Origin of the sequence: Rhodococcus artemisiae, assembly GCF_036327795.1 — a bacterium.
GTDB lineage: Bacteria > Actinomycetota > Actinomycetes > Mycobacteriales > Mycobacteriaceae > Rhodococcus > Rhodococcus artemisiae.
Genome location: NZ_JAUTXY010000017.1, coordinates 113,534 through 171,204, shown reverse-complemented (window position 1 = coordinate 171,204; position 57,671 = coordinate 113,534). Strand labels below are relative to the sequence as shown.

The following is a 57,671-nucleotide window of genomic DNA, read 5'->3' as shown; positions in this document are numbered from 1 at the left end:
CACCAACGACGTGCAGCAGGTGCAAATGCTGGTCCTGATGACCTGCACCATCGTGGTGATGTCGCCGATCATGGGTGTCGGCGGCATCATCATGGCGTTGCGCGAGGACGTCGGCGCTTCCCTGGTACTTGCGGTCGCAGTACCGGCACTGATCCTGACGATGGTCGTGCTCATCGCACTGATGTTGCCGGGCTTCCGGGTCATGCAGATACGACTCGACGGAGTCAATCGGGTGCTGCGCGAACAGGTCAGCGGGATCCGTGTCGTGCGGGCCTTCGTCCGCGACGACACCGAGAAGGCCCGTTTCGACCGCGCCAACGACGATCTCACCGCGACGGCGCTGCGCGTCGGCCGCGTCAACTCGGTGCTGTATCCGGCGGTGCTGCTCATCGCGAACGTCAGCACCGTGGCCGTGGTGTGGGTCGGCGGTGCGCGGATCGATTCCGGCGCCATGCAGGTCGGCTCCATCACCGCGATGATCACCTATGTCGCACAGATCCTCATGGCGGTCCTCATGTCGTCGTTCATCGCGATGATGATGCCGCGCGCAAGCGTGTGCGCCGGGCGCATACTCGAGGTCCTCGACACCGAACCGACCGTCGCGGCGCCGGCCGAACCGGTGCGCGAACTCCGCACCCATGTCGACGTCGAACTGCGGGGTGCCGGATTCTCCTACCCGGGCGCCGACGCGCCCGTGCTGCGCGACATCAGCTTCCGGGCGGAGCCCGGCACCACCACCGCGATCATCGGCGGTACCGGTTCGGGCAAGAGCACGTTGATGCGTTTGATCCCGCGACTCATCGACGTCACCGACGGGCAGGTGCTGGTGGCAGGTGTCGACGTCAGGCGCCTCGACCCGGAGGTGCTGCGGTCGCGGATCTCCGTCGTCCCACAGAAGGCGTATCTGTTCTCGGGCACGATCGCCGACAATCTCCGCTACGGCCGCGCCGACGCGAGCGACGACGAACTGTGGCACGCGCTCGAGGTGTCCCAGGCTGCCGACTTCGTCCATGCCATGCCGGACAAGCTCGAATCGGTGCTGTCGCAGGGCGGCACCACCGTCTCGGGCGGACAGCGACAGCGACTCGCGATCGCCCGAGCGCTGGTCCGCAAGCCGTCCATCTACCTGTTCGACGACGCGTTCTCGGCGCTCGACCCTGCGACCGACGCCCGCCTGCGCGCGGCGCTGGAACCGGAAACCCGCAACGCATGCGTCTTCATCGTCGCTCAGCGCGTCTCGACCGTGCAGGACGCGGATCGCATCGTCGTCCTCGACGGAGGCGCGATGGTCGCGTCCGGAACCCATCTCGGGCTTCTCGGCCGTTCCCCGACGTACGCCGAGATCGTCGAATCGCAGAGAATGGCCGCTGTATGACGACGCCGGCCGCGGCCGAACCACAGGCCGCTCCGCAGTCTCGGCTGCGCGTGATCATCCGCATCCTCGGCCTGTTACACCCGCACCGGTACGTCGTGTACTCGGTGATGATTGCGGCGTTGCTCGGTGTCGTGAGCTCCTCGATCGCACCGCTCGTGCTCGGCCGGGGCACCGACATCATCTTCAACGGTGTGGTCGGGATGCAGCTCCCGGCCGGGCTGTCGAAGGACGCCGCGATCGCGCAGCTACGCGCGGAGGGTCGCGATCAGTTCGCCGACATGGTCGCCGGAATGAACGTGATCCCCGGAGCGGGCATCGATTTCACGAGCCTGGGGCGGACCCTCGTCATCGTCCTCGCTCTCTATCTGTTGTCGTCCGCGCTGATCTGGGTTGCCGCGTACGGGCTCAACGAGATCGTGCAGCGCACCGTGCGGGACATGCGCGCGAGCGTCGAACGGAAGATCCACCGCCTGCCGTTGCGCTATTTCGATACGCATTCGCGCGGTGACCTGCTCAGCCGTGTCACCAACGACATCGACAACGTGTCGACGGGTATGCAGGAGTCCATAAGCCAGCTGGTGCTGGCGGTGTTCACGCTTCTCGGGCTCGTGGTGATGATGTTCTGGATCTCCCCACTGCTCGCCGTGATTGCGCTGCTGCTCGTCCCCGCCGCGGCCGTGGTGACGATCTACGTGGCGAAGCGTGCGCGGAAGCATTTCGCGGCGCAATGGGATGCGACGGGCACGCTCAACGGGCAGATCGAGGAGTCGTTCACCGGGCACGAACTCATCACCGCGTACGGCCGCACCGCGGAGATCGAGCGTCGGTTCACCGAGACCAACGATTCACTGTTCCAGGCCGCGTACCGAGCGCAGTTCGTGTCGGGTCTGGTGATGCCGCTCGTGACGTTCCTCAGCAATATCGGATATGTGGTCGTGGCGGTGATCGGTGGTCTGCGTGTGGCGTCGGGGACCTCGACGCTCGGCGAGATCCAGGCGATGATCCAGTATTCGCGGCAGCTGTCGCAGCCGCTCGCTCAGATCGGCGCGATGATCAATCTGCTGCAGTCGGCCGCGGCATCCGCCACCCGCGTGTTCGCGGTCCTCGACGAGGAGGAACAGGATCCTGAACCTGCGGCCCCGACGATGCCGTGGAGCAGGCACGGACTCGTCGAGTTCGAGGACGTGTCGTTCTCGTACACGCCGGAACGTCCGCTCATCGAGAACTTGACGTTGCGCGCCGAACCCGGCCAGATGATCGCGATCGTCGGTCCCACCGGGGCCGGCAAGACCACTCTCGTGAATCTGATCCTGCGTTTCTACGAGGTGGATTCGGGCCGGATCCTCGTCGACGGTGTCGACGTCACCGGGATGTTGCGGGAGGAGCTGCGATCCCGTATCGGCATCGTGCTGCAGGACACCTGGCTGTTCGGTGGCACGATCCGCGAGAACATTGCATACGGTAACCCCTACGCGACCGAGAACCAGATCATGTCGGCCGCACGGATGAGCTACGTCGACCGGTTCGTGCGGGCCCTGCCCGACGGTTACGACACCATCGTCGACGAGGAGGCCGGAAGCCTCAGCGCCGGTGAGCGGCAGCTCATCACGATCGCTCGCGCGTTCGTCTCGAAGCCGTCGATCCTGATCCTCGACGAGGCCACGAGCTCGGTCGACACCCGCACCGAACTCCTCGTGCAGCAGGCCACCGCGAGGCTGCGCGACGACCGCACCAGTTTCGTGATCGCGCACCGCTTGTCGACGATCCGCGACGCCGATCGGATCGTGGTGATGGAGGATGGACGGATCGTCGAGCAGGGTGCCCACGAGGAACTGCTCCAGAGGGGCGGCGCGTACTCACGGCTCTACGAGGCGCAGTTCAAGGCTCTCGTCGACTGACCATCAGTTGTCGCGGTCGTTGCTCTCGAGCTGCTTGATCCGGTCCGCAGCCTGCTTCAACCGTTTCTTGCGCTCTTCGTTCTCGGATTCTTTCAACTCTTCGTAGAGCTCCTCATCGGAGTCGCTGTAGTTGAAGATCAATCGAGGCAGTCCCAGGGTCACGATGAGGCTGGGCCAGACCAGCCAGGCGTGGTCCCAATCGAACACATTGTTCAGTACGAGGAACGTCACGAGGGTGATGCCGATGATCACCCAGTCGAGGGATTCGACCAGATTTCCTCGCCGGAGGAGAGACGACAGTTCTGTCTCGGCGCTGCGTGACGGAGTACCGACGGGCGTGGTCTCGGCGATCTCGGTCGACACCTTCCGGATCCGGTTGTCGACCACTTCCAGCGGTGCGCCTCCAGGAAGTCCGCGGAATGCATTGCGGAGGGGGTCGAGCGCGCGGGCAGCCGCGATCTCGCCGGAACGCTCGTAGAATTCGTCGGCATCCAGCCGCCCCGCCGCGAAGTGCTCACTGATGACGTTCAAGGCATGCAGCCGTTCGTCGTCGCTCAATCGCAGATCATGTTCGTCGGGCCGGTCTGTCATGTCGTTCGCCTCCCCGGAATCGTGTGTAGTCGAATCCTACGGCTGACGTAGCACTTCCCGCGCCGTGCGACGGACCGCCGCGGTGAGGGCGTCGAGCACGGGGGAGTCCAGTCTCCAGCGCTGCCAGTGCAGCGGGACGTCGAGTGGGTGGTCGGGGGCGAGGTTCACGAGATCGGTGCTGTCGGTGAGCATCGGATCAGGAAGCATGCCCCAGCCGAGTCCGAGGCGCGCGGCATCGACGAATTCGAGTGCCCCGGGCACGTAGTTGCGGGGTGCCGTGATCCGGCGACGGGTTCGCTTGCGCAGGAATCGATCCTGCATATCGTCCTTGCGGTCGAAGGTCAGCATCGGTGCATTCTGCAGCTCCTCCGCGGACATGCCGTCGGGAAACCATCGCTCGGCGAAGTCGACACTGGCCATCGCGTGATACCGCATCGATCCGAGTTCCTCGGAGGTGCAGCCCTGCACGGGTTCGGGCACGGAGGTCACCGCAGCCATCGCGGTGCCGTCGCGGAGCAGCGCAGTGGAGTGGTATTCGTCCTCGCGGTGCAGTTCGAACAGCGCGCGGTGGCGGACCGGCATGCGTGCAAGCGCGCGCAGCATCCACGTGGACATCGAGTCGGCATTGACCACAAGAGGAATTGTCACGTAGCTGTGTTCATCGGCAGTGAATCCGAGTTCTTCGGAGGTGTCCTGTTCGAGTCGCGCGACCTGCCGAGCCAGACGCATCACCACTACGCCGGACGGAGTGGCGGACACGGGACGGGTGCGGCGCAGCAGGACCTGGCCCACGTGCTGTTCGAGGGTCTTGATGCGCTGGCTCACCGCCGACGGCGTGATCCGCAGGACCGCAGCAGCTCCGTCGAAGGTGCCTTCGTCGAGGACTGCCGCGAAGGTCCGCAGTTGGGAGAAGTCGACGTCCATATGAAGCAACTCTAATGCAGCGTTAGCTGAATCAATTGTTCTAATGATCGCCGGATTCCTAGCGTGGAACGCATGTCCCTTCTCGCCGCCGGCTTCGTCACAGGTCTGTCACTCATCGTCGCGATCGGTGCGCAGAACGCGTTCGTTCTGCGCATGGCCATTGCGCGACGACACGTGCTGCCCGTGATCGCAGTGTGCGCGATCTCCGATGCGCTCCTCATCACGGCGGGTATCGCAGGAATTGCGACGATCCTCGATCACGCACCCGGCGTCATCGATGTGATCCGTTGGGCAGGAGCCGCTTTCCTCATCGGATATGGGCTGCTCGCCGCGCGGCGGGCACTGCGGCCGTCGGCGCTGTCCGCGGCGCCGGGCGGCGCCGTCACCATCGGTGCGGCGTTACTGACCTGTCTGGCATTGACGTGGCTCAATCCCCACACCTATCTCGACACCGTGCTCATGCTCGGATCCGTCGCCAACCACTACGGAAATCCGGGTCGCTGGTGGTTCGGTGCGGGTGCCATCGCTGCGAGCGGCGTGTGGTTCGTCGCTCTCGGATACGGCGCGCGCTATCTGCGCAACTGGTTCGCCAAGCCAGGATCCTGGCGGATTCTCGACGGTGGCGTCGCGGTCCTGATGCTCGGCCTCGGCGCCGGACTCGTGGTGTCCTCCTGACGGTCGTGCTATGCGCTCGGAGCAGTGCCACGCTTCCGGTAGCCCAGGGGCTCGAGGTGGGTGAACACCGTCACCCCGGGCAACGCGTCCTGAAGATCGGCTTCGAGCCGGTCGAGCAGATCGTGCCCGGCACGCACCGACCAGTCGCCCGGCGCCCGCACCGTCAGATACACGAAACGCTGGCGTCCGGACTCACGCGTGCGAGGCGGTAGGAACTCCACCGGCTCCGACGCGCGGTACCGGTCGAGCACCGCGTTCACCACGGCGACATCCTCGGTGGGGAGCGCGGCATCGAGCATGCCCACGACGGACTGTTTCACCAATCCGTACCCGATGCGCAGGATGTTCAGCGCCACCACGATCGCCACGATCGGGTCGAGCACGTCCCACCCGGATATCGCGACCAGCGCGACACCCGCCAGCACCCCGGCCGACGTCCACACGTCGGTGAGCAGGTGTTTGCCGTCGGCCACCAGAGTGATCGACCGGTGTTTCCTGCCCTCGCGGATCAGCACCATCCCGACCGCCAGATTGATCACGGACGACCCGGCCGACAGCGCGAGACCGAGACCGGCCTCCTCGACCGGCTGCGGTGACAGCAGTCGGTCGATCGACGTCCACAGGATTGCGGTCGCGGCCGCGAAGATCATCGTGCCCTCGACGGCGGCCGACAGATACTCGGCCTTGCCGTGGCCGAAATCGTGGTTGAAGTCGGCCGGTTTCGCGGCCAGGCGCAACGCGAGCAGACCCACGATCGCCGCCACCAGATTGACGCCGGACTCCAGGGCATCGGAAAGCAGACCGACCGATCCCGTCAACCACGCAGCGAGCGATTTCAGGGCCATCGTGGCCAGTGCCGCCGCGACCGACAACCACATGAACCGCATGAGCAGCCGATGCGACTGCGCCGAGACCACCGTCGTGTCAGTTCTTGACGAGGTTGTACTGCAGCCCGGTGACTTCCGCTGCCCGGATCTCGACGTAGTCGTACTTCGGCGTCGGAACCCACGGGGTCAGGCCCAGCGCATCGATCTTCGCGGCATCGTCGAAGCTCCGCAGCACATGGGCGCTGCCGTGCACGACGATGCTCCACGCGGTGTCCTCGTGGATGTGATCGACCTGGAACGCCACGTTCGGGTGGACGGCCAGTTCGGACAGTTTGCTCCCCTCTCCGGTGCGGAAGTACACCTTGCCGTCCGTCACCACATAGTTGACGGGATAGATCTCGGGGCGATCACCCACGACGGTGACGAGGCGTCCCACCTTCGCGGACGCGAGTCGCTCCCAGGCCTGTTCCTCGGACAGGCGAACGACGGGCCGATCGGATTCCGGGAACTCGCTCATCGGTGCTCCTCCTCGAAACTTCGATGCTTCCCCTCCAGCACATCATGAACGTACGCCCGGCGCAGGAGTACCACCTGCCGTTACGGTGAGAACGACCCACCCGCGCACGTGGATCGGAGTATCGATGACAGTCGAGACCGTGTCGAGGTGGCACACCCGCGCCGCCGACGACGTCGCCGAGGCCTTCGACGTCGCCCCGGATCGGGGCCTGACCGCAGGCGAAGTGGAGCGCCGCCGTGCGGAGTACGGGCCGAACCTCCTCGACGAGGCCAAGAGCATCCCCGCGTGGCGGAAAATGCTGTCGTTGCTCGCCGACAAGATGACGCTCGTTCTCGTCGTCGCGGCCGTCGTCAGCGCGACCGTGTCGCGGGAGTGGGAAACCCCCGTCGTCATCTTCGCGGTCATCGTCCTCAACACCGTCCTCAACTACGTGCAGGAAGCCCGAGCCGAGAACAGCCTGCAGGCACTGAAACAGATGTCGGTGTCGACCACGCGGGTCTTGCGCGACGGTCGCGGTGTCGAACTGCCCCGCGCTGATCTCGTCCCCGGCGACATCGTCCAGCTCGAGGCCGGCGACTCGGTGCCTGCCGACGGCCGCCTCGTCGCCGCGGTGCGACTCCAGGTGGCCGAGGCTGCACTCACCGGCGAATCGCAGCCCGTCGACAAGACCGTCGATCCTGTCGACGATCCGCACGCTCCACTCGGCGACCGCCACGACATGTTGTTCATGAACACCGAGGTGACCCGCGGACGCGCCTCGATGATCGTCACCGACACCGGAATGCGCACCGAGATGGGCGCGATCGCCGCGCTCCTCGGTGCAGCCGGTGTGGAACAGACCCCGCTGCAGCGCCGCATCGGCCAGCTCGCACAGACCCTCACCATCATCGCGATCATCACGGTCGCGCTGGTATTCGTGCTCGGTCTGCTGCGCGGACAGACGTGGTCCGAACTCCTCGTCACCGCCGTGTCGCTCGCGGTCGCGACCATCCCGGAAGGGCTCACCGCGGTCGTCGCATTCACCCTTGCGATGGGTGCGTCGCGGCTCGCGGCGCGCGGCGCGATCGTCAAACAACTCGCGGCCGTCGAAACGCTCGGAAGCACCACCCACATCGCGACCGACAAGACCGGGACGCTGACCCTCAACGAGATGACGGTGCGGCGGCTGCTGGTGCACGGGCGCAACTTCCGCGTCACCGGCACCGGTTACGGAACCGACGGCAAGATCCTCGTCGGCGACGGAATGCCCGCACCCGACCTCACCGACGCGCTGCTGGGCATGGCCATGTGCAACGACGCGACCGTGCGCGATGGCACCCTCGTCGGCGACCCCACCGAGGGCGCGCTCGTGGTGCTGGCAGAGAAGGGCGGCATCGACGTCGAGGGCAGCCGTGCTGCTCTGGCCCGGATCGAGGAAGTGCCGTTCGACTCGGACTACAAGTACATGGCGACCTTCCACGCCCTCCCGAGCGGCGGCTACCGGTGCTTCGCGAAGGGCGCCCCGGGCGTCCTGCTGGAACGTGCGTCGACCACTCTCGGCGATGACGGCCCGATCCGGATCGACGACGCCGCGCGCACTCGGATCCGTCAGGCGGTCGACGACCTCGCGTCCGAGGGTCTTCGTACCCTCATGATCGCCGGTCGCGCACTCGACGCGGTGCCACGGGGAGATGCGGATGCGCTTCAGGACAGTGTGTCCGACCTGACCGTGTACGCGATCGTCGGCATCGTGGACCCTCCACGCCCCGAAGCGAAGGACGCCATCGAGGTGGCACACGGTGCGGGTATCGCCGTGCACATGATCACGGGCGACCACCTGGTCACCGCGTCGGCGATCGCGGGCGAGCTGGGCATCCACGGCAAGGCTGCGGCCGGAGCCGACCTCGATTCCCTCGACGACGACGAATTCCGGGAGCAAGCAGCACAATTCGGCGTCCTCGCCCGCGTGGCACCCGAACACAAGATACGGTTCGTCAAGGCGCTGCAGTCCGACGGTCAGATCGTCGCGATGACCGGCGACGGTGTCAACGACGCACCCGCGCTCGAACAGTCCGACATCGGCGTCGCCATGGGCATCACCGGCACCGACGTCTCCAAGGGCGCTGCGAACATGATCCTCACCGACGACAACTTCGCGACCATCGTCGCGGCGGTGTCGGAGGGCCGCGGGATCTACGACAACATCGTCAAGTTCGTGAAATTCCAGCTCACCACGGCATGGGGTTTCGTGCTGATCTTCCTCACCGCCGGTGTGCTCGGGCTGGCCGGCGGGGCACCGTTCACCGCCCTGCAGATCCTGTGGGTGAACATCATCATGGACGGACCACCCGCGCTCGCACTCGGAGTCGACCCCACCGACCCGGATGCCATGAAGCGGCCACCGCGACCGGTGAAGGAGGCACTGCTCACCCGGGATCGTGTGCAGCGGATCCTCGGGCTCGGTGTGCTGATGACGGTAGGCACGATCGTGGTCCTCTACTACGGCCCGGAATTGTTCCCCGACAGTGCTTCCGACCCGCTGTTCGCGACCACACTCGCGTTCACGACGTTCGTCTTCTACCAGGTATTCAATCTGTTCAACGTGCGGTCCGACCTCGGCTCGGTGTTCTCGATGCGGACGCTGACCAATCACACGATCTGGATCGCGATCGTCGCGGTCATCGTGTTGCAGATCTGCGTGGTGCAGATGAGCGTGCTGCAGGGATTCTTCGACACCACCTCACTGACGTCACAACAATGGGCGCTCGCAGTCGCGGTCGGATCCACGGTGTTGTGGGTCGACGAGATCGGCAAGATCGTGGCCCGGAGAGTCGAAGCCCGGAGGTCGGCGCGAGTCGAGACGCCCGTCCTGACCTGAACGGTTGCTGCGAGGGAGCGTTGCCTCGGGACGGTGTCGACTCGGGACGGTGTTGACCGGAGACGGTGGGGAGACAACGCTGGAGCACATGAAGCGACGACCGCGCGTCGACGTACACCAGCACCTGTGGCCCTCGTCGTTCGTCGATGCCCTCCGCGACCGCAGCAACCCGCCTCGTCTCGACGGCTGGACACTGCATCTGTCCGGTGAACTGCCGTATCAGGTCGACCCCGCGGACCATTCGGTCCCGGCGAGGGCTGCCCTGACCGTTCGGGACGGAATCGACCTCGCTCTGGTGTCCATGTCGAGCGCGCTCGGAATCGAGAGGCTGCCCGCGGAAGAATCCGGGCCGCTCCTCGACGCCTACCACGAGGGTGCGCTGGCGCTACCGGGCCCGTTCGGGGTGTGGGCCGCCGCGAATATCGAAGAGCCCGACCCCCGGATGCTGCGCGACGTGCTCGCAGCCGGTTGTGTCGGCCTGCAGATACCGGCCACAGCCGTGGCCGATCCGGCGGGGCTCGACCGATGCGCGCCGTTGCTGGAGGAACTCGAGCGCGCGGGCGCACCGCTGTTCGTTCACCCCGGTCCGGCGGCGGCACCCGGTGCGCCGGCGTGGTGGCCGGCGATGGTGTCCTACGTCGGCCAGATGCACACCGCGTGGTTCGGATGGCACGAATTCGGTGCGCGCCGATTCCCGAGGCTGCGGGTACTGTTCGCCATGCTCGCGGGCCTGGCCCCACTGCACGCCGATCGGATGGCCGCCCGCGGCGGGCCCGCGGGTGTGCCCGCGCCGGGTGTGTATGTGGAGACGTCGTCGTACGGGCGCGAGATCGTCGCGACGGTGATGGACCGTCTGGGCGAAGACCGTGTGTTGCTCGGGTCCGATCGCCCCTACGCGGCACCGCTCGCTCTCGGTGGTTCCGCCGGCGTGCGATTGCGCACGGGCAACCCGGCACGATTCTTTTCGAATGGCTGTGAGCGAAACTCTTGACCTGCGGTTCCGTAACCGGTGACATGGTCTGCGTGAACTTTCCGGCGAACGCGCACCGCGGTCTCTGCACGGTCTCGACCCGTGCCGACGACGCGCGACTGCACTGTTGTCGCTGAAATCGCCCTCTCCTCTGCCCGGGTACATCTGTGCCCCGATTTCAGGAAGTTCGCAATGCTCACTCAGCCAGACCTGCCCATCCGTGCCGACCTCGATCTCACCTCCCTCGCGCTGCAGATCGCACGCGATCCCGACCGATGGCTATCGGTTGTTCGATTCGACGAGCAGGAGCGCTGGTACACCCGGCTGACCGTCGCCGACAACCGCGAGGTGTGGTTACTCACATGGCTCCCCGGTCAGCGGACGGAGATCCACGATCATGGCGGCAGCGCAGGTGCCTTCGCAGTGGCACAGGGGGTGCTCACCGAGACCACTGTGCACGTGCCTGCCGACTCGAATCTGCTCGGATCTCATATATCGTTGGTGGAGAACAAAATTCGATCCGGTGAGGTTCGGGGATTCGGTGCCCACCACATTCACGAGGTGACGAACGAGTCGGACACTCCCGCCGTCAGCGTCCACGTGTACGCGCCGTCCCTGTCGACGATGAGCCGATACCGGATCGACGACGGCACCCTCCGGCTGCTCGTGTCGGAGCGTGCAGGCGCGGATTGGTAGTGCCCGGATCGATGGTGCATCGCATGGCGTAACTCACGCCGTCCGGAGTCGTCGACGGGGCGCAGGCACAGGACAATGGAGGCTTGCCCGGTCCGCGGACGGACCGGCTCCTGCGACTCGCACAATCGAAGGTTCCTCCTGCATGACCACCACGGCTTCCGACCGTCCACCAAGCGCTGCATCCACGACCCCGGACACGGCCCGCACGACAACCACCACCCACCCGCGACGGGCCTGGGTGATGTGGGCGCTTGCGCTGGGTTCGTTCGGAATCGGAACGACCGAGTTCGTCGCGATGGGTCTGCTGCCCGACATCGCGTCCGGGCTCGGCATCTCCGAACCCACCGCCGGACACGTGGTGTCGGCGTACGCGGCAGGTGTCGTCGTCGGAGCTCCACTGATCGCAGTGATCGGCGCCGGACTGCCACGCAAGACGCTGTTGATCGCACTCATGATCGCGTTCACCCTCGGCAACGCGGCGACGGTGCTGGCACCGAACTACGAGCTGCTCGTCGCGTCCCGGTTCCTCGCGGGACTTCCACACGGCGCGTACTTCGGTGTCGCGGCGCTGGTCGCGGCGCATCTCGCTGAGAAGGGGCAGCGCGCTCGGGCGGTGTCGCTGGTGATGATGGGTCTGTCTGTGGCCAACGTCGTCGGGGTGCCGGCAGCGTCGTGGCTGGGAATGGCGCTGGGGTGGCGTTCGGCGTTCGTCCTGGTCGCGGTGATCGGCGCGGTGACCGTCGCAGCGATTGCGATGTGGGTGCCGTCGCTGTCGATCCCCACCACGAGTGTGCGGGTCGAACTCGGAGCCCTGAGGCGCAGGCAGGTGTGGTTGACGCTCGCGGTGGCGGTCATCGGCTTCGGCGGTGTGTTCGCGGTCTACACCTACATCAGCACGACGCTGACCGACGTCGCAGGGTTGTCGAAGTCGCTGGTCCCCGTTGCGCTGATGCTGTTCGGGATCGGGATGGTCGTCGGAAACCTCGTCGGCGGCCGGCTCGCCGATCGTGCTCTGGTGCCGGGAATTTTCATGACGGTGACGTCGCTCGCCGTGCTGCTGGCGGTGTTCGTCGCGGCAGCGCACAACCCCTATACGGCGCTACTGCTGGTGTTCCTGCTCGGTGCGGGCTGCGCCGCAGTGGGTCCGGGTCTGCAGGTCCGGTTGATGGATGTCGCGGAGGACGCGCAGACACTCGCGGCGTCGCTCCACCACGCGGCGTTCAACCTCGCGAATGCGTTCGGTGCGTGGATCGGTGGAGCCGTCATCGCGGCAGGCTTCGGATACACGGCTCCCGCGGCCGTCGGCGTGGTGCTGGCGCTGGCGGGCGTGGCGATCTTTGCTGTCGCCGTGCGGCTGCCCTGAACCGTGGCATACGACAGCCGCGGTCCTCGGCCGTCATGATTGGATGACGACGTGACCGACCCCAGCACTACCGCCGCAGCCGTGCCAGCCCCGAACGACCCGTTCTTCACCATCGGGACCCGTCTCGACAACGGATTGGGGCGCACCGGCACCATCCACACCCCGCACGGCGACATCCGCACGCCGGCGTTCGTGGCGGTCGGCACGAAGGCGACGGTCAAGGCAGTGTTGCCCGAGTCGATGGCCGATCTCGGGGCACAGGCGGTCCTCGCGAACGCCTACCACCTGTATCTGCAGCCGGGGTCGGACATCGTCGACGAAGCCGGTGGGCTCGGCACGTTCATGAACTGGCCCGGTCCCACCTTCACCGACAGTGGCGGGTTCCAGGTGATGTCGCTCGGTGTGGGGTTCAAGAAGGTCATCGCCATGGAGTCGGTGGGCGTCCAGAACGACGACGTCATCGCGAAGGGCAAGGAACGGCTCGCGAAGGTCGACGACGACGGCGTGACATTCAAGTCGCATCTCGACGGGTCGAAGCACCGCTTCACCCCGGAGGTGTCGATGCGCATCCAGCATCAGCTGGGTGCCGACATCATGTTTGCGTTCGACGAGCTGACGACCCTGATGAACACCCGCGGGTATCAGGAAGAGTCGCTGCGGCGCACGCAGGCGTGGGCGGTGCGCTGCATCGCAGAGCACGAGAAGCTCACTGCGCAGCGCACCCACCGCCCGTACCAGGCGTTGTTCGGTGTGGTGCAGGGCGCGCAGTACGAGGACCTGCGCAGGCAGGCGTGTCGTGGTCTCGAATCGATTCACGGTGAGACGGGTCGCGGATTCGACGGCTACGGCATCGGTGGGGCACTCGAGAAGCAGAACCTGGGCACGATCGTGCGCTGGTGCAGCGAGGAACTTCCGGAACACAAGCCGCGGCACATGCTCGGGATCAGTGAGCCCGACGACATGTTCGTCGCAGTCGAACACGGCGCCGACACGTTCGACTGCGTCAACCCGTCACGGGTCGCGCGGAACGCTGCGATCTACACCCCCGACGGACGGTTCAACATCAACACGAGCCGTTTCCGCCGAGATTTCACGCCGATCGACGAGAACTGCGACTGCTACACGTGCGCGAACTACACGCGCGCGTACATCCACCACCTGTTCAAGGCGAAGGAGATGCTCGCGTCCACGTTGTGCACGATCCACAACGAGCGGTACACGGTGCGCCTCGTCGACGATATCCGCCGCAGCATCGACGACGGCCGGTTCGCCGAGCACAAGGCCGAGACACTGGGCCGGTTCTACGCCTCCACACGGTCGCCGTAACTCGGCTCGTGCTTCTTCACATACGCGATGACGCGGTACGTGAGGGGCAGGACGACGATCTCGACGAGCGTCTTCCACAGGAACCCGACCACCACGTAGTTCGCGAAATCCGACCACGTCGAGATGCCGATCGCGCCCGCCGCGATCGCGCAGAAGATCAGCGTGTCGGCGAACTCACCGACGACCGTCGATCCGATCAGGCGTGCCCACAGGTGCTTCTCCTTCGTGCGCTTCTTGATCCACACGAGCACGTACGAGTTGAGCAACTGGCCGACCAGATACCCGGCCAGACCTGCGAGAAGCATGCGCGGCACCACTCCGAGCACGGCTTCGAACGACTCCTGATGCTCGTAGAACTCGGCAGCGGGCAGTGACCACGTGATCCAGAAGCACAGGGCGGACAGCGCGACCGCGCCGAACCCGAAGAGCACCGCGCGCCGGGTCGCGGCGAACCCGTATACCTCGCTGAGCACGTCGCCGAGGATGTACGCCAGCGGGAACAGGAAGAACCCGCCGTCGGTGATGATCGGCAGGATCTGCAACGGTCCGACAGCGAATTCGGAGTCGCCGAGGAACGCGACGCCTTTCGTCGCAGTGATGTTGGAGATGATCAGCACCGTGGTGAACAGCACCAGGATTCCGGGGTAGAAGCTGCGCCCCACTCGGGCGAAGGCCACTTGCTCGGATGCGGGTTTCGTGAGGTCGGCTGGGTTTGTCACCTGGCCATCCAAGCATCCGGGCTGATCGATCGCGAAAGCGGCGACAACGACAGCGGGCCCCGTCCTCGATGGACGGAGCCCGCTGGGCTGGTGAGGAGTGTCAGGATTTGACGACTCGGGTGCCACCCGCGAACTTGTCGTGGAAGCCCTGCTTGGTGCCGTCCTTCTCGATGGTCACGGCAATGCCGATGTACGCGGCCAGCGACGCGAGACTTGCCAGCCATCCCAGGATGGGGATTCCGGTCAGTACCTGGAGCGCGACGAACGCATTGCGCTTGGCTGCCTCTTCGAGCGTCGGATGTCCGCCGGCCGGGCCGACCACGGACAGTCCGAGCAGCTTCTTGCCGAAGGTGGCGCCCTGCGACGATTCGAGGTAGGTCCAGTACCCGAATGCAACGAGCCCCGTCAGGATCGACATGAGCAGGGACATGAACCCGCTGCCGCTGCCGAAGGTGACGATCGCGGTGAGGATGCCCATCGGAATGCCGACGATCAACCCGTCGATGATGCGGGCACCGAGGCGCGGGAGCAGCTCACCCGGCTGCGACGGACCGAATCCGGGTGTCGGCGACGGGTAGCCGGGCACCCCGCCGAACTGCTGGCCGCCGAACTGTTGGCCTCCGGGGGCCTGTCCGTATTGCGGAGCGCCGTATTGGGGACCGCCCTGCTGCTGTGCACCGAACTGGTTGCCCTGGGAGCTGCCGTACTGACCGCCGCCCTGGTGGGGTGCCCCGTACTGAGGGGCTCCGTACTGGCCGCCGCCGTCCGACGACGGGTAGCCGTCGATCGGTCCGGAGAACTGTTGGGTGTAATCCGCCGGCTGCTGCCCGAAGCCCGGCTGATTGCCGTACTGCGGAGCGCCGCCCGGGTACGAACCCGGATTCTGCGGGTTGGGCTGCGGAGGTGGGTATCCACCGGATGTCATATGACTCCCTTTTGTGATCAAGATGCAGTTGCGCCACCGTACAACGTTCCGGTGACGGACAGCCATACGGTGGCGCAGCTACACAGGGGCGCAACGATGCGGTGGCTCAGGGAGCGACAGGGCCTCCGGTGGTGATCCGGTAGGCGTAGGTCGAGGCGATGATCGAGACCGGAACACTGACGAGCAGACCCAGGCCGCACAACAGCGCGCCGACGATGTTGATGCCGACGAGCGCCAGCGCGAGCAGGATCAGGGTCCCTGCGTTCGACGTGACCGCCTTGTAGCTCGACTTGATGGCGGTGATCGCATCCTGGTTACGGTCGACGACGAACTGCATCGTCCACCAGGTCAGGAACGCGATGACGAGTCCCGGCAGGATGCACAGGACCAAACCGATGGAGGTCGCGATGCCGACGAGGAGGCCGGCAAGGATCACGGCGCCGACTGCGCCGACCTGCAGGAAGGTTCCGACCGCGGGCTTGCGACCGTCGACCTCGCTCAGCGCGCCACGCACGAATGCCGCCTGGATGATGTAGCCGACCACGGCGGTGACGAGGTTGCCGATGATCGACCAGACGCCGAATGCGCTCGCACCGTCGTCGAACGAGTAGGAGAAACTGCCCCCGTTGAAGATCCAGCTGAGCACGGCCTGGATGACGAAGGCCACCAGCATCACGATGATCCACACGCCGGGGTTCTGGCTGAACTTGCGCCAGCCGTAGGAGATCGCGTCACCCACACTCAGCTGAGCGGGTCCCGGTCCGAAACCGCCGCCGAAGTCTCCGCCCGGAGGTGGGGGATAGTCGCCGGGTGGCGGGGGATAGCTTCCCGGTGGGGGCGGGTAGTTTCCGCCCGGAGGCGGAGGGAAGCCGCCGCCCTGAGGAGGTGGGGGATAGTTCCCGCCCGAAGGAGGGGGGTATCCGCCGGGAGGAGGGGTTGCACCGCTGGGTGGATACCCGGGCCATTCCGGATCGGGATCGCCGCCCTGGTTCTGCGGGTCCTTGTTCGGGTCGTAACCGCCGGTCGTCATCGGATCCTCTCGAGGATGGGATGGAGCACGTGTTTTCGGTTTCACCGTGAGGCTACGGCGCTTCCATCCCCGATGCATCCCTTCCGATCTTGTGATTACAGAAGTCGGTACACCCAAGGATCTCTCGGCAGTCGCCGCGGATCCCATCGGTCGAGCAACAGGGGCAACGTGACCGGTTCATCGGGATCGGCCAGATCCAGCGACACCGCGATCGTCGTGAGCACGTCGGCGGGTGTTTCTCCGAGCGCGATCCGGTCTGCCAGCGTGACGGCTCCGTCTCTCTTGGCCAGGCGTTTTCCTTCGTCGTTCAACGCGAGGGGGACATGCGCGTAGCGGGGTATCGGAAGCCCCAGCAACGAGGCCAGATACCCCTGGCGAGGTGCAGAACTCAGCAGATCATCCCCGCGCACCACCTGGTCGATGCCTTGGTCGGCGTCGTCCACCACCACCGCCAGGTTGTAGGCGGGGGTGCCGTCGCCGCGGCGCAACACCAGGTCGTCGACGATTCCGGTGAAGTCGCCGTGTAGCACATCGTGGATCGTGTAGTACGCGTCTCCGGCGCGTAACCGGATCGCCGGTGGGCGACCGGAGTCGCGTTTCGCGGTGCGTTCGGCTTCGGTGAGGGAGCGGCAGGTGCCCGGGTACGCGCCCGCGGGTGCGTGCGGCGCCGACGTGGCCTGTTGTATCTCGCGCCGGGTGCAATAGCACTCGTAGGTCAGTCCGGCGCGGTCGAGGCGTGTGATCGCCTCGTCGTACAGACGCAGGCGGCGGGACTGGTGAACCACCTCGCCGTCCCAGTCGAGACCGAGCGCAGCGAGATCGGTGAGCTGGGCCTGTTCGGCTCCGGGCCGTACCCGATCGAGGTCTTCGACGCGCACCAGGAATCGACGTTGCGTGGATCGTGCGAACAGCCAGGCGAGAACAGCGGTACGGAGGTTGCCGAGATGCAGGTCGCCCGATGGGCTGGGCGCGAACCGGCCCGCGCCGTGGTCGGCCGAATGTGACACCCGTGCACCTTATCGGGCAGCGCGTGTGTCAGTTCGGGGTGTCGAGCGTCAGCTGGATCTGGGTGTGCAGCGCATGGGTGAGGTACTCCCGCGGGTACAGATCCGGGCTCGATGTCGCGTCCAATGCCAGGCCGTTGACGGCCGCGACGAGCAGGGCTGCACGCGTCTCCGGATCGGGTGTGCCCATGCGGATCAGGACGGTGGCGAGCCCCGTCCTGATGGTGAAGAGAACGGAACTGCGGATCGAACTCAACGATGGCGACGTCGCGGCGCGCACTGCGAAGGCGGCCATCACGTGCGCCTCGCTGCCGCGTTGATCGTCGAGTGGCAGCAACTGGCTCAGTGCGGCGAACAGCGTGCGGGTGGGGTCGATGTCGGGGTCGACGGTCGCCAGCCGCGTGAGCACCCGGTCGGCGAGGGCCTGGAACGAGTACGCGAGCATCTCGTCCTTGGTCGGAAAATGGTGCTGGACAGCGCCGATCGACACACCCGCCTGGCTTGCGACCTCCCGTACGCTCGCCGATTCCAGACCGCTGCGTGCGGCGACCTCGAGCAGTGCCGCAGCGAGCCTGGTGGGGCTGGTGGTTGCGTAGGGGCGGGCGCGCATGGGAGAACCGTAGCGGAGCGCGTGAGGAACCTGATGTCATGGGTGACGACCTCCACGCGGCTGTGCTCGGTGGAGCTCGGCATGCGCGCAACTACAGGGAAGGTACTGCGATGGGGTGGAGTCGGGACGAGCTGGAGAAGGCGTACGCGGACTATCGGGAGACTGTCGTGCGGGCGACGCGAACCCGCGACTGGAACCACTACGCCGACCAGTTCACCGAAGACGCGAAATACGTCGAGCACGCGTACGGGACGATGAACGGCCGCGAAGCGATCCGCAAGTGGGTCACGCGGACGATGTCGTCATTCCCCGGCAGTCGCATGACGTCGTTTCCGCCGTCCTGGTACGTGATCGACGAGGAACGCGGCTGGGTGATCTGCGAAGTGCAGAACCCGATGGAGGACCCGGGCGACGGCACCGAGCACAACGCCCCGAACATCACGATCCTGCACTACGCCGGCGACGGGCTGTGGTCCTATCAGGAGGACGCCTACAACCCGATGAATTTTCTCTCTGCCACCAAGCGGTGGTGCGCTCATGCCGAGAAGTGCGGAAACCTGCCCGACGATGCGCGGGCGTGGCTCGACAAGATGGCGAAAATGGGAGTCTGATCGGTGCGGCGCTGGGCCGGTGCGGCAGGGGTGTCGGTCGTTCCGGCAGCGTTGCGGCGGATCGCCATGGACCTGGGTTGCCCGTATCCACCTACATCGGACCTACTGACATCGAGTGGGAAAACTCTCCTGACCGAGACGGGGAATGCCAACTCACGGCACTGACATCCCGATGGGAAGTCTCAGTTGCCCCGAGTGACACGAAATTTGGAAATCGACATGCGAGTGACATCAAATCTGGAAAATTACACGTTCCTGGGAACTTACGAAAACGACACGGATGACCTTGGGAAATATGATGGAGTAGGGGACTCACTTCATCCGTAGAACTGACTCCGTAGAACTGACTCAGTCACTGACATCGAAACGGGAATCGCTACGGACATTCTGGCGGGAATTCTCATCTATGGCCAGGCGCATGCCCTGGAGGCGCAGTCCTATGTGCAGCTCGGCCCGTAGTCGCCCATCGCTCAGGTCGGTGTCCAGTGCGGAGCGCACTCTTCCGAGTCGGTAGTACAGCGTTGAGCGGTGGATGTTCAGGGTGTCAGCGGTGTGTTGGGCGTCCCCGCCGCAGTCCAGGTAGGCCTGCAACGTCGACAGGATCTCGGGTGACAAACCCGCTGCCAGGAGTCTTCTTGCTGACCTGGGCAGGTCTTCGGTGGTCATCTGCTCGACGGGCAGCAACGCCAGCACCCCGTCAAGTCCGGCGTCGTCCCAGGTGATCGCCAGTCCGTGATCGGCCGGTGCCAGCCACGTCACCCGCAGGGCCCTGCGGGCCAGCGTGAGTGAGTGGTGTACTTCCTCCAGGCGGCTGACCACCGGCCCGATCCCTGCACGCACCCCACCGAGCTTGGGGTCGGTGAGGATGCGGGCCAGGCGTTCCTTGACTACGGGGCGCGGAAAGATCAGCACGCCGGTGCCGTCATCGATCGTGGTGCCCACGACCGAGGCCGTGGATGAGCGGGCCACGAAATCCAAGGTCATCTGCACCGCCAATGCCGCGCGGCCTGATGAGCGCCCAGGGCGCGGGTCGCCGTCGATGGCCACGGCGGTGTAGTGCGCTGCCGCGCCCACGTGGCGCTCGGCGACCAGGGCCTCTGTGGCCGCGCGTCGGGCCACCGGATCGGGCCCGGTGGCCCGGATCAGCAGCTCTCGGGCGCGGGAACGGTCATGCTCTTCATACAGCAGCCGCAGGGAGAGCAGCACGCCCAGCCCCGAGGAGCCCTGCAGCAGGATCGGCAGTTCTCCCTCGCCGAGTGGGGAACCCTCGAGAACGGTCAGCAGGTATCCCGCCAGTCGTCGGTGATCCGTGAGCGGAATCAGCAGGCAACGTCCGAGCGGGGGCAAGGAGACCTGGATGTGCCCGTCCTTCAGGGGCCCGAGCGGATCCCATCGGCCCGAATGAGCCAGCAGCAGCGAGAGTCGGCGCCGGTCGTCCTCGGCCTCGTGGATGGAGTAGCCGACCACGGTCATGGTCCAGTCCAACACCGCCAGGCGCCGCCCGACGGCCTCCGACAGATCCTGCAGGGCATCATCCAAGCCAGCCGCCCTGGACACCAAGCCCCACCCCGCAGTATGGACAGAACGTCGGAAATAATCGTCTCATGTTCCCACATCTGTCTAGTGCTGGGGGTCACAGTCGCTGAATACGCTCGATGTCAACCACACCAGAAGGAGCCTTGACCATGTCCAAGCGGATTGCCATCATCGGCGCGGGAATCGGCGGCCTGACCCTTGCGATCGACCTGCAGCGCAAGGGCCTGGACGTCCAGATCTACGAACAGACCCCGGTCCTCGAGGAGGTTGGGGCCGCTGTCGCGCTGTCGGCCAACGCTACCCGGTTCTACCAGGACCGTTTCGGGATGGCCGAACAGCTCGGTGAGAAATGGGCAGAGGTCGACGGGTTGGTGTTCCGTGACGGGCGCACCGGTGAACAGATCGCCCGACTGTCCTCGCGCGAAGAGTACCGCCGTCGCTACGGGGCTCCGTACGTCGGCATTCATCGGGCCGACCTGCAGGGCATCCTCTTCGGTGCCCTGGACGCGCAGAGCCTGCATCTGAGCAAACGGTTGACCGGGCTCGACGACAGCGGCTCGGCCGCTCGCCTGACGTTCGCCGACGGCGACGAGGCCGAAGCGGACCTCGTCATCGGGGCCGACGGGGCCAAGTCCCTGACTCGGCGGCTGCTGCTGGGCTATGACGACGCGCGCTATTCCGGTTGCACAGCTGCCCGCGGCATCGTCGCCCCGGAACTGCTCCCCTCCCTACCGGATCCGGAGGCCATCCAGTTCTGGATGGGCCAGGGAGGGCACCTGCTGCACTACCCGATCGGCAATGGGGACCAGAACTTCTTCCTGGTCAAGCGCGAGGCCGTGCCGTGGGCGGAGAAGGGTTGGGTCGTCCCGGCCAAGGACGGCCAGCACATCGAACCGTTCGCGCACTGGGCGCCGGCCGTGGTCGAGATGATCTCGGCCGTGCCCGTCCACGAACAGTGGGCCTTGTTCTACCGTCCCCCGCTCACCCACTGGTCGCAGGGCCGGGTGACCCTGCTCGGCGACGCCGCCCATGCCACCGTGCCCCACCACGGCCAGGGTGCCAACCAGTCCATCGAGGACGCGATCGTCCTGTCCGATTTGCTCTTCGAGTCCACGGACTGGGACCGGGCCCGCACCGAATACGAACAGCGCCGCCGCTTCCGCACCCGCAAGGTCGTCGATGCCTCCGTGACCGTCGGGGAGATGCTCCACCTGCCCGACGGCCCGCGCTCCCAGGAACGCAACGCCCGGCTGTCCTCCCCGGGCGCCTTCGACCGGCACCTGCACTGGATCCACTCGTTCAAGGCCGATGAACAGATCCCAGAGACCTCCGTCGTCGCCGCCTGAGCATCCCAATCCGGGCAAACCATCAACCGCAGCACGCCACCGCTACCAGAAACTGCGGATCGAACGGACTCTCCTGCAGATGCAGATCGCCTCGGCCCCCGCGGACGAGGGTCCCGCACCTGCCGCACGGTAGACCCGCAACGGCCCGGAACGCCCACCGCGCCGGACCCTGGGATCACCACCGCTCCTGGATCCGCAAATTTGCGACCGCACGCGCCCCCGGCCTGCCGCGCTCTGACCTTCCTCCCCACCAGAACGGCTCATCATGACTAGTCCTCCTGCCACCCTGAAGCGACGCAGCCCGCTGCTCGTGGTCGCCCTGTGCTTCGCCGTCATCGTCCTCGACGGCTACGACCTGATGATCTTCGGGGCCATTGTCCCGGTGCTCCTGGACTTCCAGGAGTGGGGACTGGGTGCCGGCGAGGTGGGCATCATCGGCAGCCTCACCACCTTGGGCATGCTCGTGGGTGCCCTGTTGGTCGGCACGCTCTCGGACATCTTCGGCCGGCGCCGCGTCTTTTTGATCAGCACCATCTGGTTCAGCGCGATGACCCTGCTCAGCGCCGTCGCCCCCACTCCGGAGCTGTTCGGGGGATTGCGCCTGCTGGCAGGGATCGGACTCGGCGGCGTCATGCCGACGGCCATCGCCCTGACTGTGGAATACGCTCCGGCAAACCGCAAACAGTTCTACAACGCCATGATGTTCGTCGGATATTCGGTCGGCGGGGTGCTTGCCGCCCTCCTGGCGCTCGTCCTGGTCCAACCCCTGGGATTCCGATGGCTGATCGCCTTCGGCGCCATTCCCGGGATCCTCCTGGTTCCGGTGATCGCGAAGTACCTTCCCGAGTCCATGAGCTACCTCATCCGACGGGGCCGGACCGGGCGGGCCGAGGAGTTGTCCCGGACCTACGGCATCGAGCTGACCGCCAGCGGTCCGGGCCCAGACACCGGGCGTACCGGCGCGTTCCGCTACCTGCTCGGCCCCCAGCGCCTGCGTCCCCTGGTCCTCTTCTCCACCGCCTCCTTCGCCGGTCTGCTGCTGGTCTACGGGCTGAACACCTGGCTGCCACAGATCATGCGCTCGGCCGGATACCCCCTCGGGTCCTCGATCAGTTTCCTCCTCGTCCTCAACCTCGGCGCCGTCGTGGGCACCATCGCCTCAGCTGCCCTCGCGGACCGGGTCGGCTCGCGGATCGCGGTGACCTTGGCCTTCGTCGCGGCCGTCATCACCCTCGTGGGGCTCAGCCTGCAACCCAGCGCAGCCCTGCTGTACGTGTTCGTCGCGATGGCCGGGCTCGGCTCGATCGGCACCCAAATCCTCGTCAACGGCTACGCCGCCGCCTACTTCCCGGCCTGGACCCGGGGCACGGCCGTCGGCATCACGCTGGGCGTCGGCCGCCTCGGGGCAGTCGTGGCACCGCTGATGGTGGGCATGATCCTCGACTCGAACCTGAGCTTCGAGTGGAACTTCTACGCATTCCTGCTCGCCGCGGCCCTGGGACTGGTGGCCATCCTGCTGATCCCGCGCGAAGGAAAACCAGCCGCGCAGCTAGCCTCGACTTCTGCGGCCGAGGCGTCTGCCACCCCTTGAGTGACCGACAGGCCACAAGGCATCCGCCGGAACTCCTGCCGCGGTGCGTCCCCGGGCCGGCACGACGAAGAACCGAGCGTGGTCGCGTGAATCCCCTCGTCGTCAAGCCCCAGCCGGTGCATGTGCCGGGCCGCACCACTTCGAGACTCCGCACTCCTATCCGGACCGGCTGTGCGCGGTGAACTCACTGTCGCCTGCGCTTGCGCATCGCTGACCAATCAAGTTCGCGGGGTAGATGCGCGCGGAGGTGGTCGGTCCGGCCATACAGCTACAGATCACGAAGGCGAGGATCTTGCGAGTGGCGATCGAGATGCCACCCGAGTCTGCGGCTTCGGTCGAGTACGCCTTCATCTTCGGCGATCGGCCGATACTGCTGCCACGCATTGCTTGCGTACGAAGCCGGATATGGCGCACTGACTCCTTCAGGACCGACCGAAAACCGCCGGAACGGCCGAAAGGCCCTGTTGACGAACCCCGTCCGGTTGGACACTGGATGCATGGTGGAGCTTCGGGTCACCTGTACGTCTGCGCGCAGGAACGACACTCCGACAACCGAACACCGGAGAAGGTGGCAGTGATGGGTGCGATGCAGATGTGCCAGATGTTCCCGATGTGGCTGCTCAGCTCGAGTGTCCTGTCACCATACGTATGACGTCGATGTGATTGCGCGGCGCGGGAACCTCGAGAACGGGTCCGAAACACACCGACCTCCATTCGACCGCAGGCCCAACCGACGAACGAGTTGACCGACGTGAACACCACAAACCAGCAATACATGACCCAGACGGACTTCATGTCGTGGCGAATGGAAGAGGATCCGATCCTCCGCTCGACCATCGTTGCGGTTGCGTTGCTCGACCGAAGTCCGAATCAGGCACGTTTCGTCGACATGATGCGCAGGGCAGTCGAGTTGGTTCCCATCTTCAAGCGGAAGGCAATTGTGAACCCGATGGGCATTGCCCCACCGAGGTGGACAGACGATCAGGATTTTGATCTGAGCTGGCATCTGCGCCGCTACACCCTCGCTGAGCCCCGAACATGGGGCGACGTCCTGGACTTTGCCCGGACCGCCGGGATGACCGCTTTCGACAAGCGCCGGCCATTATGGGAGTTCACTGTTCTCGACGGACTGGACGACGGCAAGTCAGCCTTGGTGATGAAGGTGCATCACTCTCTCACAGATGGTGTCGGTGGAATGCAGATTGCCCAGGAAATCGTTGATTTCACCCGCGATGGTGCGTCACCTGCGGGCCGGACCGAGCGCCGGACGGCAGCGCCGGACGACGAATTACCCATCTTGCCCGACTGGCTCTCCTGGTGGTGGGACACGGCTACGGGGGTGGCCCGCATTGCTCCGAATGCATTGGGCCGCCACAGCGCCAGGCTTGCTCTGGCTCCGAGGGCCGCCTGGCATGAGGTGGCTGCGCTTGCCGGGTCTGCATTGCGCCTCACGCGTCCTGTGGCCTCCACGCTTTCCCCGGTGATGACGAAACGCAGCACGCGTCGTCACTGCGCGGTGTTCGACGTGCCGGTGGAGGCTCTCGCTCAGGCTGCCGCGACTGCTGCCGTTTCGATCAATGATGCGTTTCTCGCAGCCGTCCTGCTCGGCATGGTGCAGTACCACCGACTACACGGGTCCGAGATCAGCACAATGCGTATGACGCTGCCGATCAGCCTGCGGACAGAGGCGGACCCGGTGGGAGGCAACCGGATCACCTTGGCACGGCTCGCGCTACCCACCGACGTCGATGACCCCGCAGAGCTGATGTGCAGGGTGCACACCGTAGTCGAGGCCTGGCGCCACGAGCCCGCGATTCCGCTGTCGCCGGTGATCGCCGGTGTCTTGAATCTGCTTCCGGCCTCGTCGCTGGGAAACATGCTCGAGCACGTTGACTTCGTGGCCTCGAACGTCGTCGGATCTCCCGAACCGCTGTTCATCGCCGGGTCGGAGATTCTGCGCTACTACGCGTTCAGCCCCACACTCGGATCAGCGTTCAACGTCACCTTGCTGTCCTACACCACGCGATGCTGTGTTGGGATCAACGCCGACCCCGACGCTGTCCCGGATCTTGCAGCCTTGACCGATTCGATAGCCGACGGGTTTCGCACCGTCCTCGAACTGTGCGAGAAGACAACCGACACGAGGGTGGTCGTAGTGCAGTGATCGAAGTACTACGGGCACGGAGTACGGGTTCGAGGCAGCCGGCGTCGTACTCGCGGTGTGGATGGCAAATGCGACGCCTTGTTTCGACAACGGCGATTTCGGAATAGTGAGGTCGGAGCCGGTGGACGACAATTTGAGTTTTCTCGACGCGGGCTTCCTCGAAACGGAGGACTCCGACCCACACGCGAGCCTGACAATCGGTGCTCTCGCCATCATGGAAGGCCCCTGCCCGGGACAGGGCGAGTTTCGGGACACCGTAGCAGCACGTCTTGCGACACTCCCACATACTCGCGATAGGATCCGCACCGTCCCTCTGGATTTCAGCGCACCTTCCTGGTCAGCGGATCCTCATTTCGACCTCGGTCATCATCTGCGGAGGGTCGCCCTCCCGGAGTCCGGCGAGCAAGCGCAGCTGTTCGATCTTGTTGCCCGGGTCATGGCACTTCGGCTCGACCGCGACCACCCTCTATGGGAATGCTGGGTCGTGGAAGGTCTCACCAGTGATCGCTGGGCCGTACTGACGAAGATTCATCACTGTATGGCGGACGGGATCACCGGAACGAAACTGTTCGAGGCGATGTGTGACGAAGTCGAGGCTGATACGGGGATCGCTACACCGCCCGCCGTTGACGCCAGCGGCGAACTGGCGCCGACCCTCACCAGACGACCTGACAGTGTCGAGAGCCTCGTCCGCTCGGCGATCGATCTCCTCTCCCCAACTCGGCAACTCCGGCTCATCTCAGCGACAATGTCCATTCCACGTCGGCTCACGACTGCCGGTCTGGGCGTGGCAGAAGGCCTCACCCGTCTGCTGTCCGAGATGCTGACGTCGTCTACGGACACTTCTCTGATCGGACCGATCGGACGCCAGCGCCGCTACTGCGGCGTGCGAGTGCGGATGTGCGATGTTCGCGAGATCTGCACTACGTACCGGGTCACCGTGAACGATGTTGCACTGGCAGCGATCACCAACGGACTCCGGAAGTTGCTCTCGAGTCGGGGAGAACGCCCCGAACCACATACCGTCCGAACTCTCGTTCCCGTGTCAGTTCGTTCCTCGACCGAGGAGGGCGTGATCCACAACCGGATCTCACTCATGCTGCCTTTCCTGCCAGTCGACATCGAAGACCCAGTCGAGCAGTTGGTCGCCGTCCACGACCGGCTGACGACGCACAAGGCGAGCAAGGAAGCGGAAGGGGGTAAGGCGTTCACCGCGGCGGCCCAATACGGGCCGTTCATGCCCATGGCCTGGGTCGTTCGGCTCGCTACCCGATTCCCTCAGCGCAGTGTGGTCGCTGTAGCAACGAATGTTCCCGGGCCGAAGACCACACGACATGTGATGGGACGGACGATTCTGGAGATCTTCCCGTACGTGCCGATCGCACTACGGTTGCGGATCGGGATCGCGATCCTCAGTTATGCCGACCATCTCGCGTTCGGTCTCACCGGCGACTACGACACCACCCCGGACCTCACCGACCTCTCCGTCTCGATCGAACAAGGGATACTGATGCTGCTTGCCGCGGCGCGCGCGGCCGATGCGCCCTCCGAATGACGATGATCCCGTGCCGCAGAATCGGAAACGGGAGTGTCGGTGAAGGGTGGATTCGCCCCCCGGTGTGACACGCCGGCCGCAATGACATTGCGTGGCTGATGGATTGGCTGCACCTCCAGATCGGGTATGTCGTATGAGTCCTCGTGCCGACAACCTGTTGCCCGCTGGGTATGGTGCGGCCATTCGATGCAAACATCGGTCCCTCGCTGCCACCAAGCGGTGGTGCGCTCATGCCGAGGGATGCGGAAACCTTCCCGACGATGCGCGGCGTGGCTCGAGAAGATGGCGAAGATATCATCAGTTAGTCAACTGGGTTGATAAACCTAGTTGTATACTGGTCCGGGTGACCACCGTCGAACGCAGCATCGCCCAGCAACTCCGCGAGACGCTCCGTCCCTTCTGGCGACGGTTCAGTGCTCACCAATCCATCTCCGTCGGGAAGATGGGTGTGCTCGGATACCTCGCGGATCATGGCGCCACCACCTCCTCGACCCTGGCCGTGGCCGAACGGATCAGTCCTCAAGCAATCGCCACAGCGGTACGAGAACTCGAGAGCCTCGGGCTCGTCGTGCGCACCCCTGACGACGAGGACCGTCGGCGGGTGTGGGTCGAGTTGACCGACGTGGGACTGGACAGGCTGGCGCAGGAGCGCGCCACGAGCAATATGTGGCTGGAACGCGCTATCGCGGATCGGCTTTCCGCGGATGAGGTCGAGATGCTCGAGTCCGTCCTGCCTGTCCTGCGCAAATTGGTGAAGGCCTTGCCCGATGAGTGAGCCCACCGCGCGGTCAGCGTTGTCTGGGTCTTCAGCCCCCGAAACCTCTGCCCCCGAAACCTCTGCCCCTGAAACCTCGCCCCAGCGTCATCGCCTGTGGTCTCGGGATTTCATCTTGACATCGCTGACCAATTTCCTCATAGCGATGGTCTTCTACTTGCTCGTCACCGCGATGGCCCTCTATGCGGTGGATCGCTTCATGGCATCGGACGCAGAGTCAGGTCTCGCGGTCAGCGCGTTCGTCATCGGGTCTGTGGTGACGCGACTGTTCACCGGTCAGGCAATGGATCTGGTCGGTCGACGGAGGACCCTGATCGTGGCTCTGGTGGTGTTCCTCGGGGTCTCGGCGGCGTACATGGTGGCGGGATCCCTGTGGCTGCTCATCGCGGTGCGCTTCGTGCACGGTCTGGCTTTCGGTGCTGCCAACACCACATTGGCGGCGTCGGTCATCGGACTGATACCTCGCGGGCGGCTGAGCGAAGGCACGGGCTGGTTCGGCACGTCCACCACCGTGGCAACGGCGATAGGCCCTTTGCTCGCACTACAGTTGACGGACATCTTCGGCTACGACTCACTGTTCATCACGTGCACCGTTTTCGCCGTGGCGGCTTTGGTTGTCGGCTCGATCGTCCGTCTTCCGGAGGCGCCCGGCCATCGCAGTGCTCGACGGTTCTCGATGCGCGAGATGGTCTCCACCAAGGTCATTCCCATATCTGCGGTCATTCTGATCGGTGGTCTGGCGTACTCTTCCGTGCTGGCTTTTCTCAACGGCTATGCGCAGGAAGAGGATTTGAACCCGGCTGTTCCCAGCGTCTTCTTCCTGGTCTACGCCGCAGTGCTCCTCGCATCGCGGTTCTTCGCCGGCCCATTGCAGGATCGGTACGGCGACAATGCGGTGGTCTGTCCGCTGATCGTGTGTTTCGCGGTCGGGTTGGCCGTTCTGTCGTTGTGGTCTGCCCCAGGTGGATTCGTGACTGCGGCAATCCTGTGTGCACTCGGCTTCGGCGCGTTGATGACGTCCTTGCAGTCTGTGGCTGTGTCCATCGTGCCTCGAGAAAAGGTCGGCACGGCTACCTCCACATTCTTCTTGATGCTCGATGCCGGCGTGGGTGTCGGTCCGATCGTGCTCGGCGCGCTGTTACCGGCGACCGGATATTCCGGGATGTATCTCGTCCTGTCCGGCGTGATGGTGGCACTACTGGTTTTCTACTGGTTGGTGCACGGCCGCAAGTCTCGGCCTGATTCCGGCGTGCCTCTCCCCGGAAGGGGAGAGCATCTCGCCGTCGCGACAGGTGCGCAGCCCCCGCGCTGATCGACGCGTTGTAGGGCGAGTCCGGTGAATGATTGTTCACCTGGTTGCATGATGAGTGATACGCAATTCGATGATGGTGAGGGATTTCATGGATCCGGTAGTCACACAGCCCGAATTTCACGGTGACGGTGTCATCCTTGCCGCCGACCGGTGGGATCCACCGACCCGCAGCGCCGGTGGGCCGGGCGTCGACAGAAAAGGTGTGGTGCTGTTGCTGCACGGCGGCGGGCAGACTCGGCATTCCTGGCGAAACACCGGCCGCAGTCTTGCGGCGGACGGCTGGTCCGCCATCGCTGTGGATGCGCGTGGGCATGGGGACAGCCAGTGGGCGTCCGACGGGGACTACGGCATGAATGCCTTGGTCGCCGACCTGACGGCGATCATCGGTGAGCTGGGGGAGAAGCCGGTTCTCGTCGGCGCGTCGATGGGTGGAATGACGTCGTTGATCGGGCAAGGCGAGAATCCCGAGCTCGCACGCGGTCTGGTCCTGGTCGATAACGCTCCGAAGGTCGAAACCGGCGGCACCGCGGAGATCATGTCGTTCATGCGCAGTGGCCTCGACGGATTCGAGAGCCTCGATGATGCTGCCGCGGCGATCGCGGCCTATACGCCGAATCGTGTTCGCAAGCCCAATCCTGAAGGCTTGCGCAAGAATCTTCGATTGCGTGACGGCCGGTGGTACTGGCATTGGGATCCGGCGTTTCTTCGCGAGGGCGACGAACCCACTCGCCAATCCGACTCGATCCTGCGGTACGAACGCGCCCGCGACGCCGCGACCGCGATCGCCGTTCCCACGATGCTCGTTCGCGGTAAGCAGTCCAATGTGGTCAGCGAGGAAGGCGCGCAAGAACTGCTCGAGCTGATCCCGACCGCCACAATGATCGACGTTGCCGGAGCCGGCCATATGGTCGCCGGCGACGACAATGATGTCTTCAGTGGCGGGTTGAAAGGTTTTCTCGACGACCGAGTCGTCGCATCGCGTCTCTGAGCCCCGCTCACGCTCGGTAGGGCAAGAACCGCACCCCGACCGTGAGCGCGGCGGACACGGCGGTGGCGATCCACAGTGCGTGCAGACCGAGCCCGCGGTGTGCGAGTGCTCCGAGGACCGCTCCGCCGACCAGTCCTGCCCACAGGGCGAAATAGGGGAGCCAACTCCATCGGGGGCCGCCGAAGAACGCGGCGGCGATGCGTTGACCGATCTTGACGAGCGCGCCGGTCATGTAGGTCAAGGCGATACTGACCTCGCCGTTGCGCCGGAAAACGGAGTTCTCGGCGCCCATGGCCAACGTCATTGCGATGACCGCAAGCGGGACCCATCCGGCGAGGACACCGATCGAGCCGATCAGAAGCAGTCCGGTGACCAGGGCGAGCACCGAGCTCTTCCTCGTGCGTCGGTCGTGATCGGTGAATTCCGCGACGACCCCGCCGAGTATCACCCCGAGGACGAACAGCGCGATGACACCTCCAACGAGGCCTACGTGTTGCCACGCTCCTTCGGCGATCCCGACACTCAGCCGGGTGGAGTTCCCGCTCATGAAAGACACGAAGATTCCGCCGAGCGTGATGAAGCCGAGGGCGTCGACGAATCCGGCAAGTGAGGCCAGTACAACCGCGAGTGCATGGAGTTTCCTGCTGTATCCGACCACGGACAAATGATAGGTGCGCCGACAACCTGGGCGGTTGGGTAGTGAATGTAACGAAACGGGCATGGTGCGGCGATACCGCTGGCAGTAGTTTTGTTCGCGCGCACAGGAGTGCTCCGTTGTCCCCATTGCACGTCACAGTCCCCATTCGTTCGCGCGCCCGCTGGGTTGCGGGGATCGCCGCCGCGGTGGTGCTCGTCGCCGGCTGCACCGAGGCGGCCACCGACGTCGCACCGGACATCGACCGCGCAGCGAGCACCGCAACCTCGAGCGTCGAGCGGACGACCACTCCCACAGCGGCGACTGTCGCGCCGTCGTCGCCTGCGGCCGCGCCCGTCGCCGAGATCCCGGCGGACATCGAGGTCACGGGGGAAGCGGGGGCCGCGCTCGCACAACTCTCGACGCTGCCGATCAAGGGCCGTGCACCGAAGACCGGCTACGACCGCAGCCTGTTCGGCCAGGCATGGAGTGACGACGTCTCGGTTGCGGGCGGCCACAACGGCTGCGACACCCGCAACGACATCCTGGCCCGGGACCTCGTCGATATCGTCTACAGGCAGGGGACCCGCGACTGCGTCGTCCTGTCCGGCACCTTGCACGACACGTACACCGGCACGACCATCGCGTTCACTCGGGGCCAGGACACCTCCACGGCGGTGCAGATCGATCATGTCGTCGCGCTGTCGGACGCGTGGCAGAAGGGCGCGCAGCAACTCGATGCGCAGGCCCGAGCCGACTTCTCGAACGATCCGAGAAACCTCCAGGCGGTCGACGGACCCACCAACCAGCAGAAGGGCGACGGTGACGCCGCGACCTGGCTGCCACCCGACCGCCCCTACCGCTGCACGTATGTGGCACGCCAGGTGCAGGTGAAGGCCGCCTACAACCTGTGGGTGACGCAGGCCGAACACGATGCGATGGTGCGGGTTCTCACCTCGTGCGGCGGGTCGGCACCGGTCGCGCAGCAGTCGGAGTCCGTGGCGGTTCCGACCACGACCACGGTTCTCCCAGCGCCGCAGCCGGTACCCGCTGCGACCACTGCAGCACCCCAGCGGGTCCAACCCCAGCCCACCGCGGAACCCGTTCCGGTCGTCGAGGCCGATCCAGGTTCGGTGTACTACGAGAACTGTGCCGCCGCCCGCGCGGCGGGGGCTGCGCCGTTGTACGTGGGTGAGCCCGGGTACCGGCCGAAGATGGACCGCGACAACGACGGCGTGGCCTGCGAGTAGGCGTCAGGAACCGGCGCGTGCCCGCTCGACGGTGAGCTCGATCGAATCGAGCAGACGTTCGAGGCTCGATTCGAACGTGCCCTGCGGTTCGTCGAACGCGCCCGCGTTCCAGATGCGGGTCATCGTGGGGAACCGTTCGACGTCGAAGAAATCCACCCAGAAGCTGCTCATCGACGTCCAGTACGCGTCGCTGTCGAGGCCCGTGCTCTCCTTCTCGCGGTCCTCGGCGATCACCGTGCGGGCTTGTCCCTGTACGAAATTGTCGACGACTCCGAGGATTTCGACCACCTGACGTTCAGTGGGTCCGGCGTCGATGAGAGTGCGTAGTCCGGCTTCCTGTGCGTCGAGGACATGCGGAGCCAGGGGTGCCCGCCACATGTTGGTCTGCAGGATCCACGGGTGACGTTGATAGAGCGTCCAGTGCTCGCGGGCGTACTGTGCGAGTGCCGGCCTCCACTGCGTGCCTGCCCTGGGTAGATCCATCTCGGCGTAGACGCGGTCGATCATGAGGTCGATCAGTTCGGTGCGGCCGGGCACGTAGGTGTAGAGAGACATGGCGCCGACGTTCAGGGCCGACGCGACCCGCCGCATCGAAAGTGCATCGAGCCCGCCCTCGTCGGCGAGAGCGACGGCCGCGGCGACGACATCTTCGCGTGTCAGGGTGGCTCTGCGTCCGCGGGTCTTCGGTTCGGGCGGGTCCCAGAGCAAGGTGAGCCGTCGCGTGACCTCCGGGCTGCGTACAACCTCGTAGGGGCCGTCCTGCTTATCGATCGTCACGCGAATCCCTTCCGTGGGCGCTATTCCCGTACATCGTATGATAATCTGGTCCGGCTCATTTCAGTACGTCGTACGAAAAGGGGATCCTGTGATCCGAGCACGCGGTCTGACCAAGACCTTCCATCGAAAAGGCGACACGATCCGGGCCGTCGAAAACGTCGATATCGACGTCGCAGAGGGGGAGCTGGTCGCATTCCTCGGCCCGAACGGCGCCGGGAAATCCACCACCATGCGAATGCTCACCAGCCTGCTCACTCCCACCTCCGGCACCGCCGAGGTGGCCGGCTTCGACGTGGTCCGCGAGCCGTCGCTCGTGCGTTCGCGCATCGGCTACATCGGTCAGGGCAACGGAGGTGGCTATTCCTACAAGGTGCGCGACGAGCTGCACAACCAGGGGAGATTCTACGGACTTCCGGGCCGCGAATATCGACGTCGCGCAGCAGATCTCATCGATGCCCTCGAGCTCGGCGGACTCGAGAAGCGAGGCATCTCGTCGCTGTCCGGTGGACAGAAACGGCGCCTCGACGTCGCGCTCGGGCTCATGAACCACCCGCCGCTTCTCTTCCTCGACGAACCGTCCACCGGTCTCGACCCGCACAGCCGAGCCAACCTGTGGGAACACATCTCGGCGCTTCGTGAGCGCACCGGAATGACCATCGTGCTCACTACGCACTACCTCGAAGAGGCCGACAAGATGGCCGAACGGGTGGTCGTCATCGACCACGGTCGCGTCGTCGCCGACGCGCCCCCGGCCGATCTCGAGCGGGACTACGCGGACGACGTCATCACCGCATCCGTGGCGATCGACCGACCGGATTCCCTTGCGGCAGTATCCGATCGGATCAGGAAGTGCCTTCCGCCCGACATCGGGGAAGTCGAGGTGATGCCTGCGCCCGACGGGGCCGACACTGCTACGGTCACCATCGCCACCACGTACGGAGCCGAACGATTACCCGTTGCGCTAGAGGCGCTGCGGCTCGCCGGGTGGACCGTGCAGTCGGCATCGCTCACGCAGGCAAGCCTCGACGACGTGTTCCTCAATCTCACCGGTCGCAGCCTGCGAGAGGAGGTCGCGTGATGGGCGTGAGCACTGACAACACCGTCGCGCCCACCACGACGGACATGCAGAATCCCGAACGGACGGGCATCGCGAAGTTCGTCGCCGACACCTCTGCGGTATTCATCCGAGAGATCCTGCTGCTGCTCAGGGATCCGTTCAGTCTGATCTTCTCGCTGCTCCAACCGCTGGTGTTCCTCGCACTGTTCGGGCCGCTGCTCGCCGGCACGCTCGGGGGAGGATCGACGGCAGAGACACTCCAGTGGTTCGTTCCTGGCGTCATCGTGATGATCGCGTTGTTCGGCACGTCGATGACCGGCTCGAATCTGCTGTACGAGCTCATGACCGGGTCGTACGAACGGGTTCTGGCGACACCGCTGAGCCGCTCGTCGCTACTGGTCGGCCGAGCACTCAAGGAGTTCGCGCCGCTCGTGGTGCAGGGCCTGCTCATCACGATCGTGTGCGTACCGTTCGGGTTCGTTCTGCATCCGCTGCACCTGCTGGCCGGCCTGGTGATTCTCGGTGTCTTCGGGATCGGGATCGGTGCGTTGTCGTGTGCGCTCGCGTTGGCGGCACAGAACCGCGAATGGTTGTTCTGGACGGTGCAGCAGACGCTGATCTTCCCACTGCTGATTCTGTCCGGAATGATGCTCCCGCTCGATACAGGACCCGCCTGGATGCGGACAGTCGCACTCGCCAACCCGTTGACGTACATCGTCGACGCGGAACGCGCATTGCTCGGTGGCTCGTTCACCGATGCCGACGTACTGAAGGGTGTCGTAGCTGCGTTGGTGACGTGCGTTGTGGGTCTGCTCGTCGGAATCCGTCAGACCCGCCGGACGGCGTGATGTCGGGTCAGGCGAATCGGTCGGTGAGGTTGCGTCGCATCCGGTGCAGATCCGTCAATTCGGTCCGTAGCTTCTCGCTGTCGGTATCGAACCGGCGTGCGCGGTCGACGGCGCCGGCACGGTGTTCGGCGAGCGCGCGCTTCTCGACGTTCTCGATCGCGGCCGAAACCTCGTCGATTTCCCTGTCCAGCATCTCGCGCCATTGGGCCGCCTGCAATGAATCGGCCTGGTAGCGGATCGTTTCGTTGTGGTCGCTGAGCACGATCTTCGACGAACTCCTTCGATCCCGACGGCGCCGCCGCCGATCCACAGGTGCATCCCGAGTCACTACCCGAGGTTGTTCCAGTGTCCAATGTGCGGTGACCTGAGACAAACGATGACACGGATTCTGTACGAAGTCCTGTGAGATGATCTAGAACGAAAAATGCCCGTGACCAGAAATTCTTGCTGGTCACGGGCATTTCCGTTGGCGGAGGATAGGGGATTTGAACCCCTGAGGGCGTTAACCCAACCCGCGTTCCAGGCGAGCGCCATAGGCCACTAGGCGAATCCTCCGTGGGGAAGCATACCGAATCAACCCACGGACTTCCCAAACGGGCAGGTCGAAACGCGAATCGAGAGGCCTCGGAGGGGGTGGTGCGCACCCGTGCGGAGAGTCCTCTAGACTTGCCGATGGATCCCGCGCGGCGCGCATCCTGTGAACTCCCCCAGGGCCGGAAGGCAGCAAGGGTCAACGGGCTCTGCCGGGTGCGCGGGGTCCCCTTATTTTCCGCCGATGCCCGTGTCACCGTGCACGGTGAAAGGTCTCTCCGCATGCCCACGCAGACCCAGATCGGGTTGATGAGCCATGAGGAACTCGTTGCAGAGCACGAGCGCCAATCCGCGAATTACGAGCGGTTGAAGACCGAGAAGCTGACGCTGGATCTGACCCGCGGCAAGCCGTCCCCCGAGCAGCTGGACCTCTCCTCTGAGTTGCTGTCGCTGCCGGGCGCGGACGATTACCGCGATGCCTCGGGCACCGATTGCCGCAACTACGGCGGGCTGAAGGGCCTGCCCGAGCTGCGCGCGGTCTTCGCGGAATTGCTCGCCATCCCCGTCGACAACCTGCTCGCCGGGAACAACGCGAGCCTCGAGACCATGCACGACCTCATCACGTGGTCGCTGCTGCACGGCACAGTCGATTCGCCGCGCCCGTGGTCGCAGGAGCCGGTCGTGAAATTCCTGTGCCCGGCACCCGGCTACGACCGTCACTTCGCGATCACCGAGTCGTACGGCATCGAGATGATTCCGGTCCAGCTGAACGACGACGGCCCCGATGTCCGAGCGATCGCCGAGCTTGTCGCGAACGACCCGCAGATCAAGGGCATGTGGACGGTCCCGACGTACTCGAACCCGACCGGTGCGGTCTACAGCGAAGATGTCGCTCGAGCACTGGTGTCGATGCCGACCGCGGCTCCCGACTTCCGGATCTTCTGGGACAACGCGTACGCGGTGCACCCGATTCTCGGAGTGGTCGCCCCGGCGATCGACATCCTGGGTCTCGCTGCCGAGGCCGGGCACGCGAATCGCGTGTTCGCTCTCGCCTCGACATCCAAGATCACGTTCGCGGGATCGGGTGTGAGCTTCTTCGGTAGCTCCACTGCGAACCTCGACTGGTACCAGAAGCTGCTCGGGATCAAGACGATCGGACCCGACAAGATCAACCAGTTGCGCCACCTGCGCTTCTTCGGCGATGCCGACGGCGTGCGTGCACACATGGCGAAGCACCGCGAGATCCTCGCTCCGAAGTTCGCGCTGGTCCGCAAGATCCTCGAAGACCGGTTGGGTGCGTCGAAGGTCGCGTCGTGGACGGAGCCGAAGGGCGGCTACTTCATCAGCCTCGATGTCGTCGACGGCACCGCCAAGAGGGTCATCGCGCTCGCAAAGGACGCGGGGATCGCACTGACCGCCGCGGGATCGGCCTTCCCGTACAAGAACGACCCCGACGACAAGAACATCCGCCTCGCTCCGAGCTTCCCGTCGCTCGACGAGCTCGCCACAGCGATGGACGGTGTCGCAACCTGCGTGCTGCTTGCGGCCACGGAGAAATCGCTCGGACACTGACCTCTCGGGGGCTCACTGGCCCCGGGTGTCACACGTTCTCCCAAGCTGTGGACAAACCTGTGGAGAACAGGTGGACCGACGGTGGACAACCTCGGACGCATCGCTCTGACCTCCTGAAATCGGCAGATTCGCTTTCCTGTGAATAAGTGCCATACTCCGATGTCAGGGTCGCCGCATTCCCGCGGCGGGTTCGGAAGTGGTGAGTGTGATGGAAGACCGCGCTCTCGTACGATCCGGAGCCGGCGCAGCAGCCGTCGGTTCCGTCACGGGCTGTCACGGTGTTTTGAAGGTGTTTCTCCTGGCTCTCGACATCGAGGCCGCGGCGGTGTCGCCACCGCCGGTCGCGGCGGTGGACGAACTCGAGCCGTTCCTTCCGGCTCGCATCGGGACGTTGCCGCGCACCGAACACGGTGTTCGCCCGGCCAGCTTGCTCGCGTATCGGCATATCACCGACCGCGAGCGCACACCGTTGTCGTTCGGTTCCTCGACGGGCGCATTGCGCACCGGTGCCGCACATCCGTTCGTGGGGTCGCCTGCGACGTGCCTGTCCCTGTGGGAGATCCCCGGGCACGGCCTCGTCCTCGCCCTGGAATCTCTGAGTGACGACAAATCTCCGCTGATCGACTGGCGCGCCGACCCGCTACAGGACCGTGACGGCGCCGGCTTCCGTCCTGCGGTCGACGAATTCCTTGCACCGTTCTCGTTGACCAGCGCCGCATGCCTCAACGACCTGTTCCCCGGCCTGAACCGACGGATGCCCGCCCCGACCACCTACAGCCCTCTGAGCGATCTCGTCGTGCACCGCCATCGCGGTGTGGGCGACCAGGAGATCGTCGAGGCCCTGATGGTGGAGGTGGTGTCGAGCGGCGGTGACCGCGTGCGTGAACTCGTCGACGGGCGCCGCACCGACTCACAGGCCAGAGCTACAGCGCAGATGTGGGGCGTGCTGTGGAATTGGGATCGGGTCCCGCTCGTGGAACGACCCGTGCAGCCCGGTGCAGCGGTCGCGGTACGGGAGGACTGCGGCGCGGTGCTGCTGGATCTCGAAGCGACCCCGGTGGGTAGCGACTACGTCGGGCACGGCACAAGCGAGATGATCTTCGAATTGCTCCCGTGGGTAGCGATGCGCGCGCACTGCTCGACCGACTTCTGGCGCGTCCTCGACCACCTCCGCAACCACGACGATCTCACCGGCGACCGCCTCGTCGAGGCGCTCGACGACATCGCTGCCATGCAGGCCCGGAAGATGGAGAGGGCGCTGCTGCGAAAGGCCTCACTCCACAACGACCGGTTCCACTCGTGGACACAACCGACACAATTGAGGTCCTTGCTGGTCCGCAGGGCCGCCGACGAGATCGCCGACCTCGATGCCGAGCTCGCGGGCGCCGTCGAGGTGATCGAGCGCGCAGTGTTGCGCAGCGCCGAACTGCGCGGCGCGCATCATTCCCGGCTCGCGCGGGGATGGTCCGCGGCCGGTGGCGCGATCGCTGTCGTCGCCTTGTTCGCTGCTCTCGCGGCGGTGCCGGGCACCTCGGAGCCGACGCTCTTCCCGCACTGGATGTATGCACTGACCGCCTCGATTGCGCTCACAGCGACGGTGATCGTGGGGGTCGTCCTGTGGCGGCGACAGTGACGCTGGGTGCATGATCGACCCATGGCAACGACGCTGAACCTGGTCGGGGATCCGGACGCAGACGCATTGCTTTCCGAGAACTCGCTCGCGCTTCTGATCGGGATGCTGCTTGACCAGCAGGTACCGATGGAGACGGCGTTTGCGGGCCCGAAGAAGATCGCCGATAGGCTCGGCGGACTCGATGTGTACCGGATCGCGGACATGGACCCCGACGAGTTCATCGAGGTGTGTTCTCGGCCACCGGCGGTGCACCGGTTCCCGAAGTCGATGGGCCAGCGCATCCAGGCACTGTGCGCCGCGATCGTTGCGGAGTACGACGGCGACACCGCCGCGATCTGGACCTCGGGCGACCCCGGCGGCAAGGAAGTACTGAAGCGGCTCAAGGCGCTGCCCGGGTACGGCGACCAGAAGGCTCGGATCTTCCTCGCCCTGCTCGGTAAGCAGCGGGGTGTACAGCCCGAGGGCTGGCGAGAGGCCGCGGGGGCGTACGGCGACGAGGGTGCCCGCCGTTCGATCGCCGATGTCGTCGATTCGCAGTCGCTGCACGAGGTACGAGAATTCAAGAAGGCGGCGAAAGCCGCTGCCAAGGCCGGAAAGAAGTGAGGCGCGGCTTCGCGCTGTCGGCTGCAACGCTTGCATTTGTGCTGGCCACGCCGGGGATCGCCGCGGCCGGAGGGGGAGACGACCGCGTCGTCCTTCGGCCGGGCGATGGGATCACCTTCTCCGCAGAGCCGGTACCCGGCTGGTGTTCCGTCGCCGCCGTGGGTCGCGACGACGCGCACCGGCTTGTGGCAATCACCGCCGGTCATTGCCGCCAGGACGGTTCGTCCCCGATCTGGAAGGTCGGTGAGCAGCATCGCGGACCGGTCGGCATCGAGACCGATGTCGCGAGCACCGGCTCGGTGGACCCCATCGGCTTCCCCACCGACGAAGCACCCGACTACGCCGTCCTCCTGCTCGACGAGACGAAGGTACGCGGCTCGAACACCTCGCTGCCGAACGACCGTGGAGAACGAGTCGTCCTCGAATCCGTCGGATCGCTGCAACCTGGTGGCAGCGCCGTCGGAGCGCAGTGCGCTGCGGGTCGTACCAACGGGGTGGCCTGTACGTCCGGTGACGTGCTCGTCGACTCGAACCTGATGTCGTCCGCACTGCTGATGAAGCCCGGGGATTCGGGAGGCCCGTTGGCCCGGGCCGACACCCGCGAGTGGATCGGGCTCTCCGTCGGGTACCGGCCGACCGGCCGAGGGCTCGCGGCGTACCAGCGGGCGGATCGGATCGTCGAGGAGATCGACGCGCAGGGAGGAGTCGGCGCGGGCTTCACCCTCGTCGATACACCCTGAGAACGTCGGCTCAGCTCGAACCGGTTTCCAGGAGGTCGATCATGAAGGTGGCACGTTCACCTGCTCCTGCTTCACGTTGTGCCATTCGTCGCTGCCGTGCCGCGTCGCGCACACACGATGGCAGAGATGTGGCTGCTGCCGCTGCGGGTGGGCCGGCGCGTGAGGCCCTCGCCCACCAGTGACCGGCCCATCAGATCGGATCGGTCGCGTCGGGTGCCGGGTCGGTGTCCTCGGCGAGCAGCAGGTACAGCGACTTGCGTGCCTCTGCGAGCACCTTGTGTGCAGCGGTGATCTGGGCGTCGGTGCCGCTGACGGCGACCACACGTGCTGCGGTCTGCAGGTCGCGGAGTGCTCCCCGCAGGTCGGTGCTGTTTCCGTCGGCGGAATGCCCTGCGAACGGATCGGTCTGCTCGTTGGCGGGATCGTCGAGGTGGGCGCGACCTTCGTCGGTCAGTGACACCAGTTTGCGTCCGGCGTCCTTCTCGACGCGGACGAGTCCTTCGTCCTCGAGCTGCGAGATGGTCGGGTAGATCGCTCCGGGGCTGGGTTTCCAGGCTCCGCCGGTGCGATCGGCGATCGCCTGCATCAACTGGTAGCCGTGCATGGGCTCGTCGGCGAGCAGTTGCAGGACGGCCGCGCGGACATCGCCTCGCTGCGCGCGTCCTCGGCGTCCGCCGCGATGCATAGGGCCACCGCGGTGACCTCTGCTGTGCGGGCCGTCACCGAAAGGACCGCCGCTGCGTCGCGGGTCGTCGCCCGGGAACGGCCCCCCGCGTCGGGGATCTTCGCCCAGGAACGGGCCCTCGGTGAAGAACTGATTCATGGCGTGGGCGCGGCGTCCGCCGCGCATCTGTCGTGTGTTTCGCATGGTGCGAACTCCTTATCGTCGTTGATGCAGTCACGATATTTCACGATATATCGTTTGTCAAGAACGGCGCCGTTCGAATGTTGTCGGCGCGCGCCGGTACTCTCGGCGCGTGGCCCTGTACCGGAAGTATCGACCCGCGACCTTCGCCGAGGTGGTGGGGCAGGAGCATGTCACCGCGCCCCTCAGCACGGCACTCGACACGGGGCGTATCAACCACGCATATCTGTTCTCGGGTCCGCGTGGCTGCGGTAAGACGTCGTCGGCGCGCATCCTCGCCCGGTCGCTCAACTGCGAACAGGGCCCCACCTCGACGCCGTGTGGGGAGTGCCGATCGTGCGTGTCGCTCGGTCCCGGCGGGGGAGGCAACCTCGACGTCACCGAACTCGACGCGGCCAGCCACGGCGGCGTCGACGACACCCGCGAGCTACGCGATCGAGCGTTCTATGCACCGGCGGAGTCCCGGTACCGGATCTTCATCATCGACGAGGCGCACATGGTCACCACGCAGGGATTCAACGCCCTGCTCAAGATCGTGGAGGAGCCACCGGAGCACTTGATCTTCGTGTTCGCGACCACCGAGCCGGAGAAGGTGCTCCCCACCATCCGGTCGCGAACGCATCACTACCCGTTCCGGCTGCTCCCCCCTGCCACGATGCGAGGTCTTCTCGAGAAGATCTGCGTCCAGGAGAACGTACCGGTCGAGGACACGGTGTATCCGCTGGTCATCCGTGCCGGCGGCGGTTCGCCCCGAGATTCGCTGTCCGTCATGGACCAGCTCCTTGCGGGGGCGGGGCCCGAGGGCGTCACCTATCCGCGCGCCCTGTCGCTGCTCGGTGTCACCGATGTCGCGCTGATCGACGAAGCCGTCGACGCACTGGCGGCAGGCGACGGTGCCGCGCTCTTCGGCACCGTCGAGAAGGTCATGGACGCCGGACACGATCCGCGTCGCTTCGCGATCGACCTCCTGGAACGTCTCCGCGACCTCATCCTCATGCGCAACGTCCCGGATGCCGCAGACCGCGGACTCGTCGATGCCCCCGGTGATGTGCTCGAGCGCATGCGTGACGAGGCCTCTCGGCTCGGCCCGGCCACGCTCACGCGCTACGCGGAGATCATCCATGCCGGGCTCGGCGAGATGCGCGGCGCGACGGCTCCGCGCCTGTTGCTCGAGGTGATGTGCGCTCGGATGCTGCTCCCCTCGGCATCCGACGCGGAGTCCGCGGTACTGCAGCGGCTGGAGCGGCTCGAGCAGGGATTCGTCCCGGGCCCGGCCGCGACCGGCGCAGCGGTGGCGGCAGTGAGTTCCGCCTCGGCTCTGTCTCCGGCAGCGCCGGAACCTACCGCCGCTCCGATTGCGCCCGACGAACCGGCAGCGCGCTTCCAGCGTCCGTCCCAGCGTCGTGCGGCCGATCCGGCACCGAGCGAAGCGGCCGATCCGGCACCGAGCGAAGTGGCCGTCCCGCCGTCCCCGGAACCCGAGCCGCCGGCGCCGGAGCCTGTTCGGATTCCCGAGTCGCGTGCTGAGACTCCGCCTCCTCCACCTACGGTGCCGCAACCGGCTCCCGAGCCCGAGCCGGTGGCCCTGGAGCCCGACCCGTCACCCGAGTCCGAGCCGGTGGCTCCGGAGCCCGAGCCGGTTCCTGAGCCCGTGCCGGAGCCGGAACCTGCCGCGGCGTCGGGGCCCGACGCCGCCGGGATCCGTGGGGTGTGGTCCGAGGTCCGTGCCAAGGTGCGTGCCCGCAGCAAGACCGTGGAGGTCATGCTGTCCGGTGCCACGGTTCGCGAAGTCGATGGCACCCGGGTGGTCCTGGTTCACGATTCGGCGCCGCTGGTCAAGCGACTCGCCGAGCCGCGCAACGCGACCGTGATCGCCGATGCGCTCCGCGAATTGTTCGGTGCCGATTTCGAGGTCACGTGTGTCCACGGGTCTGCTGCGCCTGCACCTGCGAAAGCTGCTGCGGCACCGAAACAGTCGCGCCCCACCGGGCAGCCGCGGTTCTCGCGGCCCAGCCAGGCCAAGCGGGCACCCGCGCCGGACGTATCGCCTCCGCCCGGTAGCGGGCAGGGTGCGGCGCCGCAGCCGCGTTCCGAGTACGACGACATCCCGCCGCCCGACGGCCCCGATCTGCCCGACGACCCCGGTCCGGATTCGAATTACGATGCGCCGCCACCGGATCCGTCGGCAATCTCGCAGGAGGACGTCGACGAGATGTTCGCCGAGGCCGCGACGCCGGCAGACCCGTCGGCCCGTCGCGACCCTGAGGAAGTGGCGATGGAATTGCTGAAGGACGTTCTGGGCGCTCGGCCGATCGACGAGAAGTAGCGGTCTGTCAGCCCGCTCGCTGCGCGCCGGGGCCCGGGAGTACGTGGGCATTGCGCGGCTCGACTCGATGACCCGCCTCGCATTGCACGACTGCCGCGATGGGTTCACCACAGTCGTGGTGCCTTACCGTGAGGGCCGGCCCTTCCGGGTCGGCGCAGTACCGGTCGCCCCACTGCAGTAGGGCGATGAGGATCGGATACAGATCCCGGCCCTTGTCGGTGAGCCGGTATTCATGACGGGTCCGGTGTCCCGACTCCTGGTAGGGCACGGTGTCGAGCACACCCGCGTCTACGAGGGTGCGTAGTCGCGCAGACAAGACCGGCTCGGAGATGCCCGTGTGCCGGCGCATCTGCTCGAATCGCCGCACGCCGTTGAAGACCTCGCGCAGCACGATCATCGTCCACTTCTCGCCGATGATGTTCATCGTTCGCTGAACCGAGCAGTTGTCGGTGCTGTAGTCGAGCCACTGCATGCGAAGAGCCTAGCTGAGTGTGGCCTTGACAGGCAGCTGCACTCCTGGCTAACTGTGATTTGAGAAGTCAGCTGTGGAGTGAGGAGTACCTATGTCGGAGACCAACGGAACTGCGGCGGTACCGGACGCATCGCTCGCGGCCGCGAGCCGATTCGTCGCCGCCAGCGGATTCGTCGTCGAGGAGGCGACACCGACGCGAGTGGCCGGATACGTCGAACTCGGCGAAGACCACCTCACCCCGTGGGGTGTCGTGCACGGCGGTGTCTACGCCACGATCGTGGAGAGCGCAGGCAGCATCGGAGCCAGCGTCGCAGTCGTCGACCGCGGTCAATTCGCAGTCGGCGTGCACAACGCCACCGACTTCCTCCGGTCCAGCAACGGGTGCCGCGCAGAGGTGGTCGCCGAGCCGATCCAGCAGGGCCGCACGCAGCAACTGTGGCAGGTGATCATCAGCGATACCGAGACCGACAAGGTTCTCGCTCGCGGTCAGCTGCGACTGCAGAACATTCCGCTACCTGCGTGAGTGTCCGCTCGGCCGATTCAGCGGATGAGGTTGCCTAGATCGATCGGCACCTGTGCACCGGTGATGTACTTGGCCTCGTCGGAGCAGACCCACGCAACCACCGAGGCGACGTCGTCGGCCTGAAGAATCTGATATGGAAGCGAATTCATGTAGATAGGGCCGAGTGTGGAGCCGTACTCCGCGATCAGCGGGTGCAGATCCGAGACGGTCATACCGGTCTCGACCCCGGCGGGATGAACGGTGTTGACCCGGATACGGTGCTCGCCCAGCTCGTTGGCCATGGTTTTCGCGAGACCGACGATTCCGTGCTTCGTCGCGGCGTAGTGACCGGTGAACGGGGTGCCCTTGATTCCCGAGACCGAGCTGGTGAACACGATCGATCCGCCGTCGCCCGTTGCGAGCAGGTGGGGTACCGCGGCCTTCGCTGTGTGGAACACACCGGTCAGGTTCACATCGACCGTCTCCTTCCACTGTTCGAGGGTGATCTCCCACGACAGCCCGCCCGAGCAGATGCCGGCGTTGGCGATGACGACGTCGAGCCGACCGAATGCGTCGACCCCCGCTGCAAGGGCCTGCGAGAGTCCATCGAAATCGCGCACGTCGGCGACGGTGGCGGCGATGCGTCGCCCGGTCGCCTCCACCAGGCGCACGGTCTCGTCGAGATCGTCGCGCGTGGCCCCGGCATACGCGGTCGACGAGAACTCGCTGCACGCGTCGACCGCGATGATGTCGGCGCCTTCCTGCGCGAACCGGACCGCTTCGGCGCGGCCCTGTCCGCGCGCTGCCCCTGTGATGAACACGACCTTGTTCTCGAATCGGTGGGATTCGGGGTGGCCGATCGAGGTCATGCGGGGCTCCTTGGGGTCTGATGTACCTGCCCGGCGATTCTGTGTGGAGTCGCCCTGTTCCGGGCCGGGCACTCCCGCTGAGCGAGAAGCCGCGCGATTCACAGCGAACTCCCCAGCGATACCGCAGCCGAGTCACTGCGTGCCGCCCCAGACTGGGGTGGTGGTGCAGCGACCTTCGGTCGGTGCACGGGAAGGAGACACGGTGAGGAAACAGTCCTCGAACACCGGCCAGGGCACATACGAAGGTCGCAGCCTGCCCAGGCCGCACGACGAGATCGTCGACCAGGGTTTGGCGTTCGACGTCGGTACCTTGCTGAGCCGACGCAAGATGCTCACGTTCTTCGGATTGGGTGCCGCAACGCTGGGCCTGGCTGCATGCGGGGGCGGGAACAGCAGCACTGCCGCATCCGCGACGTCGACAACGGCTGCGGCGTCCGGCCTCACCGAGATCCCTGACGAGACGGCCGGGCCTTACCCGGGTGACGGATCCAACGGCCCGGACGTGCTCGAACAGAGCGGGATCGTGCGCAGCGACATCCGTTCGAGCTTCGGTGACGCATCCGCGACGGCCGAGGGGATCCCGATGACGCTCGAGCTGTCCATAGACGATCTGGCGGCGGGAGGAGTTCCCTTCGCGGGGACGGCGGTGTACGTGTGGCACTGTAACCGCGAAGGCGGCTACTCGTTGTACTCGGAAGGCATCACCGAAGAGAACTACCTGCGCGGCGTGCAGATCGCAGACGCCGACGGAAAGGTGCGGTTCACCAGTATCTTCCCCGCGGCCTATCCTGGCCGGTGGCCCCACATCCACTTCGAGGTGTACCCGGACGAGGCATCCATCACCGACTCCACCAATGCCATCGCCACCTCTCAGGTGGCCCTCCCTCAGGATGTGAACGAAGCGGTATACGCCACACCGGGTTATGAGGCGTCGGTTGCCAATCTGGCGGCGCTCACTCTCGAGACCGACAACGTCTTCGGCGACGACGGTGGTGTGAGTCAGCTCGGCACCGTCACCGGCGACATCACCAGCGGATACCACGTCACCCTTGCGGTGGGCGTCGACACGACGACGGAGCCCACGGGTGGAAACATGCCCGGCGGTGGGATTCCCGGTGGTGGTAGGCCTCCCGGCGAGATGCCTTCCGGTGAAATGCCACCTGGTCCCCCTCCCGGCGGGATGCCAGGTGGGGGACCGGGTGGGACTCCGCAGAGCGGGATGCCTGCAGCTCCTACGAACTGAAGGATTCACACAAGGGAGCGGGTGGGGTTCGGCTCAGTTCTCCCCGAGCCCCTTTTCCTCGGCGCGGACGAACTTGACGTACTGCGCGGCCACACGCTGGGGCATCGTGCGTAGCGTGTCCGAATCCGGATCGGTGTTCCCGACCGACCGGAACCCTGTGGTCTGCGAAAGATACGGACCGTAGGTCATCATGCAGGTCATCATCCTGCCGTCGGCGTTGTCGCCGGACAAGCAGATCGTATCGGGAATAGCCTGAGGCGCGGGTTCTTCCGCAAGGTCAGGGTACGTGTCCAGGGTCTGCTCGACGAAGGCCTGCTGCAGCTCCTTCGCCTCGTCGGGTCCGCTGGTGCGGTAGACGGTCGAGTTGGCCAGGGCGACGCGATCGGTCCCGGTGGCCTCGAAGATTTCCGCAGTCTCGGCAGGATGTGAATCGAAGTGCAGCCAACCGAGCGGTCCGTAGACGGCCGTGTCGGAATTTCTGGCGTACTCGTTCTCGGTGAAGCCGACCGCGCGGGCCAGAACCTTGTCGAGATCCACCGGGAGCGACTCGATCTCGTCGGTCGGTGTGAACGGGAACTGCTCGATCAACGGGAGTTGCTGCTCGACCGCGCGCGTCGTGGTCTCGGTATTCCACGCCACATCGTTCTCCTCCGAGGACGTGTATGTGTAGACCACGTGCGGGCCGCGCGCCGTGAAGGTCGACATGCTTGCGGTGTCGATGCCGTCCCAGTAGTAGGTCGTCGCGAGTGTGTCGGGCGATTGCGGGAGGGATGCCGGCGTCGAGGGGCCCGCGGAGAATCCGTCATCCTCCGGGGCGAGCGCATTCTGATGCAGGGCAGCCGCAGCCTGCGTTGCGCTCTCTTCGTCGGGGAACCGCCACACCGCGACACCCAGCTGACGCGAGTTGTCGTCGGTGCTGGCGAAACTGCCGAAACCGGTGATGACACCGAACGATTTCGCGACGTCGTCGGCGCCCCCGCCCGACAGGACCTTGCCGATTCCGCCGACGCCCACTCCCGTGGCCATACCACCGCCGGACACGAGGATCGGATCGATGGTATAGGGATGGATCACGAACTCGGCCATGCGCTGGCCCTCGACGGCAGGGCCGAAGTCGCCCGCGAGCTGACCTTCGGCCACGAAGTCGCGAGGTTCGACATTGTATTCGCCGGTGTCCAGTGCTGCGACGTCGAGTTCGGCTGCCTCGGTGGATGTTCCGGTGGACTCGCCTTCGGCGACGGCCGTACCGTCGGCGCTGGCGCTACATCCGGCCAGTGTCAACGCGACTGCGGTGACGGCGAGAAGGGTGCGTGGAGTACGCATCGGTCCGTGTGCTCCTAACCCTGCACGCGAGTGCGGTGCAGGTTATGTGAGTGATTCGAATCAGCTTTGTATGAAATCGATCTCGGTCAGTAGTGTCATGCCCTGTTCGGAGGATTCGGACGAGAACTGCATCAGCAGTCCTGTCGATCGGTCGATGGCGGTGAAGTAGGTTCCGTCGTTGCCCTGGTCGACGATTCGGGTGCCGTCCGTCGATTCGACCACCGTGTTTCCATTGTCGGTGTCGCGGGTCCGGATGAACGTCGACCGCGCGTATTGGTCGTCGCGCCAGGCAGTGACCGCTGCGTAATCGTTCTGCTCCATGCCCATCGACCGTCCGAGTGAGGAATTCGGATTGATCAGGCAGCGGACCTGCAGCGCACCCTGGGTGCTGAACCCGGACTGATTGCATTCGCTGCTCGAGTCGACGAGCTTTCGCGGAAGCAATGCGGTGACGTCGTCGTAGCTTTCGCTGACGTAACTGGAGTCCGACGTGGCGGGCGGCTTCCCGCCGTTGTCCGGAGCAGCCGCGGCTTCGGTGGTCGTGGCGGCGGCTTCGGCGGCCTGCGCGTCGTCCTGCGTGCCGTAGTAGAAGCCTGCCGCCGCGATGACTGCGGCTGCCAAAGCTCCTCCTGCGAGCGCAATAATCTTCCGGTTGTTGCGCGTCGGTGTCGACGAGTCGGTATTCGGTCTGGCGAGCGGCGCCGCCGGCGGGCGAGTCGACGCGGTGTTGGGGGTCGGCCGGCGCTCGAGGACTTCGGTGTCCACCAACGCGGGCGGGTCGGTGACACGACCACCGGCGACGAACCCCGCGGCACCCTTCGCTACGACGGTTTTCGGGTCGTCGAGTGTGGCGATCGGTCCGAGCTCGGCCAGCCTACGGTGCACGTAAGGGATTCGGGACGAGCCGCCGGTCAGGTACAACGCTTGCAGGCCGCCGCCACCGATGCCGGCGTCGCGCAGCACTCCGCGGGCGAGGTGGACGGCACGGGTGATCTGCGGTTCGATCAGCTGCTCGAATTCGTCCCGGGTGAGGGTCAGGGTCATGTCCGACCCGTTGCCCCGGACCCGGATCGTTGCCGACGGAGCCTCTGAGAGGAGTTCCTTCGCCTTACGGATCTGGTCGTCGAGGGTCCGGCGGGTCTCGAGACCGTCCGGTGTGCGCAGCCACGCTGCGAGCTGCGGGTTCTCCTCGGCCAGATGCTGTTCGACCCACCGTGCGATCGCACCGTCGAGGCTCTTGCCGCCGAGTGCATTGTCGCCACCGGCACGCAGAACCTCGAAGGTCCACTCGTTCGTTGCGGTGAGTACGGCCACGTCGAGCGTTCCGCCACCGAAGTCGAACACGGCGATCGTCGAGCCCTTCACGATTTTCGCGTCGTGCTGACGTGAGTAGTAGAACGCCGCCGCGCGAGGCTCGGAGATCAGCGAGACGCTCCCGCCGAGCCCTGCGATCGACGCGGCCTCTCGCAACACCGACAGTTCTCGTGACGACCATGCCTCGGGGTGTGTGAGCACAACCTCCGCCGGCGGTTCGTTGTTGTGGCGCTGGAGTGCCTGTCCGTACACGGTGCGCAGCACGGCCGCGATGATCGACGAGACGGGAACCTCCCGGTCTCGGACGACGATCGAGCCGGCGACCACGAGTGACTTCGGTGCGACCACGAATCCGGCGGGGTCGAGCGACGCCTGGTTGAGCGCCACATCCCCGGTCGACATCGCATTCTGACCGACGAATACCGACGACGACAGGGCGTTGCCCGTGTGCGTCAGCGGAAGTGTCTCGACCCGGTCGGGTCCGATTCGGTGCGCTGCGGCTGTGTTGGACGTGCCGAAGTCGACCGCTAGGACCCAGCTCATCGGTAACTCTCCCTCATGGTCATCGGTGCACACGCACCTTCACTTCGACGTAGCGGATCATATGGCCGCGGTGTCGCCAGCCTGCTCGGACGGTCGCCTCGATCGTGTTCACGTCGGTCTCGCATGTTGTGGGCAGCGTTGCGATCGCGCGGTGGAGGGTGGGGTCGAACGGCGTGCCCGCCGGAGCGGTCACGCGTTCGACCCCCAACCGGGCGAGTCGGTCGATGATGCCGGCGCACTCGTCGCCCTCTGCTGCTACGTCGGCCGCGGTGATCAGGTCGTCGATCCGATCGGCGATCGGAGGCGTACCTGCATCATCGGTCGTCATGGGCGATCAGGCGAGGTCGGTGTTGTACTCCGAGCTGCTGCCGGAGTCGAACTCGCTGACATCGACGTAGTCGTCGGCGACACCGTCACCGTCGTAGTCCACCGCACCGGTGTGCAGATCGACCACGGCGTCGACCTCGCCGTCTCCGTCGGCATCGATCGCGGCGATATCGAGGCTCCCGTCGCCATCGGAGTCGACTGCGGAGATGTCGACCAGTCCGTCGCCGTCCGTGTCCATCGAGATCTGGTCGAGCACTCCGTCGCCGTCGCTGTCGGTGATGTTGGCGTCGATGCGGCCGTCACCGTCGAGGTCGACGGTGGTCAGATCCACCACGCCGTCGCCGTTGGTGTCGTAGTCGACGTACTGCGAGCCGTCCGAGCCCGAGTACTCGTCGAGGACCACCGGCTGGGAGCCGGATGCGCCGGAAGATGCAGAACCGGAGTTGCCCGACGTCACAGCACCTGTCTCACTCGAGCCGGACGACGCAGCGCGTTCGCTCGAGTTCGAGGCCGACGAGTTCGAACCGGCGGCACCGGTGTCGAACGATGCAGAGCGGTCGGCGGAATCAGTGGCAGAGGAGGAGATGCCGGCGGTGGCGGAGTCGGACGACGAGGCGCTGTTGCTCGAGTCGGAAGCCGAGGAGGATGCACCGACCGAGGCAGACGAGCCGCTGTCGCTCGCCGATCCGTACGACGAGTCGGAGCTGCTCGACCCCGACGAGTCGTAGCGCTCGTAGCGCTCGTACGACTCGTAGCTCACGGAGCCCTGGTCGCTGGCCGAGGACGATCCGAACGAGGAGTCGCTGTCGTACGAGGAGTTGGAGCCGTAGGACGAGTCGGCACGGTCGCTCGCGGCGGACGCGGAGTCTGCGGAGGATGCGGTCGAGCCGAACGATGCGTCCGAGCGGGTGCTGTCGGTCGACTCTGCGGTCTCCGCGGACGATGCGGCACCGAAGCTGGCGTCGGAGCGGGTGCTGTCGGTGGACTCGGTGGCGGAGTTGGCCGAGGTGTTGGAGAAGAATCCGCTGGTCATGGTGTGCTCGCTTTCCATCGGTACGTTCGGATGCCGGTGACGGGGCGTTCGTGTGTGTCGGTGATATGAGGCGCGGGCGGGGCGAAAAGTTCCCGTCGAACTCGAAATTCTCGCAAGTTCTCCTATTTCGGCAGGTCAACGCGGTGCGAAGCGCAGAAGAATGTGTAGTGGAGCGCCGCCACGCGGCTCGGTTCGGTCACGGAGCCCGATCGGTTCGGTCCTTATCGCGGCCGGGATGCGCTCTTACGGTGGAGTCGGAAGGTTGGGCGCGGACGTCCCCATGTGATGTCGCGTCACCACACCGTCAGCACGGGAAGGAACCTGCGCACTGTGACCACCGAGGCATTCATCTATGAAGCCATCCGAACTCCCCGCGGCCGCGGCAAGAAGAACGGCTCGCTGCACTCCGTCAAGCCGATTTCCCTGGTTACCGGCCTGATCGACGAGCTGCGTGTCCGCTTCCCCGATCTCGACGAGGATCGCATCTCCGACCTGATCCTCGGCATCGTCGGTCCGGTGGGCGACCAGGGCGCGGACATGGCCCGCGCCGCCGCCACCGCGGCCGGACTGCCCGACACCGTCGGCGGAATCCAGATCAATCGCTTCTGCGCGTCCGGCCTCGAGGCCGTGAACACCGCAGCACAGAAGGTGCGTTCCGGCTGGGACGAGCTCGTCATCGCCGGTGGCGTCGAGTCCATGTCGCGCGTACCGATGGGCTCCGACGGCGGCCCGTGGGGCCTGGACCCGGCCACCAACTACGACACCTACTTCGTGCCCCAGGGTGTCGGCGCCGATCTCATCGCGACGATCGAGGGCTTCTCCCGCGAGGACGTCGACGCCTATGCTCTTCGTTCGCAGCAGCTTGCCGCCGCCGCGTGGTCGGGCGGATACTTCGCCAAGTCGGTCGTCCCCGTCAAGGATCAGAACGGCCTGACGATCCTCGACCAGGACGAGCACATGCGTCCCGACACGACTCTCGCGGGCCTGGCCGGCCTGAAGCCGTCGTTCGCCACGGTCGGTGAGGTCGGCGGATTCGACGCTGTCGCCCTGCAGAAGTTCCACTTCGTCGAGAAGATCAACCACGTCCACCACGGCGGTAACAGCTCGGGCATCGTCGACGGCGCCGCGCTGGTGCTCGTCGGCACCGAGAAGGTCGGTAACGACCTCGGCCTGACCCCGCGCGCACGCGTCGTCGCGACCGCCACCTCGGGTGCCGACTCGACCATCATGCTCACCGGCCCGACGCCGGCGACGAAGAAGGTTCTCGCCACCGCGGGCCTGACGGTCGACGACATCGACCTGTTCGAGATCAACGAGGCCTTCGCCTCGGTCGTCCTGAAGTTCCAGAAGGACCTGAACATCCCGGACGAGAAGCTCAACGTCAACGGTGGCGCCATCGCCATGGGGCACCCGCTCGGCGCGACCGGTGCCATGATCCTCGGCACGATGGTCGACGAGCTCGAGCGTCGCGGTCTGCGTCGTGCCCTGCTCACCCTGTGCGTCGGTGGCGGCATGGGCGTGGCCACCATCATCGAGCGCGTCTGATACCGGAAGGATCCGAAATACAGTGACCGACAACATGATTTCCTGGGATCAGGACGCCGACGGCATCGTCGTCCTCACGCTCGACGACCCCAACCAGGGCGCGAACACGATGAACGCGCTCTACAAGGCATCGATGAAGGCGACCGTCGACCGTCTCGTCGCCGAGAAGGACTCACTCAACGGCGTCGTCATCACCTCCGCGAAGAAGACCTTCTTCGCCGGCGGCGACCTGCGCAACATCATCGAGATCGGACCCGACGACGCGCAGGCCGCGTTCAACGAGGTACAGGACATCAAGTCCGACCTGCGTCGCCTCGAAACCCTCGGTAAGCCGGTCGTGGCCGCTATCAACGGTGCCGCCCTCGGCGGCGGCCTCGAGATCGCACTCGCCACTCATCACCGTATCGCCGCTGATGTCAAGGGCATCCAGATCGGTCTGCCCGAGGCGAGCCTCGGTCTGCTGCCCGGCGGAGGCGGTGTCACCCGGACCGTCCGACTGCTCGGCCTGCAGACAGCTCTGCTCTCGCTTCTGCTGCAGGGCAACAAGTACAACGCGGTCAAGGCCAAGGAGCTCGGTCTCGTCCACGAGGTCGTCGGCAGCATCGAGGAACTCGTCCCTGCCGCCAAGGAGTGGATCAAGGCCAACCCCGAGGGCGGCGTGCAGCCGTGGGATACCAAGGGCTACAAGATCCCCGGTGGTACCCCGTCGTCGCCTGCGTTCGCGGCGAACCTCCCGGCCTTCCCAGCGAACCTGCGCAAGCAGCTCAAGGGTGCCCCGATGCCGGCTCCGCGCGCGATCATGTCCGCGGCCGTCGAAGGCGCGCAGGTCGATTTCGACAACGCGTCGACCATCGAGTCCCGGTACTTCACCGAACTCGCCACCGGCCAGGTCGCGAAGAACATGATTCAGGCGTTCTTCTTCGATATGCAGTCCATCAGTTCGGGTGCGTCGCGTCCGAAGGATGTGCCGAAGCGCGAGATCAAGAAGGTCGGCGTGCTCGGTGCGGGCATGATGGGCGCCGGCATCGCTTATGTGTCGGCGAAGGCCGGTTTCGAGGTCGTGCTCAAGGATGTCACCGCCGAAGCCGCAGAGCGCGGCAAGAACTACTCGGTGAAGATCGAGGAGAAGGCGCTCTCGCGTGGCAAGACCACCGAGGAGAAGTCGAAGGCGCTTCTCGCTCGCATCCACCCGACCGCCGACGCCGCAGATCTGTCGGGTGTCGACTTCGTCATCGAGGCCGTCTTCGAGAACACCGACCTCAAGCACAAGGTGTTCCAGGAGATCGAAGACATCGTCGAGCCCGACGCGCTGCTCGGTTCCAACACGTCGACGCTGCCGATCACGGGTCTCGCGACGGGCGTGAAGCGTCCCGAGGACTTCATCGGTATCCACTTCTTCTCGCCGGTCGACAAGATGCCGCTGGTCGAGATCATCAAGGGTGAGAAGACCTCCGACGAGGCGCTGGCCCGCGTGTTCGATTACACGCTCGCGATCCGCAAGACCCCGATCGTGGTCAACGACAGCCGCGGCTTCTTCACCTCACGCGTGATCGGCACGTTCGTGAACGAGGCCATTGCGATGCTCGGCGAAGGCATCGAGCCCGCGACGATCGAGCAGGCCGGCTCGCAGGCGGGATATCCGGCGCCGCCGCTGCAGCTGACCGATGAGCTGAACATGAAGCTCATGCAGAAGATTGCGAAGGAGACCGCGGAGGCTGCGGCGCAGGGCGACACCAAGCTCGGCACCACTCGCCACCCCGCGATCGACGTCGTCGACTTCATGGTCGAGGCCGGTCGTCCGGGTCGTCTCGAGAAGGCCGGTTTCTACGAGTACGACGAGAACGGCAAGCGTCTGGGCATCTGGCAGGGCGTGCGCGACCACTACAAGACAGTGGCGACGCTCGATGTGCCGCTGCAGGATCTGATCGACCGCATGCTGTTCGCCGAGGCCATCGAGACCCAGAAGTGCTTCGACGAGGGCGTGCTCACCACGACCGCCGACGCCAACATCGGCTCGATCCTCGGTATCGGCTTCCCGGCCTGGACCGGTGGTGTTGCGCAGTACATCGTCGGATACCCGGGTGGCAAGGAAGGCTTCGTGAAGCGGGCCGAGGAACTCGCCGCCAAGTACGGCGAACGTTTCACTCCGCCTGCGAGCCTGCGCTAGCGCACGACTTATCCACAGACAGAAGCCCTCGAACGCGTTCGAGGGCTCCTGTCGTGCGTGGGCGCTGCATCATCGCCGCATGGAGGCCAACGTGCGCGGTCTCGGTAGCCCCCACTACCGAGACCGCATCACGGGTGGCGGAGCCGCCTACGCGACCCACCAGGGGCGCAGGGGGACCTGAGGGGCCTGGTCCTCACCCAGCTTCACACCGAGAATCTGGTGAAGCTGGACGCCGTTGGTCTCGAAGCCCACCCGCGATCCCGCCATGTACAGACCCCACAGGCGAGCGGTGGCCTCGTCGACCTCGGAAAGTGCTGAATCCCAATGCTCCTCGAGGTTCTCGCACCATGCCTTCAACGTCAGGGCGTAGTGCTGGCGCAGGTTCTCCTCGTGCATCACCTCGAAGCCGACGTTCTGGGCCTCCGAGATGAGCCGACCCGATCCGGTGAGCTCCCCGTCGGGGAATACGTAGCGGTCGATGAAGCCGCCGGCCTTCATCCGTCCGCGGTTGTGCGGGCGAGTGATGCTGTGGTTGAGCAGCAGACCGCCCACGCGGAGCTTGTCGTGCAAGAACCGGAAGTACGACGGATAGTTCGCAGCGCCGATGTGCTCGGTCAGGCCGATCGACGAGATCGCATCGAACCCGGTTTCCGACACGTCGCGATAATCGGAGTGTCGCACCTCGGCGAGGTCGCCGAGACCTTCCTCGGTGATGGCCTTCTGCGCCCACTCCGCCTGTTCCTTCGACAGGGTCGCGCCGATCGCCTTCACACCTCGGCGGGCGGCGTAGCGCACCATGCCGCCCCAGCCACAGCCGATGTCGAGCAGGCGATCTCCGGGCTTCAACCGCAGCTTCTCGAAGACGAGGCGGTACTTGTTCTCCTGGGCGTCCTCGAGACTCTGGTTCTCCGACTCGAACACCGCGCACGTGTACGTCATGGACGGACCGAGAACGTACTCGTAGAACGTGTTCGATACGTCGTAATGGTGATGGATCACCTCGGCGTCGCGTGCCTTCGAATGGCGGAAGCCCTCGGCGACACGGCGCCAGCGGGGGAGATGCTCCTGCGGCGGAGGGGCGATCGGCCTGATCAGGTCGGGGCCCAGCGACCGCACGATCTGCGCGAGGGTCCGCGCCGGCGGACGCTCGAAGTGCACGCCGCCGAGCGCCTTGAGCAAGGGGTACGGATCGGCGGGGTGCACCCCCTCGGCCTCGAGCGTGCCCGAGACGTACGCGCGCGCCATGCCGAGGTCGCCCGGGGCGGTGACGATGTAGGTAGCGCCTTCAGGAGCCGTCAGGTTGAGTCCGAACGGGGCGTCCGCAGGACCGGTCGTCGAACCGTCGTATGCGCGGAACCGCAGCGGCATCTCACCGCCCGTTGCGATCTCGACGATCTGAGCGAGATTGAGTTTGTCGGTCTGGCGCCCGGAGGGTTCCGCTTTGAATGTGGTCAATGTCGTTGCACCGCCTTCGCGAACAGGTCCGTCAAGCGGGACCCGGGATCGTATTTATCCTTGAGCGCGGGGTATTCCCCCTCGCCGTAGTAGAGCTTCTCGAATGCGTCACGGCTGTAGAACGAATCGGAATACAGCGACTTGTGACCGTCGAGTTCCGCCACCTTACGCTCGATGCGGCGGTTTGCGGCGCCTTCGACCTCGCCGCGGACAACCGGCACCGACGACCAGAAGCCGATGTTGACGTAGGTGCGTTTCGGTTCGAGCGGATACAACGGCCATGGGCGACGGGGATCGTACGACGCGGACTGATCGCGTAGTCGCAGGGGGCACAGCCAGATCGGCTCGATAGGAATCTCGTCGAGGAACCACTGCATGAACTCGTGCGTCCGTTCGATGGGGACCTCGATGTCCTGGACGACGCGTTCTCGCGGCGGGTTTCCCTTGCGGGCCTCGATGCGATCCGCGATCGAGTACTTGTGGTCGAGCGCGATGAGCTTCCAGTAGAAGCTGCTGCGCAGCAGTTTCTTCGGCCACAACCTCCGGATACGAGGATTCTGGGCTCCGAAGGCGCGGGAGCACCAGAACCAGTCGGTGTCCCAACGCCACAGGTAGTCGCGGATGGTGAGGCGGTCGGTCTTGGGATGGTTGACCGACCGGTGCCGGATCGACTGGTAGAAGATGTTCCTGTCGGTGTAGTCGGACACCGGCCCGGACTCGGCGGTCTGGATGCCGAGAGTGAGGTAGCTTTCGTCGGCCGAGAACACGACTCCGTCGACGTAATCGACGGCGATTCCGGCGTACACGCGTTCGGTGGTGATCCGGTCGAGCGTCGACTGGAGGTCGGTCAGCGAGGTGAAACGCAGGTGGCGCAATGCGACGAACGGTTTCACCGGTTCGAGTTCGATCCGCAGCCGAGTCGCATATCCCAGCGACCCGTACGAGTTGGGGAAGCCGCGGAACAGGTCGGCGTGTTCGCCGTCCGGTGTGGCGGTGATGATCTCGCCGTTGCCGGTGAGGATGTCCATCTCGTGGACCGCCTCGTGCGGTAATCCGTTGCGGAACGAGGTGGATTCGATGCCGAGTCCGGTGACTGCTCCGCCGAGGGTGATCGTCTTGAGCTGCGGCACGACCAGCGGCGCGAGTCCGTACGGGAGTGTCGCGTCGACGAGGTCTTCGTACGTGCACATTCCGGCAACGTCGGCCGTGCGTGCCTGCGCGTCGACGGAGATGACGCCACCGAGCCCCGACACATCCAGGCCCGGAGAATCGATCTTGGCGCGGGCCCGGAACAGGTTCGAGGTCTTCTTGGCGAGTCGCACCGGCGCATCGGCGGGGATGGTGCGATACGAGTGCAGCAGCCGTTGCACACCTTCGCGGTGGATCGAGTCTCCGTACGGCCCGACACTTCGTGACGTTCTCAGCATTCGACTCCCCTGCAGCAGCGCACCAGTGGTCCAATCCACAATAGCCCTGCCGGACACCCACGTCCCGATACCGGCAGGCAGGATGTAGGGGGCGTGGCGAGCCGCACCGGCTCGAACCGGAGAAACGAATCAACAGTTACAGAGGAGTCCACCGTGGCACAGGTCAGTGCAAGCAGCTCGATCCAGTTGACAGCGGCACCCGAGAAGGTGCTCGCGGCACTTGCCGACTACGAGACCGTGCGTCCGCGCATCCTCTCCGACCACTACCGGGACTACCGCGTGATCTCCGGTGGACAGGGAGACGGCACGATCGTGCACTGGCTGCTCCAGGCCACCGAGAAGCGGGTGCGCGACGTGCAGGCGAAGGTGACGGTCTCCGGCAGCACGATCACGGAAACCGATGCGAACTCGTCGCTCGTGACCACATGGA

The 57,671-nt window shown here is 65.6% G+C and carries 51 protein-coding genes, 1 tRNA gene and 1 other RNA gene (2 of these 53 running past the window's edge); 30 read left to right on the top strand and 23 right to left on the bottom strand.

The annotated features are described in order from the left end of the window. A protein-coding gene (locus Q7514_RS28080) for an ABC transporter ATP-binding protein (protein WP_330136537.1) crosses the window boundary here: on the top strand, positions 1–1,375 show its 3' portion. The gene continues 353 nt to the left of window position 1, outside the view; 1,375 of the gene's 1,728 nt are visible here — the last part of the coding sequence; the start codon falls outside the window, past its left edge; its stop codon occupies positions 1,373–1,375. Beyond that, positions 1,372–3,273, top strand: coding sequence for an ABC transporter ATP-binding protein (locus Q7514_RS28075; protein WP_330136536.1), 1,902 nt, complete (start codon positions 1,372–1,374; stop codon positions 3,271–3,273). The genes Q7514_RS28080 and Q7514_RS28075 overlap by 4 nt, the downstream gene beginning before the upstream one ends. A gap of 3 nt (positions 3,274–3,276) precedes the next feature. Here Q7514_RS28075 and Q7514_RS28070 read toward each other — a convergent pair whose 3' ends face one another. Next, positions 3,277–3,864 carry a DUF1707 SHOCT-like domain-containing protein gene (locus Q7514_RS28070; protein WP_330136535.1) on the bottom strand — a complete coding sequence of 196 codons (588 nt, stop codon included), beginning with the start codon at positions 3,862–3,864 and terminating at the stop codon, positions 3,277–3,279. 36 nt (positions 3,865–3,900) lie between these two features. Then, positions 3,901–4,788: a LysR family transcriptional regulator ArgP gene (locus Q7514_RS28065; RefSeq protein WP_330136534.1), complete on the bottom strand. Its 888-nt coding sequence runs from the start codon at positions 4,786–4,788 to the stop codon at positions 3,901–3,903. 72 nt (positions 4,789–4,860) lie between these two features. Here Q7514_RS28065 and Q7514_RS28060 point away from each other — a divergent pair, with 72 nt between their 5' ends. Continuing rightward, positions 4,861–5,463: a LysE/ArgO family amino acid transporter gene (locus Q7514_RS28060; protein ID WP_330136533.1), complete on the top strand. Its 603-nt coding sequence runs from the start codon at positions 4,861–4,863 to the stop codon at positions 5,461–5,463. Between the two features lie 8 nt (positions 5,464–5,471). On the opposite strand, the gene Q7514_RS28055 is transcribed toward Q7514_RS28060, so the two are convergent. Together Q7514_RS28055 and Q7514_RS28050 are read right to left on the bottom strand one after the other, a co-directional pair. After that, a complete protein-coding gene (locus Q7514_RS28055; protein ID WP_330136564.1) occupies positions 5,472–6,350 on the bottom strand; it encodes a cation diffusion facilitator family transporter in 879 nt (292 codons plus the stop codon). Positions 6,351–6,387: 37 nt separating this feature from the next. Beyond that, positions 6,388–6,807, bottom strand: coding sequence for a pyridoxamine 5'-phosphate oxidase family protein (locus tag Q7514_RS28050; RefSeq protein ID WP_330136532.1), 420 nt, complete (start codon positions 6,805–6,807; stop codon positions 6,388–6,390). Between the two features lie 124 nt (positions 6,808–6,931). Here Q7514_RS28050 and Q7514_RS28045 point away from each other — a divergent pair, with 124 nt between their 5' ends. The 5 genes from Q7514_RS28045 to tgt all read left to right on the top strand — a co-directional run bounded on the left by Q7514_RS28045 (position 6,932) and on the right by tgt (position 14,019). Continuing rightward, positions 6,932–9,664, top strand: coding sequence for a calcium-translocating P-type ATPase, PMCA-type (locus Q7514_RS28045; RefSeq protein WP_330136531.1), 2,733 nt, complete (start codon positions 6,932–6,934; stop codon positions 9,662–9,664). 88 nt (positions 9,665–9,752) lie between these two features. Beyond that, positions 9,753–10,655, top strand: coding sequence for an amidohydrolase family protein (locus Q7514_RS28040; protein WP_330136530.1), 903 nt, complete (start codon positions 9,753–9,755; stop codon positions 10,653–10,655). A 171-nt stretch (positions 10,656–10,826) separates the two neighbouring features. Further along, positions 10,827–11,330 carry a cysteine dioxygenase gene (locus Q7514_RS28035; RefSeq protein WP_330136529.1) on the top strand — a complete coding sequence of 168 codons (504 nt, stop codon included), beginning with the start codon at positions 10,827–10,829 and terminating at the stop codon, positions 11,328–11,330. Positions 11,331–11,571: 241 nt separating this feature from the next. After that, positions 11,572–12,693 carry an MFS transporter gene (locus Q7514_RS28030; RefSeq protein WP_330136563.1) on the top strand — a complete coding sequence of 374 codons (1,122 nt, stop codon included), beginning with the start codon at positions 11,572–11,574 and terminating at the stop codon, positions 12,691–12,693. Between the two features lie 51 nt (positions 12,694–12,744). Next, positions 12,745–14,019, top strand: a complete 1,275-nt coding sequence (gene tgt / locus Q7514_RS28025; RefSeq protein WP_330136528.1) for a tRNA guanosine(34) transglycosylase Tgt — start codon at positions 12,745–12,747, stop codon at positions 14,017–14,019. Here tgt and Q7514_RS28020 read toward each other — a convergent pair. The 5 genes from Q7514_RS28020 to Q7514_RS28000 all read right to left on the bottom strand — a co-directional run bounded on the left by Q7514_RS28020 (position 13,995) and on the right by Q7514_RS28000 (position 18,307). Beyond that, positions 13,995–14,738: a queuosine precursor transporter gene (locus tag Q7514_RS28020; protein WP_330136527.1), complete on the bottom strand. Its 744-nt coding sequence runs from the start codon at positions 14,736–14,738 to the stop codon at positions 13,995–13,997. The genes tgt and Q7514_RS28020 overlap by 25 nt on opposite strands. 100 nt (positions 14,739–14,838) lie before the next feature. Next, complete coding sequence (locus tag Q7514_RS28015) at positions 14,839–15,663, bottom strand: RDD family protein (protein WP_330136526.1); 825 nt, start codon at positions 15,661–15,663, stop codon at positions 14,839–14,841. A gap of 106 nt (positions 15,664–15,769) precedes the next feature. Then, the gene (locus tag Q7514_RS28010) at positions 15,770–16,693 is read right to left on the bottom strand and encodes a DUF2189 domain-containing protein (RefSeq protein WP_330136525.1); all 924 of its coding nucleotides are present in this window, start codon (positions 16,691–16,693) and stop codon (positions 15,770–15,772) included. A gap of 95 nt (positions 16,694–16,788) precedes the next feature. Then, positions 16,789–17,700 (bottom strand): tRNA glutamyl-Q(34) synthetase GluQRS, encoded by a 912-nt coding sequence (gene gluQRS / locus Q7514_RS28005; RefSeq protein ID WP_330136524.1) that lies wholly within the window; start codon positions 17,698–17,700, stop codon positions 16,789–16,791. Positions 17,701–17,728: 28 nt separating this feature from the next. After that, complete coding sequence (locus tag Q7514_RS28000) at positions 17,729–18,307, bottom strand: TetR/AcrR family transcriptional regulator (RefSeq protein WP_330136523.1); 579 nt, start codon at positions 18,305–18,307, stop codon at positions 17,729–17,731. A gap of 110 nt (positions 18,308–18,417) precedes the next feature. Between Q7514_RS28000 and Q7514_RS27995 the strand changes: the two genes are divergently transcribed. Then, entirely contained in the window at positions 18,418–18,918 is a 501-nt protein-coding gene (locus tag Q7514_RS27995) for a nuclear transport factor 2 family protein (protein ID WP_330136562.1), read from the top strand. Positions 18,919–19,266: 348 nt separating this feature from the next. Here the strand turns inward: Q7514_RS27995 and Q7514_RS27990 are convergent, their stop codons facing one another. Next, positions 19,267–20,475 (bottom strand): PucR family transcriptional regulator, encoded by a 1,209-nt coding sequence (locus Q7514_RS27990; protein ID WP_330136522.1) that lies wholly within the window; start codon positions 20,473–20,475, stop codon positions 19,267–19,269. Between the two features lie 128 nt (positions 20,476–20,603). Between Q7514_RS27990 and Q7514_RS27985 the strand changes: the two genes are divergently transcribed. From Q7514_RS27985 to Q7514_RS27955, 7 genes are all read left to right on the top strand, one after another. Continuing rightward, positions 20,604–21,800, top strand: a complete 1,197-nt coding sequence (locus tag Q7514_RS27985; protein ID WP_330136521.1) for an FAD-dependent monooxygenase — start codon at positions 20,604–20,606, stop codon at positions 21,798–21,800. 265 nt (positions 21,801–22,065) lie between these two features. Continuing rightward, on the top strand, positions 22,066–23,391 hold the full coding sequence (locus Q7514_RS27980) for an MFS transporter (protein ID WP_330136520.1): 1,326 nt from the start codon (positions 22,066–22,068) through the stop codon (positions 23,389–23,391). Positions 23,392–24,133: 742 nt separating this feature from the next. Next, entirely contained in the window at positions 24,134–25,555 is a 1,422-nt protein-coding gene (locus tag Q7514_RS27975) for a wax ester/triacylglycerol synthase domain-containing protein (protein ID WP_330136518.1), read from the top strand. A gap of 121 nt (positions 25,556–25,676) precedes the next feature. Beyond that, on the top strand, positions 25,677–27,110 hold the full coding sequence (locus tag Q7514_RS27970; RefSeq protein ID WP_330136517.1) for a wax ester/triacylglycerol synthase family O-acyltransferase: 1,434 nt from the start codon (positions 25,677–25,679) through the stop codon (positions 27,108–27,110). Positions 27,111–27,453: 343 nt separating this feature from the next. After that, positions 27,454–27,885 carry a MarR family winged helix-turn-helix transcriptional regulator gene (locus tag Q7514_RS27965; protein ID WP_330136516.1) on the top strand — a complete coding sequence of 144 codons (432 nt, stop codon included), beginning with the start codon at positions 27,454–27,456 and terminating at the stop codon, positions 27,883–27,885. Positions 27,886–28,000: 115 nt separating this feature from the next. Then, positions 28,001–29,197, top strand: a complete 1,197-nt coding sequence (locus Q7514_RS27960) for an MFS transporter (RefSeq protein ID WP_330136515.1) — start codon at positions 28,001–28,003, stop codon at positions 29,195–29,197. 88 nt (positions 29,198–29,285) lie between these two features. Further along, positions 29,286–30,185 carry an alpha/beta fold hydrolase gene (locus tag Q7514_RS27955; protein WP_330136514.1) on the top strand — a complete coding sequence of 300 codons (900 nt, stop codon included), beginning with the start codon at positions 29,286–29,288 and terminating at the stop codon, positions 30,183–30,185. A gap of 7 nt (positions 30,186–30,192) precedes the next feature. On the opposite strand, the gene Q7514_RS27950 is transcribed toward Q7514_RS27955, so the two are convergent. Then, entirely contained in the window at positions 30,193–30,843 is a 651-nt protein-coding gene (locus Q7514_RS27950; RefSeq protein WP_330136513.1) for a YoaK family protein, read from the bottom strand. 116 nt (positions 30,844–30,959) lie between these two features. Here Q7514_RS27950 and Q7514_RS27945 point away from each other — a divergent pair, with 116 nt between their 5' ends. Beyond that, positions 30,960–32,069, top strand: a complete 1,110-nt coding sequence (locus Q7514_RS27945; protein ID WP_330136512.1) for a GmrSD restriction endonuclease domain-containing protein — start codon at positions 30,960–30,962, stop codon at positions 32,067–32,069. Positions 32,070–32,072: 3 nt separating this feature from the next. Here the strand turns inward: Q7514_RS27945 and Q7514_RS27940 are convergent, their stop codons facing one another. Next, positions 32,073–32,846 (bottom strand): TetR/AcrR family transcriptional regulator, encoded by a 774-nt coding sequence (locus Q7514_RS27940; RefSeq protein ID WP_330136511.1) that lies wholly within the window; start codon positions 32,844–32,846, stop codon positions 32,073–32,075. A gap of 88 nt (positions 32,847–32,934) precedes the next feature. Between Q7514_RS27940 and Q7514_RS27935 the strand changes: the two genes are divergently transcribed. Further along, on the top strand, positions 32,935–33,924 hold the full coding sequence (locus tag Q7514_RS27935) for an ABC transporter ATP-binding protein (protein WP_330136510.1): 990 nt from the start codon (positions 32,935–32,937) through the stop codon (positions 33,922–33,924). A gap of 44 nt (positions 33,925–33,968) precedes the next feature. Continuing rightward, positions 33,969–34,751: an ABC transporter permease gene (locus Q7514_RS27930; protein ID WP_330136561.1), complete on the top strand. Its 783-nt coding sequence runs from the start codon at positions 33,969–33,971 to the stop codon at positions 34,749–34,751. Between the two features lie 7 nt (positions 34,752–34,758). On the opposite strand, the gene Q7514_RS27925 is transcribed toward Q7514_RS27930, so the two are convergent. Both Q7514_RS27925 and Q7514_RS27920 read right to left on the bottom strand, forming a co-directional pair. Beyond that, on the bottom strand, positions 34,759–35,013 hold the full coding sequence (locus Q7514_RS27925; protein ID WP_330136509.1) for a hypothetical protein: 255 nt from the start codon (positions 35,011–35,013) through the stop codon (positions 34,759–34,761). A gap of 205 nt (positions 35,014–35,218) precedes the next feature. Then, a tRNA-Ser gene (locus tag Q7514_RS27920) sits at positions 35,219–35,306 on the bottom strand. Between the two features lie 116 nt (positions 35,307–35,422). Here Q7514_RS27920 and ffs point away from each other — a divergent pair. The 5 genes from ffs to Q7514_RS27895 all read left to right on the top strand — a co-directional run bounded on the left by ffs (position 35,423) and on the right by Q7514_RS27895 (position 39,830). Then, an RNA gene (ffs, locus tag Q7514_RS27915) (signal recognition particle sRNA small type) lies at positions 35,423–35,517 on the top strand. Between the two features lie 47 nt (positions 35,518–35,564). Then, entirely contained in the window at positions 35,565–36,854 is a 1,290-nt protein-coding gene (locus Q7514_RS27910) for an aminotransferase class I/II-fold pyridoxal phosphate-dependent enzyme (protein ID WP_330136508.1), read from the top strand. A gap of 289 nt (positions 36,855–37,143) precedes the next feature. Further along, a complete protein-coding gene (locus Q7514_RS27905) occupies positions 37,144–38,487 on the top strand; it encodes a hypothetical protein (protein ID WP_330136507.1) in 1,344 nt (447 codons plus the stop codon). Between the two features lie 21 nt (positions 38,488–38,508). Beyond that, the gene (locus Q7514_RS27900) at positions 38,509–39,090 is read left to right on the top strand and encodes an HhH-GPD-type base excision DNA repair protein (protein ID WP_330136506.1); all 582 of its coding nucleotides are present in this window, start codon (positions 38,509–38,511) and stop codon (positions 39,088–39,090) included. Beyond that, positions 39,087–39,830, top strand: coding sequence for a chymotrypsin family serine protease (locus Q7514_RS27895; protein WP_330136505.1), 744 nt, complete (start codon positions 39,087–39,089; stop codon positions 39,828–39,830). Before Q7514_RS27900 ends, Q7514_RS27895 begins: the two co-directional genes overlap by 4 nt. A 190-nt stretch (positions 39,831–40,020) precedes the next feature. On the opposite strand, the gene Q7514_RS27890 is transcribed toward Q7514_RS27895, so the two are convergent. Beyond that, the gene (locus Q7514_RS27890) at positions 40,021–40,698 is read right to left on the bottom strand and encodes a PadR family transcriptional regulator (protein WP_330136504.1); all 678 of its coding nucleotides are present in this window, start codon (positions 40,696–40,698) and stop codon (positions 40,021–40,023) included. Between the two features lie 109 nt (positions 40,699–40,807). On the opposite strand from Q7514_RS27890, the gene Q7514_RS27885 reads away from it, so the two are divergent. Further along, a complete protein-coding gene (locus Q7514_RS27885; protein WP_330136503.1) occupies positions 40,808–43,021 on the top strand; it encodes a DNA polymerase III subunit gamma and tau in 2,214 nt (737 codons plus the stop codon). A 7-nt stretch (positions 43,022–43,028) separates the two neighbouring features. On the opposite strand, the gene Q7514_RS27880 is transcribed toward Q7514_RS27885, so the two are convergent. Beyond that, on the bottom strand, positions 43,029–43,493 hold the full coding sequence (locus Q7514_RS27880) for a winged helix-turn-helix transcriptional regulator (RefSeq protein WP_330136502.1): 465 nt from the start codon (positions 43,491–43,493) through the stop codon (positions 43,029–43,031). Between the two features lie 91 nt (positions 43,494–43,584). Here Q7514_RS27880 and Q7514_RS27875 point away from each other — a divergent pair, with 91 nt between their 5' ends. Next, positions 43,585–44,016 (top strand): PaaI family thioesterase, encoded by a 432-nt coding sequence (locus Q7514_RS27875; protein ID WP_330136501.1) that lies wholly within the window; start codon positions 43,585–43,587, stop codon positions 44,014–44,016. Positions 44,017–44,033: 17 nt separating this feature from the next. Here Q7514_RS27875 and Q7514_RS27870 read toward each other — a convergent pair whose 3' ends face one another. Further along, positions 44,034–44,864 carry a mycofactocin-coupled SDR family oxidoreductase gene (locus tag Q7514_RS27870; protein ID WP_330136500.1) on the bottom strand — a complete coding sequence of 277 codons (831 nt, stop codon included), beginning with the start codon at positions 44,862–44,864 and terminating at the stop codon, positions 44,034–44,036. 202 nt (positions 44,865–45,066) lie between these two features. Between Q7514_RS27870 and Q7514_RS27865 the strand changes: the two genes are divergently transcribed. Then, positions 45,067–46,107: an intradiol ring-cleavage dioxygenase gene (locus Q7514_RS27865; RefSeq protein WP_330136499.1), complete on the top strand. Its 1,041-nt coding sequence runs from the start codon at positions 45,067–45,069 to the stop codon at positions 46,105–46,107. 33 nt (positions 46,108–46,140) lie between these two features. Here Q7514_RS27865 and Q7514_RS27860 read toward each other — a convergent pair whose 3' ends face one another. The 4 genes from Q7514_RS27860 to Q7514_RS27845 are packed head-to-tail and all read right to left on the bottom strand — an operon-like array spanning position 46,141 to position 50,647. Beyond that, complete coding sequence (locus Q7514_RS27860; RefSeq protein WP_330136498.1) at positions 46,141–47,430, bottom strand: DUF7373 family lipoprotein; 1,290 nt, start codon at positions 47,428–47,430, stop codon at positions 46,141–46,143. A 60-nt stretch (positions 47,431–47,490) separates the two neighbouring features. Continuing rightward, positions 47,491–49,287: an Hsp70 family protein gene (locus tag Q7514_RS27855; RefSeq protein WP_330136497.1), complete on the bottom strand. Its 1,797-nt coding sequence runs from the start codon at positions 49,285–49,287 to the stop codon at positions 47,491–47,493. Positions 49,288–49,306: 19 nt separating this feature from the next. Then, positions 49,307–49,615 carry a nucleotide exchange factor GrpE gene (locus tag Q7514_RS27850; protein WP_330136496.1) on the bottom strand — a complete coding sequence of 103 codons (309 nt, stop codon included), beginning with the start codon at positions 49,613–49,615 and terminating at the stop codon, positions 49,307–49,309. A gap of 6 nt (positions 49,616–49,621) precedes the next feature. Then, positions 49,622–50,647: a hypothetical protein gene (locus tag Q7514_RS27845; protein WP_330136495.1), complete on the bottom strand. Its 1,026-nt coding sequence runs from the start codon at positions 50,645–50,647 to the stop codon at positions 49,622–49,624. A 330-nt stretch (positions 50,648–50,977) separates the two neighbouring features. Here Q7514_RS27845 and Q7514_RS27840 point away from each other — a divergent pair, with 330 nt between their 5' ends. Then, positions 50,978–52,192: an acetyl-CoA C-acetyltransferase gene (locus Q7514_RS27840; RefSeq protein ID WP_132474971.1), complete on the top strand. Its 1,215-nt coding sequence runs from the start codon at positions 50,978–50,980 to the stop codon at positions 52,190–52,192. A 34-nt stretch (positions 52,193–52,226) separates the two neighbouring features. Beyond that, on the top strand, positions 52,227–54,359 hold the full coding sequence (locus Q7514_RS27835) for a 3-hydroxyacyl-CoA dehydrogenase NAD-binding domain-containing protein (protein WP_330136560.1): 2,133 nt from the start codon (positions 52,227–52,229) through the stop codon (positions 54,357–54,359). 147 nt (positions 54,360–54,506) lie between these two features. On the opposite strand, the gene Q7514_RS27830 is transcribed toward Q7514_RS27835, so the two are convergent. Next, on the bottom strand, positions 54,507–55,814 hold the full coding sequence (locus Q7514_RS27830) for a class I SAM-dependent methyltransferase (RefSeq protein ID WP_330136494.1): 1,308 nt from the start codon (positions 55,812–55,814) through the stop codon (positions 54,507–54,509). Beyond that, entirely contained in the window at positions 55,811–57,241 is a 1,431-nt protein-coding gene (locus Q7514_RS27825; protein ID WP_330136493.1) for an FAD-binding oxidoreductase, read from the bottom strand. The genes Q7514_RS27830 and Q7514_RS27825 overlap by 4 nt, the downstream gene beginning before the upstream one ends. A 153-nt stretch (positions 57,242–57,394) precedes the next feature. Here Q7514_RS27825 and Q7514_RS27820 point away from each other — a divergent pair, with 153 nt between their 5' ends. Then, positions 57,395–57,671, top strand: partial view of an SRPBCC family protein gene (locus Q7514_RS27820; protein WP_330136492.1) — the 5' portion only. Its footprint extends 158 nt past the window's final position; only the first 277 of its 435 coding nucleotides appear in the window; its start codon is at positions 57,395–57,397; its stop codon lies off the right edge, out of view.

What these genes read in the sequence shown, in the direction of transcription:
- Q7514_RS27880 (WP_330136502.1), bottom strand. Translation starts at nt 43,493, where the DNA reads ATGCAGTGGCTCGACTACAGCACCGACAACTGCTCGGTTCAGCGAACG.
- Q7514_RS28075 (WP_330136536.1), top strand. Translation starts at nt 1,372, where the DNA reads ATGACGACGCCGGCCGCGGCCGAACCACAGGCCGCTCCGCAGTCTCGG.
- Q7514_RS27825 (WP_330136493.1), bottom strand. Translation starts at nt 57,241, where the DNA reads ATGCTGAGAACGTCACGAAGTGTCGGGCCGTACGGAGACTCGATCCAC.
- Q7514_RS28065 (WP_330136534.1), bottom strand. Translation starts at nt 4,788, where the DNA reads ATGGACGTCGACTTCTCCCAACTGCGGACCTTCGCGGCAGTCCTCGAC.
- Q7514_RS27870 (WP_330136500.1), bottom strand. Translation starts at nt 44,864, where the DNA reads ATGACCTCGATCGGCCACCCCGAATCCCACCGATTCGAGAACAAGGTC.
- Q7514_RS27850 (WP_330136496.1), bottom strand. Translation starts at nt 49,615, where the DNA reads ATGACGACCGATGATGCAGGTACGCCTCCGATCGCCGATCGGATCGAC.
- Q7514_RS27860 (WP_330136498.1), bottom strand. Translation starts at nt 47,430, where the DNA reads ATGCGTACTCCACGCACCCTTCTCGCCGTCACCGCAGTCGCGTTGACA.
- Q7514_RS27980 (WP_330136520.1), top strand. Translation starts at nt 22,066, where the DNA reads ATGACTAGTCCTCCTGCCACCCTGAAGCGACGCAGCCCGCTGCTCGTG.
- Q7514_RS27995 (WP_330136562.1), top strand. Translation starts at nt 18,418, where the DNA reads ATGGGGTGGAGTCGGGACGAGCTGGAGAAGGCGTACGCGGACTATCGG.
- Q7514_RS27835 (WP_330136560.1), top strand. Translation starts at nt 52,227, where the DNA reads ATGATTTCCTGGGATCAGGACGCCGACGGCATCGTCGTCCTCACGCTC.
- Q7514_RS27875 (WP_330136501.1), top strand. Translation starts at nt 43,585, where the DNA reads ATGTCGGAGACCAACGGAACTGCGGCGGTACCGGACGCATCGCTCGCG.
- Q7514_RS28040 (WP_330136530.1), top strand. Translation starts at nt 9,753, where the DNA reads ATGAAGCGACGACCGCGCGTCGACGTACACCAGCACCTGTGGCCCTCG.
- Q7514_RS27845 (WP_330136495.1), bottom strand. Translation starts at nt 50,647, where the DNA reads ATGACCAGCGGATTCTTCTCCAACACCTCGGCCAACTCCGCCACCGAG.
- Q7514_RS28060 (WP_330136533.1), top strand. Translation starts at nt 4,861, where the DNA reads ATGTCCCTTCTCGCCGCCGGCTTCGTCACAGGTCTGTCACTCATCGTC.
- Q7514_RS28030 (WP_330136563.1), top strand. Translation starts at nt 11,572, where the DNA reads ATGTGGGCGCTTGCGCTGGGTTCGTTCGGAATCGGAACGACCGAGTTC.
- Q7514_RS28010 (WP_330136525.1), bottom strand. Translation starts at nt 16,693, where the DNA reads ATGACGACCGGCGGTTACGACCCGAACAAGGACCCGCAGAACCAGGGC.
- Q7514_RS27855 (WP_330136497.1), bottom strand. Translation starts at nt 49,287, where the DNA reads ATGAGCTGGGTCCTAGCGGTCGACTTCGGCACGTCCAACACAGCCGCA.
- Q7514_RS27930 (WP_330136561.1), top strand. Translation starts at nt 33,969, where the DNA reads ATGCAGAATCCCGAACGGACGGGCATCGCGAAGTTCGTCGCCGACACC.
- Q7514_RS28070 (WP_330136535.1), bottom strand. Translation starts at nt 3,864, where the DNA reads ATGACAGACCGGCCCGACGAACATGATCTGCGATTGAGCGACGACGAA.
- Q7514_RS28000 (WP_330136523.1), bottom strand. Translation starts at nt 18,307, where the DNA reads ATGCGCGCCCGCCCCTACGCAACCACCAGCCCCACCAGGCTCGCTGCG.
- Q7514_RS28050 (WP_330136532.1), bottom strand. Translation starts at nt 6,807, where the DNA reads ATGAGCGAGTTCCCGGAATCCGATCGGCCCGTCGTTCGCCTGTCCGAG.
- Q7514_RS28045 (WP_330136531.1), top strand. Translation starts at nt 6,932, where the DNA reads ATGACAGTCGAGACCGTGTCGAGGTGGCACACCCGCGCCGCCGACGAC.
- Q7514_RS27910 (WP_330136508.1), top strand. Translation starts at nt 35,565, where the DNA reads ATGCCCACGCAGACCCAGATCGGGTTGATGAGCCATGAGGAACTCGTT.
- Q7514_RS27890 (WP_330136504.1), bottom strand. Translation starts at nt 40,698, where the DNA reads ATGCGAAACACACGACAGATGCGCGGCGGACGCCGCGCCCACGCCATG.
- Q7514_RS27900 (WP_330136506.1), top strand. Translation starts at nt 38,509, where the DNA reads ATGGCAACGACGCTGAACCTGGTCGGGGATCCGGACGCAGACGCATTG.
- Q7514_RS28055 (WP_330136564.1), bottom strand. Translation starts at nt 6,350, where the DNA reads ATGCGGTTCATGTGGTTGTCGGTCGCGGCGGCACTGGCCACGATGGCC.
- Q7514_RS28035 (WP_330136529.1), top strand. Translation starts at nt 10,827, where the DNA reads ATGCTCACTCAGCCAGACCTGCCCATCCGTGCCGACCTCGATCTCACC.
- Q7514_RS28015 (WP_330136526.1), bottom strand. Translation starts at nt 15,663, where the DNA reads ATGACATCCGGTGGATACCCACCTCCGCAGCCCAACCCGCAGAATCCG.
- Q7514_RS27955 (WP_330136514.1), top strand. Translation starts at nt 29,286, where the DNA reads ATGGATCCGGTAGTCACACAGCCCGAATTTCACGGTGACGGTGTCATC.
- Q7514_RS27985 (WP_330136521.1), top strand. Translation starts at nt 20,604, where the DNA reads ATGTCCAAGCGGATTGCCATCATCGGCGCGGGAATCGGCGGCCTGACC.